General features: G+C 63.1%; 53 protein-coding genes (1 of these 53 only partly in view). 31 read left to right on the forward strand and 22 right to left on the reverse strand.

Translation table 11 applies throughout. From position 1 onward, the window contains the following. Window positions 1-4: 4 nt before the first annotated feature. The 4 genes from ehuB to ehuA all read left to right on the forward strand — a co-directional run bounded on the left by ehuB (window position 5) and on the right by ehuA (window position 3125). Entirely contained in the window at window positions 5-832 is an 828-nt protein-coding gene (ehuB, locus tag ACTHNR_RS12395; protein ID WP_440548018.1) for an ectoine/hydroxyectoine ABC transporter substrate-binding protein EhuB, read from the forward strand. 64 nt (window positions 833-896) lie between these two features. Continuing rightward, entirely contained in the window at window positions 897-1565 is a 669-nt protein-coding gene (gene ehuC / locus ACTHNR_RS12400) for an ectoine/hydroxyectoine ABC transporter permease subunit EhuC (RefSeq protein ID WP_440547922.1), read from the forward strand. Beyond that, the gene (gene ehuD, locus ACTHNR_RS12405) at window positions 1562-2221 is read left to right on the forward strand and encodes an ectoine/hydroxyectoine ABC transporter permease subunit EhuD (protein ID WP_440547923.1); all 660 of its coding nucleotides are present in this window, start codon (window positions 1562-1564) and stop codon (window positions 2219-2221) included. Before ehuC ends, ehuD begins: the two co-directional genes overlap by 4 nt. 73 nt (window positions 2222-2294) lie before the next feature. After that, a complete protein-coding gene (ehuA, locus tag ACTHNR_RS12410) occupies window positions 2295-3125 on the forward strand; it encodes an ectoine/hydroxyectoine ABC transporter ATP-binding protein EhuA (protein WP_440548019.1) in 831 nt (276 codons plus the stop codon). Window positions 3126-3127: 2 nt separating this feature from the next. Here ehuA and ACTHNR_RS12415 read toward each other — a convergent pair whose 3' ends face one another. Beyond that, window positions 3128-3889, reverse strand: coding sequence for a sulfite exporter TauE/SafE family protein (locus ACTHNR_RS12415; protein ID WP_440547924.1), 762 nt, complete (start codon window positions 3887-3889; stop codon window positions 3128-3130). Between the two features lie 175 nt (window positions 3890-4064). Between ACTHNR_RS12415 and ACTHNR_RS12420 the strand changes: the two genes are divergently transcribed. Then, entirely contained in the window at window positions 4065-4949 is an 885-nt protein-coding gene (locus ACTHNR_RS12420) for a LysR substrate-binding domain-containing protein (RefSeq protein ID WP_440547925.1), read from the forward strand. Window positions 4950-4968: 19 nt separating this feature from the next. Here ACTHNR_RS12420 and ACTHNR_RS12425 read toward each other — a convergent pair whose 3' ends face one another. Further along, on the reverse strand, window positions 4969-7062 hold the full coding sequence (locus ACTHNR_RS12425) for an ATP-binding protein (RefSeq protein ID WP_440547926.1): 2094 nt from the start codon (window positions 7060-7062) through the stop codon (window positions 4969-4971). Continuing rightward, on the reverse strand, window positions 7059-8201 hold the full coding sequence (locus tag ACTHNR_RS12430) for a substrate-binding domain-containing protein (protein WP_440547927.1): 1143 nt from the start codon (window positions 8199-8201) through the stop codon (window positions 7059-7061). The genes ACTHNR_RS12425 and ACTHNR_RS12430 overlap by 4 nt, the downstream gene beginning before the upstream one ends. Before the next feature lie 234 nt (window positions 8202-8435). On the opposite strand from ACTHNR_RS12430, the gene ACTHNR_RS12435 reads away from it, so the two are divergent. Beyond that, window positions 8436-9134: a response regulator transcription factor gene (locus ACTHNR_RS12435; RefSeq protein WP_440547928.1), complete on the forward strand. Its 699-nt coding sequence runs from the start codon at window positions 8436-8438 to the stop codon at window positions 9132-9134. Here the strand turns inward: ACTHNR_RS12435 and ACTHNR_RS12440 are convergent. Further along, window positions 9109-9480 (reverse strand): response regulator transcription factor, encoded by a 372-nt coding sequence (locus ACTHNR_RS12440; protein ID WP_440547929.1) that lies wholly within the window; start codon window positions 9478-9480, stop codon window positions 9109-9111. The genes ACTHNR_RS12435 and ACTHNR_RS12440 overlap by 26 nt on opposite strands. 329 nt (window positions 9481-9809) lie before the next feature. Between ACTHNR_RS12440 and ACTHNR_RS12445 the strand changes: the two genes are divergently transcribed. Then, window positions 9810-10001, forward strand: coding sequence for a hypothetical protein (locus tag ACTHNR_RS12445; protein ID WP_440547930.1), 192 nt, complete (start codon window positions 9810-9812; stop codon window positions 9999-10001). Window positions 10002-10456: 455 nt separating this feature from the next. On the opposite strand, the gene maiA is transcribed toward ACTHNR_RS12445, so the two are convergent. From maiA to ACTHNR_RS12480, 7 genes are all read right to left on the reverse strand, one after another. Further along, window positions 10457-11101: a maleylacetoacetate isomerase gene (gene maiA, locus ACTHNR_RS12450; RefSeq protein WP_440547931.1), complete on the reverse strand. Its 645-nt coding sequence runs from the start codon at window positions 11099-11101 to the stop codon at window positions 10457-10459. A gap of 22 nt (window positions 11102-11123) precedes the next feature. Continuing rightward, window positions 11124-11822, reverse strand: coding sequence for a fumarylacetoacetate hydrolase family protein (locus ACTHNR_RS12455; protein ID WP_440547932.1), 699 nt, complete (start codon window positions 11820-11822; stop codon window positions 11124-11126). 64 nt (window positions 11823-11886) lie between these two features. Next, complete coding sequence (gene gtdA, locus ACTHNR_RS12460) at window positions 11887-12933, reverse strand: gentisate 1,2-dioxygenase (RefSeq protein ID WP_440547933.1); 1047 nt, start codon at window positions 12931-12933, stop codon at window positions 11887-11889. Window positions 12934-12949: 16 nt separating this feature from the next. Then, the gene (locus ACTHNR_RS12465; protein ID WP_440547934.1) at window positions 12950-13261 is read right to left on the reverse strand and encodes a non-heme iron oxygenase ferredoxin subunit; all 312 of its coding nucleotides are present in this window, start codon (window positions 13259-13261) and stop codon (window positions 12950-12952) included. 8 nt (window positions 13262-13269) lie between these two features. Beyond that, window positions 13270-13743, reverse strand: a complete 474-nt coding sequence (locus ACTHNR_RS12470) for an aromatic-ring-hydroxylating dioxygenase subunit beta (RefSeq protein WP_440547935.1) — start codon at window positions 13741-13743, stop codon at window positions 13270-13272. Window position 13744: 1 nt separating this feature from the next. Beyond that, the gene (locus ACTHNR_RS12475; protein WP_440548020.1) at window positions 13745-14980 is read right to left on the reverse strand and encodes an aromatic ring-hydroxylating dioxygenase subunit alpha; all 1236 of its coding nucleotides are present in this window, start codon (window positions 14978-14980) and stop codon (window positions 13745-13747) included. Between the two features lie 92 nt (window positions 14981-15072). Continuing rightward, on the reverse strand, window positions 15073-16059 hold the full coding sequence (locus tag ACTHNR_RS12480; RefSeq protein WP_440547936.1) for a 2Fe-2S iron-sulfur cluster-binding protein: 987 nt from the start codon (window positions 16057-16059) through the stop codon (window positions 15073-15075). Window positions 16060-16189: 130 nt separating this feature from the next. On the opposite strand from ACTHNR_RS12480, the gene ACTHNR_RS12485 reads away from it, so the two are divergent. The 5 genes from ACTHNR_RS12485 to ACTHNR_RS12505 all read left to right on the forward strand — a co-directional run bounded on the left by ACTHNR_RS12485 (window position 16190) and on the right by ACTHNR_RS12505 (window position 23212). Then, on the forward strand, window positions 16190-17092 hold the full coding sequence (locus ACTHNR_RS12485) for a LysR family transcriptional regulator (protein ID WP_440547937.1): 903 nt from the start codon (window positions 16190-16192) through the stop codon (window positions 17090-17092). Between the two features lie 205 nt (window positions 17093-17297). Continuing rightward, entirely contained in the window at window positions 17298-18638 is a 1341-nt protein-coding gene (locus ACTHNR_RS12490; protein ID WP_440547938.1) for an MFS transporter, read from the forward strand. A 142-nt stretch (window positions 18639-18780) separates the two neighbouring features. Further along, window positions 18781-21048, forward strand: coding sequence for a heavy metal translocating P-type ATPase (locus ACTHNR_RS12495; RefSeq protein WP_440547939.1), 2268 nt, complete (start codon window positions 18781-18783; stop codon window positions 21046-21048). 8 nt (window positions 21049-21056) lie between these two features. Continuing rightward, entirely contained in the window at window positions 21057-22121 is a 1065-nt protein-coding gene (locus ACTHNR_RS12500; protein WP_440547940.1) for a DMT family transporter, read from the forward strand. A gap of 59 nt (window positions 22122-22180) precedes the next feature. Further along, on the forward strand, window positions 22181-23212 hold the full coding sequence (locus ACTHNR_RS12505) for a cation diffusion facilitator family transporter (RefSeq protein ID WP_440547941.1): 1032 nt from the start codon (window positions 22181-22183) through the stop codon (window positions 23210-23212). A gap of 31 nt (window positions 23213-23243) precedes the next feature. Here ACTHNR_RS12505 and ACTHNR_RS12510 read toward each other — a convergent pair whose 3' ends face one another. Further along, on the reverse strand, window positions 23244-25412 hold the full coding sequence (locus tag ACTHNR_RS12510) for an EAL domain-containing protein (protein ID WP_440547942.1): 2169 nt from the start codon (window positions 25410-25412) through the stop codon (window positions 23244-23246). Window positions 25413-25675: 263 nt separating this feature from the next. Here ACTHNR_RS12510 and ACTHNR_RS12515 point away from each other — a divergent pair, with 263 nt between their 5' ends. Both ACTHNR_RS12515 and ACTHNR_RS12520 read left to right on the forward strand, forming a co-directional pair. Next, window positions 25676-26977, forward strand: coding sequence for an NRAMP family divalent metal transporter (locus ACTHNR_RS12515; RefSeq protein ID WP_440547943.1), 1302 nt, complete (start codon window positions 25676-25678; stop codon window positions 26975-26977). 156 nt (window positions 26978-27133) lie between these two features. Continuing rightward, the gene (locus ACTHNR_RS12520; protein WP_440547944.1) at window positions 27134-27703 is read left to right on the forward strand and encodes a glycine zipper 2TM domain-containing protein; all 570 of its coding nucleotides are present in this window, start codon (window positions 27134-27136) and stop codon (window positions 27701-27703) included. Window positions 27704-27862: 159 nt separating this feature from the next. Here ACTHNR_RS12520 and ACTHNR_RS12525 read toward each other — a convergent pair whose 3' ends face one another. From ACTHNR_RS12525 to ACTHNR_RS12535, 3 genes are read right to left on the reverse strand one after another with little or no spacing between them, the layout of a single operon-like run. After that, on the reverse strand, window positions 27863-28186 hold the full coding sequence (locus tag ACTHNR_RS12525; RefSeq protein ID WP_440547945.1) for an AtuA-related protein: 324 nt from the start codon (window positions 28184-28186) through the stop codon (window positions 27863-27865). A gap of 1 nt (window position 28187) precedes the next feature. Beyond that, complete coding sequence (locus ACTHNR_RS12530; RefSeq protein WP_440547946.1) at window positions 28188-29543, reverse strand: acyclic terpene utilization AtuA family protein; 1356 nt, start codon at window positions 29541-29543, stop codon at window positions 28188-28190. Between the two features lie 11 nt (window positions 29544-29554). Beyond that, complete coding sequence (locus tag ACTHNR_RS12535) at window positions 29555-30859, reverse strand: CitMHS family transporter (RefSeq protein ID WP_440547947.1); 1305 nt, start codon at window positions 30857-30859, stop codon at window positions 29555-29557. Window positions 30860-30958: 99 nt separating this feature from the next. Here ACTHNR_RS12535 and ACTHNR_RS12540 point away from each other — a divergent pair, with 99 nt between their 5' ends. Continuing rightward, window positions 30959-31870 (forward strand): LysR family transcriptional regulator, encoded by a 912-nt coding sequence (locus tag ACTHNR_RS12540; RefSeq protein WP_440547948.1) that lies wholly within the window; start codon window positions 30959-30961, stop codon window positions 31868-31870. A 48-nt stretch (window positions 31871-31918) separates the two neighbouring features. Here ACTHNR_RS12540 and ACTHNR_RS12545 read toward each other — a convergent pair whose 3' ends face one another. Then, window positions 31919-32632 (reverse strand): GntR family transcriptional regulator, encoded by a 714-nt coding sequence (locus tag ACTHNR_RS12545; RefSeq protein ID WP_440547950.1) that lies wholly within the window; start codon window positions 32630-32632, stop codon window positions 31919-31921. A gap of 169 nt (window positions 32633-32801) precedes the next feature. On the opposite strand from ACTHNR_RS12545, the gene ACTHNR_RS12550 reads away from it, so the two are divergent. From ACTHNR_RS12550 to ACTHNR_RS12570, 5 genes are all read left to right on the forward strand, one after another. Then, entirely contained in the window at window positions 32802-34022 is a 1221-nt protein-coding gene (locus tag ACTHNR_RS12550) for a pyridoxal-phosphate-dependent aminotransferase family protein (RefSeq protein ID WP_440547951.1), read from the forward strand. Further along, complete coding sequence (locus tag ACTHNR_RS12555) at window positions 34019-34813, forward strand: 2-keto-4-pentenoate hydratase (protein ID WP_440547952.1); 795 nt, start codon at window positions 34019-34021, stop codon at window positions 34811-34813. Before ACTHNR_RS12550 ends, ACTHNR_RS12555 begins: the two co-directional genes overlap by 4 nt. Before the next feature lie 144 nt (window positions 34814-34957). Beyond that, window positions 34958-36244 carry an MFS transporter gene (locus ACTHNR_RS12560; protein ID WP_440547953.1) on the forward strand — a complete coding sequence of 429 codons (1287 nt, stop codon included), beginning with the start codon at window positions 34958-34960 and terminating at the stop codon, window positions 36242-36244. A 328-nt stretch (window positions 36245-36572) separates the two neighbouring features. Continuing rightward, on the forward strand, window positions 36573-38144 hold the full coding sequence (locus tag ACTHNR_RS12565) for a methyl-accepting chemotaxis protein (RefSeq protein ID WP_440547955.1): 1572 nt from the start codon (window positions 36573-36575) through the stop codon (window positions 38142-38144). Between the two features lie 27 nt (window positions 38145-38171). Further along, entirely contained in the window at window positions 38172-38819 is a 648-nt protein-coding gene (locus tag ACTHNR_RS12570; RefSeq protein WP_440547956.1) for an EF-hand domain-containing protein, read from the forward strand. Between the two features lie 11 nt (window positions 38820-38830). On the opposite strand, the gene ACTHNR_RS12575 is transcribed toward ACTHNR_RS12570, so the two are convergent. The 3 genes from ACTHNR_RS12575 to ACTHNR_RS12585 form a co-directional block, all read right to left on the reverse strand. Beyond that, window positions 38831-40588 (reverse strand): cytochrome c biogenesis protein DipZ, encoded by a 1758-nt coding sequence (locus ACTHNR_RS12575; RefSeq protein ID WP_440547957.1) that lies wholly within the window; start codon window positions 40586-40588, stop codon window positions 38831-38833. A gap of 199 nt (window positions 40589-40787) precedes the next feature. Continuing rightward, window positions 40788-41537, reverse strand: coding sequence for a creatininase family protein (locus tag ACTHNR_RS12580; protein WP_440547958.1), 750 nt, complete (start codon window positions 41535-41537; stop codon window positions 40788-40790). Window positions 41538-41552: 15 nt separating this feature from the next. Next, window positions 41553-42842 carry an MFS transporter gene (locus ACTHNR_RS12585; RefSeq protein ID WP_440547960.1) on the reverse strand — a complete coding sequence of 430 codons (1290 nt, stop codon included), beginning with the start codon at window positions 42840-42842 and terminating at the stop codon, window positions 41553-41555. A 169-nt stretch (window positions 42843-43011) separates the two neighbouring features. Between ACTHNR_RS12585 and ACTHNR_RS12590 the strand changes: the two genes are divergently transcribed. From ACTHNR_RS12590 to ACTHNR_RS12610, 5 genes are all read left to right on the forward strand, one after another. Further along, window positions 43012-43989, forward strand: coding sequence for a LysR family transcriptional regulator (locus ACTHNR_RS12590; RefSeq protein ID WP_440547961.1), 978 nt, complete (start codon window positions 43012-43014; stop codon window positions 43987-43989). A gap of 180 nt (window positions 43990-44169) precedes the next feature. Then, the gene (locus ACTHNR_RS12595; protein WP_440547962.1) at window positions 44170-44373 is read left to right on the forward strand and encodes a cold-shock protein; all 204 of its coding nucleotides are present in this window, start codon (window positions 44170-44172) and stop codon (window positions 44371-44373) included. A gap of 172 nt (window positions 44374-44545) precedes the next feature. After that, a complete protein-coding gene (infA, locus tag ACTHNR_RS12600) occupies window positions 44546-44812 on the forward strand; it encodes a translation initiation factor IF-1 (protein ID WP_440547963.1) in 267 nt (88 codons plus the stop codon). Between the two features lie 40 nt (window positions 44813-44852). Further along, entirely contained in the window at window positions 44853-45077 is a 225-nt protein-coding gene (locus ACTHNR_RS12605; RefSeq protein WP_440547964.1) for a hypothetical protein, read from the forward strand. A gap of 210 nt (window positions 45078-45287) precedes the next feature. Further along, window positions 45288-46580 (forward strand): DUF3422 family protein, encoded by a 1293-nt coding sequence (locus ACTHNR_RS12610; protein ID WP_440547965.1) that lies wholly within the window; start codon window positions 45288-45290, stop codon window positions 46578-46580. 42 nt (window positions 46581-46622) lie between these two features. Here the strand turns inward: ACTHNR_RS12610 and ACTHNR_RS12615 are convergent, their stop codons facing one another. Together ACTHNR_RS12615 and ACTHNR_RS12620 are read right to left on the reverse strand one after the other, a co-directional pair. Then, window positions 46623-47501 (reverse strand): helix-turn-helix domain-containing protein, encoded by an 879-nt coding sequence (locus tag ACTHNR_RS12615; protein ID WP_440547966.1) that lies wholly within the window; start codon window positions 47499-47501, stop codon window positions 46623-46625. A 254-nt stretch (window positions 47502-47755) separates the two neighbouring features. Next, window positions 47756-49015, reverse strand: a complete 1260-nt coding sequence (locus ACTHNR_RS12620) for a hypothetical protein (RefSeq protein ID WP_440547967.1) — start codon at window positions 49013-49015, stop codon at window positions 47756-47758. A 280-nt stretch (window positions 49016-49295) separates the two neighbouring features. Here ACTHNR_RS12620 and ACTHNR_RS12625 point away from each other — a divergent pair, with 280 nt between their 5' ends. From ACTHNR_RS12625 to ACTHNR_RS12645, 5 genes are all read left to right on the forward strand, one after another. After that, entirely contained in the window at window positions 49296-50771 is a 1476-nt protein-coding gene (locus tag ACTHNR_RS12625) for a sensor histidine kinase (RefSeq protein WP_440547968.1), read from the forward strand. Beyond that, window positions 50768-51184: a response regulator gene (locus ACTHNR_RS12630; RefSeq protein WP_440547969.1), complete on the forward strand. Its 417-nt coding sequence runs from the start codon at window positions 50768-50770 to the stop codon at window positions 51182-51184. The genes ACTHNR_RS12625 and ACTHNR_RS12630 overlap by 4 nt, the downstream gene beginning before the upstream one ends. A gap of 39 nt (window positions 51185-51223) precedes the next feature. Then, entirely contained in the window at window positions 51224-52696 is a 1473-nt protein-coding gene (locus ACTHNR_RS12635; protein WP_440547971.1) for a response regulator, read from the forward strand. Beyond that, the gene (locus tag ACTHNR_RS12640) at window positions 52686-53327 is read left to right on the forward strand and encodes a response regulator (protein WP_440547972.1); all 642 of its coding nucleotides are present in this window, start codon (window positions 52686-52688) and stop codon (window positions 53325-53327) included. Before ACTHNR_RS12635 ends, ACTHNR_RS12640 begins: the two co-directional genes overlap by 11 nt. Before the next feature lie 101 nt (window positions 53328-53428). Continuing rightward, window positions 53429-54358, forward strand: a complete 930-nt coding sequence (locus ACTHNR_RS12645) for a LysR family transcriptional regulator (protein WP_440547973.1) — start codon at window positions 53429-53431, stop codon at window positions 54356-54358. Here ACTHNR_RS12645 and ACTHNR_RS12650 read toward each other — a convergent pair. Further along, entirely contained in the window at window positions 54327-55682 is a 1356-nt protein-coding gene (locus ACTHNR_RS12650) for an MFS transporter (RefSeq protein WP_440547974.1), read from the reverse strand. The genes ACTHNR_RS12645 and ACTHNR_RS12650 overlap by 32 nt on opposite strands. A 466-nt stretch (window positions 55683-56148) precedes the next feature. Between ACTHNR_RS12650 and ACTHNR_RS12655 the strand changes: the two genes are divergently transcribed. Next, a protein-coding gene (locus tag ACTHNR_RS12655; RefSeq protein ID WP_440547976.1) for a 4-hydroxybenzoate 3-monooxygenase crosses the window boundary here: on the forward strand, window positions 56149-56913 show its 5' portion. 408 nt of this gene lie beyond the right edge of the window; the window shows 765 of its 1173 coding nt (coding positions 1-765); it begins with the start codon at window positions 56149-56151; its stop codon lies beyond the right edge, outside the window.

The raw sequence follows: 56913 nt of genomic DNA on the forward strand, positions 1-56913 counted from the left end.
CGGCGTGCTCGGCGCGCTGGCCGCAATCGTCGGACTGATCGGCCAGGCACCGGCGGCCCACGCGGAAACCACGCTGCAGCGGATCCAGCGCACGGGCGTCGTGCGCATCGGCTACGCGAACGAAAAACCGTTCGCCTACACTGAGCCCGACGGCACGGTCACCGGCGAATCGCCCGAAATCGCGAAGAAGATTTTCGCGAAGCTCGGCGTGAAGAAAGTCGATGCCGTCCTGACCGAATGGGGCGCGCTCATTCCGGGGCTGCAGGCGGGCCGCTTCGACGTAATCGCCGCCGGCATGTACATCACGCCGCAGCGCTGCGCGCAGGTGGCCTTCGCCGATCCGCAGTACCAGATCGGCGATGCGCTGCTCACGCTGCCCGGCAATCCCAAGCATCTGGACAGCTACGCGAGCGTAGCCAAGCAGCCCGACGTCAAGCTTGCCGTCATGGCGGGCACCGTCGAACTCGGCTACGCACGTGAAGCGAGCGTGAGGGATTCGCAGCTCCTCCAAGTGCCCGACACGACGGCGCAGCTTCAAGCGGTCCGCTCGCACCGCGCGGATGCGGCCGTCGGCACTGCGCTCACGGTGAAGGACCTCGCCGCGAAAATGCCCGATCAAGTGGCCGTCGTCGACAAGTTCGTCGACGATCCGAAGCACATGGGCTACGGCGCGCTCGCCTTCCGCAAGGACGATACCGATCTGCGCGATGCGGTGAACAAGGCGTTGCACGCCTGGCTCGGCACGCCCGACCATCTGGCGACCGTCGCGCCTTTCGGCTTCGACAAATCCAACGTGACGAAAAAGACCGCGGCAGAGCTTTGCGGCCAGTAATCCCGATCTCGCGCCTGTATGGCGCGGGAGTCGGCTCGATGACGCCCTACTTCGAGGAACCGTCATGCATGATTTGGAACAATTGATTCCCCTGCTCGCGAAGGGCGCCGTCGTAACGATCGAACTCGCAGCCTGCGCGATCGTGCTCGCGGTCGCGATGGCGTGCGTGGCGAACGTCTTGCGCGCCGCCCCATGGCGCGCGGTTCGATGGGTGGGCAACGCATACGTCGAAATATTTCGCGGCACCTCGTTGCTCGTGCAGCTCTTCTGGTTCTTCTTCGTTCTGCCGCTGCCGCCGTTCAACCTCGCGCTCACGCCGTTCACGGTCGCGATCGTCGGACTTGGCTTGCACTACGGGGCCTACGGTTCGGAGATTCTGCGCGGCGCGTTGCGCTCCGTGCCGCATGGGCAGTACGAAGCGGCGCTCGCGCTGAACATGTCGCCGGCCATGCGCATGCGGCGGATCATCTTGCCGCAAGCCATGATCAACGCACTGCCGCCCGCGACGAACTTGATGATCGAGCTGATCAAAGGCACCTCGCTCGTTTCGCTGATCACGCTGTCCGATCTCACGTTCCGGGCACGGCAGCTCGATGAAGCGACGCTCGAAACCGCGAAGATCTTCGCGCTGACGCTGCTCATCTATTTCTTGCTCGCGCAATGCCTCGTTGCGCTGATGCGCCGCGTCGAACTGCATTTCACGCACGGCGCCGCCCGGAGGGTTGCACGGTGACCGCTTTCTTCGATGTTCATTACGCCGAGCACATCCTCCCCGCGCTCGCGCGCGCAAGCCTCTATACGATCGGCATTACGCTCGTCGGATTCGCGATCGCACTGGTGCTCGGGCTCGCACTCGCCTTGCTGCGCCGTAGCCCCATCGCGGCCGTCTCTCGTACGACGGGCTTCGTCGTCGAATTCATCCGCAGCACGCCGCTTCTGATCCAGGTTTACGTGATCTTTTACGTCGGCCCGCTGTACGGCCTCGAGATCAGCGCCCTGACCGCGGGCACGATCGGCATCGCCGTGCACTACGCCTGCTACGTATCCGAGGTTTATCGCGCCGGCCTCAATTGCGTGGCGCGCGGGCAGTGGGAAGCGGCGTGCGCCTTGTCGCTCTCGCGCACCCGCACGTATTGCGGGGTCATCCTTCCGCAAGCGATCCGGCAGGTGATCCCGGCGCTCGGCAACTACCTCGTGGCGATGTTCAAAGATACGCCGGTGCTGTCCGCCATCACCGTGGTCGAGCTGATGCAGCAGGCGAAGGACATCGGCTCGGAAACGTTCCGGTATCTCGAACCGATCACGATGACGGGCGCCTTCTTTCTCGCCATCAGCCTGACTTTCGCCGCGCTCGTGCGCCACCTTGAACGGCGCATGCGCCTGCCTTGAGCGGCCCGCGCCGCATCGTCGCGGGAGGACGAACATGGAACAGCTTACGCAAGCAGGACTTCAGGAGCAGCAGATGAAACGCGATCTTTTTCCGGCCCCGGCTCCCGGCGTCGACGCGGGTGCGCCCGCGCAGCGGCCGATGGTGCGCTTCGCCGGCGTAACCAAACGCTACGGCGCGCTCACCGTCCTCGACGGCCTCGACCTCGATGTCGCGTCCAACGAGAAAGTGGCCATCATCGGGCCCAGCGGCTCCGGCAAGTCGACGCTCTTGCGCGTTTTGATGACGCTCGACCCCGTCACCGACGGCATGATCGAGGTGGACGGCGAACCGCTCACCCACATGCTGCGCGACGGCAAACTCGTGGCGGCGAACGACCGCCACGTGCGCCGCGTGCGCAGCAAGATCGGCATGGTGTTTCAGAGCTTCAACTTGTTTCCGCACATGACCGCGCTGCAGAACACCATCGAAGCGCCGATTCATACGCTCGGCATGTCCAAGCGCGAGGCGATCGAACGCGGCCGCGAATTGCTGTCGATGGTGGGTTTAGCGGAAAAATGCGACCACTACCCTTCGCAACTATCGGGCGGACAGCAACAACGCGTGGCGATCGCCCGCGCACTCGCGATGCGGCCCAAGGTCATGCTGTTCGACGAAGTCACCTCGGCGCTCGATCCCGAACTGTGCGGCGAAGTGCTCAATGTGATTCGCCGCCTGGGCGAGGAGCACAACCTGACGATGCTGATGGTCACGCATCAAATGGGTTTCGCAAAGGAATTCGCCGATCGCGTGTGCTTCTTCTCGCAGGGGAAAATCATCGAGCAGGCGCCGCCCGCCCAGTTTTTCTCGTCGCCGCAACATGAACGGACGCAGCAGTTTCTGCGAGCGGTGAACGAGGCCATGTGACGTCACACGGCGGACGACCACGCCCGCCAAAACAGCAGCCCCGTCATCGCGAACCCGAACGTGGAGATCAGCGCGCGCACGACGGGCACCGGCAAACGCCTGCCCACGTGGGCGCCCAGATAGCCGCCTAGCGCGGCGGCCGCGAGCATGATCAGCGTTTGCGGCCACCATACCAATCGCGCGGCGACGAAGCACAGCACGGCCACGAGATTGGTCACGCCCACCAGCAGCGTACGCGACGCGTTGAGCGCGCGCAGATCGTCGGCGCCGAACAGCGACCAGACGGCCACCATCATGATCCCCACCGCACCGCCGAAGTAGCCGCCGTAGATGGCGAGCGCCCCCTGCGCGGCCAGCAGCGTACGCTCGCCGATATGCACGCGCCGGCGCAGCCAGGCCCCGGCCTGCCGGCCGAACGTGAACGCCAGCGACCCGACGAGCAGCAGCCACGGCACGATGCTGTCGAATGCACGCGAGGGCGTAAACATCAGAAGCAGCGCCCCTGCCAATCCGCCCGCGAGGCTGACGGCCGCCATCGCCCGCATCGACACGTGCGCGAACGCGCGATAGTCGCGCCGATAGGCCCACGCGGAGGTGGCCGCGCCCGGCAACAACGCCACCGTGCTCGACGCATTGGCCGCCACCGAAGGCACGCCCGCGAACATCAACGCGGGCAGCGTCACGAACGAGCCCCCTCCGGCGAGCGCATTCATGGCGCCCGCGAGCAAGCCCGCGCCGAACAGCAACAGCGTCGTAGATTCCATGAGAAAGAAAACGATGGAGGTCGATGCGCCAGTGTCCGCCGCTCGCGTGGGCGGCACAACCGGTGATACATTGACTTAGCCTAAGGCTGAAACTGAGGCTGAGGGCAGCGGCAGGGGCCCGCAAGGCCGCCGCTTGCTTTATGTCCCTATCACTCCCTTCTTTCCTACGACCGCCGTGCGCTTCGATCTCATCGACCTGCGACTGTTCTTGAACACCGTCGAATCCGGCAGCATCACGGGGGGCGCGCAGCGCACCCACCTCACGCTGGCCTCGTCGAGCGCGCGCATCCGCGGGATGGAGGCGTCGCTGGGCGTGCCGCTGCTCGATCGCAACCGGCGCGGCGTCGAGCCGACGGCGGCCGGCCGTACCCTCGCTCACCACGCGCAAGTCGTCCTGCAGCAAATGGAGCAGATGCGCGGCGACTTGAGCGAATACGGGCGCGGCATGAAGGGCTACGTGCGGCTGCGTTCCACGACTTCGGCGATGACCGAGATCCTGCCCGAGGTGCTGAGCGCCTTTCTCGCGGCGCACCCGGAAGTCGACATCGACTTGGAGGAGCTCGTCAGCTACGAGATCGTCGAGGCCGTGGCGCAGGCTCGGGCCGACGTCGGCATCATCAACGATTCGGTGGATGCGTCCGGACTGGAAGTTTTTCCGTTCCGGCATGACCGGCTCGTACTGGTGACGGCGCGCGATCACCCGCTGGCCGCGCGACGCGAGGTCGCCTTCGCCGACACGTTGAGCGAAGGCTTCGTGGGCCTGACCGGCGACGCCGCGCTGCATGCTTACCTCGCGGGCCATGCGGCGCGCGCCGGTCAGCGCCTAACGTATCGCGTGCGGCTGCGCGGCTTCGACGCCGTGTGCCGCATGGTAGAGCGCAACGTCGGCATCGGCGTGATTCCCGAGCGCGCGGCCGCACGTCTGCAGCGCTCCATGGCGATTCGCCGTGTGCGCCTGACGGACGCTTGGGCCACGCGTCTACTCCGGATCTGCGTACGGCGTCTCGACGATTTGCCAATTTATGCGCGGCAATTGATCGAGCATTTGCGCGCCCAATGACGACCCACGTCGTCGCTCGTCACGCGGCGGCGCCCAAGTTCGAATCCGCAATGGGCACGGTGAACTGAAACACCGCCCCGCGCGGCGCGTTCGGGCTCGCCCACAGCCGGCCGCCGTGCGCTTCCACGATCGAGCGGCAGATCGATAGTCCCATGCCCATTCCACCGGCTTTCGACGTGTAGAACGGCTCGAAGAGCTGCTCGACGCGATCGGCCTCCACCCCTGCCCCCGAATCGGATACAGCGACGAGAATGCCGTCCGAATCGCGCTCGCTGGTCCCGATGACGATTTCCCGCTGCCCGTCCTCGACCGTGCTCATCGCTTCGATGGCGTTGATGATCAGGTTGAGCATCACCTGCTGAAGCGCAACGCGATCGCCCGCCACCACGGGCAGGTTCTTCGCGAGCTGGGTGCGCACGCACACGCCGTTCTTCAGGATCTCGCTGCGCATCAGCGCGATCACTTCGTCGATCGCTGCGTTGACGCGCACGCTTTCCATGGCCGGCGGCGCTTTCTTGACGAGCCCGTGGATGCGATTCATGACCTCGCCGGCGCGCTTCATGTCTTTGTTGATGCGTTCGAACGCTTGTCGCACCTCTTCCATGTTCGGCGGCTGGGCCTGCAACCATCGCAGCCCCGCCTGCGCATTGGTGGCGCTCGCGGCGATCGGCTGCTTGATTTCGTGACTGATGGATGCGGTCAGCTGCCCCATCGTCATCACGCGATTCGCGTGAGCCAGCGCGGCCTGCACCTCCCGATACCGCCGCTCGCTCTCGCGCAACTCGGCTTGGGCGCGTTTGTCATCCGTGATATCGCGCGAAATCCCGAGCAGAAATCGCGCTTCGCCGCTCGCATCGAGGATCGGAATCTTCATCGTGTGCACCCAGCGCAGGCCGTGCCGTGTACGCACCGATTCCTCCGGAATATCGGTCATTTGCCGGGACACCAGCACGTCGCGATCTTTCACCGCGAAGAATTCGGCCTCCTCCTCGGGGAACAAATCATGGACGGACTTGCCGATCAGTTCTTCGCGCCGATAGCCGAGCAGTTGCTCGCCCGCCTTGTTGAAGCGCACGAAGCGCAGCGTCGCCGCATCCTTGACGAAAATCATATCGGGGATGTTCTCGATGATGCTGTTCAGGAAGTACTCGCTGGCTCGCACCGCTTCCTCGGCATGTTGCCGCTCGACGATCTCCGCGGTCTGCCCCGCAAGCGCCGCGCGTAATTCGGCCGTGCGCTGCCCCACGCGCTCCTCGAGTTCGGCGTTGAGCGCTTTCAGCGCATCCTCGGCCTGCTTGCGCTGACGCCGATCTTCGAGGAACTGCTCGACCGCGCGCGCCATGTCGGCAATCTCGTCGCGCCCATGCACGGCCACGCCGGCCGTCGCCACGCCCGCGTCGCCGTACCGCAGCGCTTGACTGACGCGCAGCAAGCGCCCCACGACATGCCGGCCGAGGAAGACGCGCGCGATCAGCCAAGCAAGCAAAAGGCTCACCGCCACTTCGCCCACGATCCACGCCCGCGTTCGATCGGCATCGCGAGATAGCCGCTGGACCGCATCGCGGTATTCGCGTGTGAAGCGATCCGATTGCTGGCGCGCCGCCGTCGCGAGCGCGTTGGCTTGGCCGTGCAAGCCCTCCTCGAGGCTAGGCGAGGGCGCGGCGTCCGGACGCGCACTTGCCGTGGCCAACGCGCTTTCGCGCATCTGCGCCTCGATGTTGATCGTATTGCGAAAGCGCTGGCTCGAACGATGCAGCGCCAATGTATCGACGCCGACGTCCTCCCGCGTGGGCGACGCCGACGCCAGCCGATCCACGAGATGGTCGAATGCCGCCAGGTGTTCGACGACGCGCCGCTGCGTCTCGCGCACGGCGTCGACCGTTGCGTCGGTCGACAACTGCAGCGCCATACGCTCGATCATGAGCGTTTGCTGCGCGAGATCTTGCGCATCCTGCAGGCGGGCGAGCCGATCGTCGGCCAATTCGCGCAGCGCATGGGACGAGGCGGTCAGCGAGTAAATCGTCGTCGCGCCGACCACGACCACGAGGGCCGCGAGACAGGATGCGACGAGCGTGAATTGAGCAGTGAGGGATTGAGGGCGCGGAAAATTCACGGGCGTTCCCAAATACGGCGATAAACGTCGCGATAGCCGTTGGCGGGATCGTAAAGCAGCCGATCGCCGCCGTCGGCCTCGACGTTGGCCGCCGTGACGAGATGCACGGGAAACACGTAGCCGGTGACAGGTTCGCCGGCGATCAGCCGGTTCATCTCGTCGATCATCTGCCAGCCGTGCAGATTGAGCGGTTCGGCTACCGTGGCCGTTTGAAACGTGCCGTTTCGAATCCGCAGGAACGCCGACTCGCTCCCGTCGCCCGCGGACAACATGCCCATGGCGGCAGCGGGAACCCCGGCTTCGGTGAGCACCGGCACGGCGTAGTCGAAGTAGATATCGTTGATCGTCAGTGCATAGGTCCAGCGCTTGCCGTATCGCGCGAGCAACGCGCGCGTCTCATCCGGCATCAAAGCCTCGCAGCGAGAAATCGCGATGTCGCGTATGCCGAGCAATGCGCACCCTTCGCAGGCTCGCACGACCGCGGCCATTTCATTGGCTTTGTCTTGAGCGACTTGAAAGTTGGAGTCGGTAAAAATAACCACGCCCGCGCGCCCCCCGGATTGCACGATCGCCGCCAGCGCCGTCACGCGTGCGACTTCGAGCGGATCGGTCGAGACGTTCATGGCGACCGGTGTGCCGGCCACCGGCCCCGCCTTCGCCGCGACGTGCCAGCCGACGATCGGAATGCGGCGCTGCTCGAACGGCCGCAGCCCGGGTAGAAGCGCATGAGCGTCGCCCCCCACGAGGATCAGGCCGTCCGGACGGCTCGCCAGCGCATTCGACAGCATCTTGAAGCGCAGGTCCGGCGCACCGCCGGCATCGAAAACCTTGACGCTCCAGCCGATCACGCTCGCCGCCTGCAGCAGGCCGTCGACCACGCCGAGGATGCCGCCGTTGCGCAGATCTTCCGCCACCACGGCGATGTGTCTGTCCGGCTGGGCGCGCGGCCCCGAATTCGGCCCGCTCCAGGGCGCCGCGGGTCGGGCCGCCGCATCGACGATACGTTTGGCCTCGGTCAAAAAGGCATGCCCGGCCCTGGGCGCCGCCGTAGACGCCGAGGCCATGGACGCGCCTTGCACGGCAACCGCCAACGCGATGACCGCGCCCGCTCCCCTCAATGCCGACAGCCAGCCCTTCATGCGATCCCCAACGCCCCCCCGGGTCGATCGACTGCGTTCAAGGCGCATCCCTGCGCCAATCGCAGCTTACCCCTGCGGATCAATACTAGTCCACCGGGTGTGCGCAATGACACCGCTTCCGCACATTTCTTGGGCGTAAAATGACTTTCAGCACCAAAAGGCCGCCCACGCGATCATCGGACGAATACATCGATGGCGTCGTGCAGCGGCGATCCCACCAGGAAGGGGCATCGGGTGAACCCGGATTCCGAGCAGACGCCGGCCGGCAACACGGCGGGCACGCCACTGTCGGTCGTCTACATCCTCGACGACGACGACGCCATGCGCGCGGCGCTCAGCAGCTTGTTTCGCTCCGTCGGCCTGCGCGTCGAAACATTCGATTCCTCGCAAGCTTTTCTGGCCTTCCCGAAACACGACGTCCCGAGTTGCCTCGTGCTCGATGTGAGATTGCGAGGGGAAAGCGGGCTCGCGTTTCAGGAAGAACTAGCGAAAAGCACGCTGCGCATGCCGATCGTCTTCATGACCGGCCATGGCGACATTGCGATGACGGTCAAAGCGATGAAGGCGGGCGCGATCGATTTCTTGGCCAAACCCTTCCGCGATCAGGACATGCTCGACGCGGTATCGAATGCGTTGACGCGCGACGGCGAGCGCCTCGCGGCCGACCGGTCGACGGCGTCGCTGCGCACGGCTTACGAATCGCTGACACCGCGCGAGCGGGAGGTGATGGAATTCGTGGTCACCGGCATGCTGAACAAGCAAATCGCCTCGGCGCTCAATCTGAGCGAGATCACGGTGAAGATTCACCGCGGCCAAGTCATGAAGAAAATGAGCGCCCGCTCGTTGGCCGAACTCGTGAGAATGGCGCAAGCGCTGCACATCAAGCCGCGGCCACCGCAGCCGCCGATCATGAGCGGCTCAGCGCAACGTTGAGCCAATGCTCGATCGTTTGCGCATCGAACGGCTTTTCGATCACGGCCAGCACCCCGTGGGCGCCGACCTTGGCGCAGAGCTCGGGCGTGGGAAACGCGGTCACGAAAATCAGGGGTGTGGAATAGCCTAGCTGCACGAGCCGATCGTGCATGGCGGCGCCGGACATCCCCGACATGCGCTCGTCGGAAATCAAGCAGGTGGTGTCGTTCACCTGCCCGGAAGCGAGAAACTCCTCGGCCGACGCAAAGAGCCGCACGGCCCATCCCAGCGAACGCACGAGGCTTGCGACGGCCAGACGGACGGCCTCGTCATCGTCGACGATCGAAACGGTCAGGCCGGCACCCATACGGCGCTCCTCGCTGCGTCGGGCGACGCGGCGTCATCAGCTGGACATCTGCACCTCGCTCATGAAACCAGTCTAGGCCGCGGGCGACCGAGCGGACATCATACGAAAGTATCGTGGGCACCCTATACGAAAGGATGATCGGCTCATCCTCTCGTTCAGATCGAACCACTTGTTCGTAGGTTTGTAACTTGCCCGGCGTTCCTATATTGTGAAATCGTCGCGTTGGAACCGCGACCGGTGGGGCCCGACGACGAAAACCAAAACGCGGCATCCAATCGTCTGCCACGCAATACGCAGGTGTTTATCGCTCCATTGCCCGGAAAACGTCCATGTCGACTCGAGCTCAGCGAGGCCGCACTCGCCCCTACCGGAACCGGCGGCATTTCCCGATCGTCGACTTGCGCGGCCGCGCACGGCCGGCCGCGCTCGCCAAGTCGATCAAGCGCATCGACTACGTGCCGCTCATGTGCTCGCTGTACAACGGCCGCCCGGCCGATCGAATCTCCATCGGGAAACGATGAAGCGCCGCCCCTAGGCAAAGTACGGATATACCTGCGTATGACGGCGTCATGCCAATGCATCAGCGAAAGCGACTCGTTCGTAGAATGGCGCGCAAGGCTCATCAATCCTATCTTTGACTCATGGCCCATGCGCCGCGATGCCTTCAACGGCAGCGCGCAACGCAGCGCCCAAGCAATGCCTCAACGATGGAACGATGGTCTGTGCAGCGTAGCCGAGCGCATGCTCGGTGTGACGAAGCAGAACTTAGGCGGCGAGGCAAGTCGATCGAAGGGTGAGGACTATGCCGAACGTCTTGAGTCACTGGATCCACGTTTCCACTCATGCCTACTACGAGTACACCTTCGTACCGGCATTGAATCGAAGCATCTTTCGCAGAACGGTGGATTTGAGCCGCGTTTGCATTCAATAGCCGCGGCCTAGGAAACGCGATCGCCCGCCCGTTTCGATCGATGCATCACGGTGCGATGAGGTCGGGCTGCCGTTTCGGCTCGGCCGCCGCGAACGCAGGATGGTCGCTCGCATGCCGATAAACCGCCAGGCTCAGCGGATACGCGCTCAAGTCGCAGCCCATCCGCAACGCATTGGCGACCTGCGGGATGAGGCAGCAATCGGCGAGCGTCGGCGCGCCGCCGAAGCACCACGGCGCCTGCCCGTATTTCGACAGCAAACGCTCGACCCCGCCCATCCCCTCGTCAACCCAGTGCTTGTACCACGTGCTCTTCTGCTCCGGCGTGACGCCCAACTCCGTTTCCAGGTAGCGCAGCACCCGCAGATTGTCGATGGGATGGATGTCGCAAGCGATCAAGTACGACAGCTCCAAAACACGCGCACGTAAGCCCGGATCGGTCGGGATCAATCGCGGCGCGGGGAAATGCGCATCGAGCCAATCGACGATGGCGAGCGACTGACCGAGGCTGAAATCGCCATCGACGAGCGCCGGCACCGCGGCCGACGGGTTGACCGCATTCACATAAGCGGCATCACGATGTTGGCCGGTGCGGATATTGACCGGCACATACTCGAACGACACGCCTTTCAGCGCCAGCGCGATCCGCACGCGATACGACGTCGAGCTATTGAAGAAGCTATGAAGCTGCACGGGTTCTCCTGACTCGGTTCGCTCAGACCACTCGCGCACGCAGCTCGCCTAGGCGCTCGACGCCGACGACCATGAGATCGTTTCGCACCACCGGCCCCACGCCTTCCGGCGTGCCGGTGTAGATCAAGTCGCCCTGCTCCAAACGGAAGAATTTCGACAGGTAAGCGATCGTTTCCGCCACCGACCAGATCAAGTGCGACACATTGCTCGTTTGCTTCGTTTCGCCGTTCACGGTCAACCACAGGCCCGCGCTTTCGAAATGCCCGACATCGGCGGCGCGATGAATCGGACCGATCGGTGCGGAGCGATCGAACGCCTTCCCGATTTCCCACGGGCGGCCCATCTCGCGCATCTTCATTTGCAGATCGCGGCGCGTCATATCGAGGCCAACCGCGTAGCCATACACGTGTTCGAGCGCGCTTTCGACCCGAATGTCCGCCCCTCCCTTACCGATCGCGGCGACGAGCTCCGCCTCGTAGTGATAGTTCTCGGTCTGCGAGGGGTAATCGAGCGCCAGCGTTTCGCCGCTCGGCACCGGCACAACCGCATCGGCCGGCTTGCAGAAGAAGAACGGCGGCTCACGATCGGGATCGAATCCCATCTCGCGCGCATGCGCCGCGTAGTTCCGGCCGACGCAGTAGACGCGCCGCACGGCGAACTGCAAGTCGCTGCCCGCGACGGGCACGGCGACGCTCGCTTCTGGGGGAAATACAAACGCCATGTTGATGAACTCCTGTTCCTAAGCTTCTTAGTGATTCGAAAATCGTCTATCGGTACGACCGCCGTTACTGGCGCTCCTCCCGCAGCAGATTCAAGGCAGACAGCACGGGGCGATCCGAATAGCTGAACAACACGCAATCGCTGCTTGCCTCGAGGCTAACCGGCTGCCACGACGGCACGATGAACACGTCATGCGCATCGAACGCGAACCGCTCGCCGCCGATGCACGCGGCGCCCGTGCCTTCGACGGCGCAGTACACCGTCGCATCCGTGCTGCGATACGTCTTGCCCGTAAAACCGGCCGGCAGAAACTGCATGAACGTTGCGATCGTCGGCATTGGCCATCCACCCGTCGTGGGGTTGACATAGCGCAGCTTCACGCCATCCCACTCGTCGAGTTCGCCGTTGCGATACAGGACGTCGAGCGCTTCTCGGGTTCGCGCGTAGGGATAGCTGAACACCGGCGACGTGGGATCGGTCACCCGATGCCGAATCGGCGCCATGTTGTGGCCGAAACGCGCGAAGCTGTCGCCCTCCGGGCGCAGCACGGGCTGCATGGCCTGCGGGTAGGTTTGCGCGAAGCCTGCGTCGAGATGGCCGATCAACGGGATGTCGAGACCGTCGAGCCAAACCACGGGCTCGCCGCCTTCTTCGATCGACGGATTGCCGTGGTCGTGCCAAGTCCATGAAGGGGTGATGATGAAATCCCCCGGATGCATGGTCGTGCGTTCGCCGTTCACGGCCGTCCATGCGCCGCGTCCTTCGACGATAAAGCGCAGCGCCGATTGCGTATGCCGGTGGCTCGGCGCGACTTCGCCGGGCAGGATCAATTGCAAACCGGCATAGAGCGTCGACGTAATGCTCGATTTGCCCGGCAAACCGGGGTTCTCGAGCACGAGTACGCGCCGCACCGCTTCCTCCGCGCTGATCAGCGAGCCGGCCTCCATCACGAGATCGCGAATCTGCGCGTACTTCCACATCGCGGCGATAGCTTGCGGCCGCGGCTCTTTCGGCACCAGGTTATGCAGCGATTCCCAAAGCGGTGCGAGCCGCCGTGCTTCGAGCTGGCGGTAGTATGCCGAGCGCTGCGCCTGCAGCGTGTTAGCCGTCATGCGTGTCTCCTAAGCGTCACATTTCGACGAAGACGTGGCCGTCCTCGATTTTCACGGGATAGGTGCGAATGTCGGTCGTCAACGGTTCGCACATGGCCTTGCCGGTGCGGACGTCGAATTTGCCCTGATGCAGGGGACATTCGATCTCGTGCCCCTCGAGAAACCCGTCGCACAAGCGAGCATGTCCATGCGTGCAGACGTTGTCGGTGGCGAAGACTTCGCCGCCCACTCCGTAGATCGCCAGCTCCCGCCCCGCCGCATTTACGGCCGTGACGTCTTCGTTCGGCACCGCCGACACGTCGATCAATTTGATCCACTGCTTGCCCATCGCCCACCTCAAATCGGATAGATGATCGAATTCGCGATCATTTCGCTGTCGAAAACGCACGTTCTCGATTCGAACTTGAGCCCAAGCGGCGTGCGGCGAATCACATCGACATATCGCCCGACGTTGAATACGGTCGTCGTTTCGTCGGGCTTCGTCCGGAACACCGCGTAGTTGGCCTGCGCTTCGATTCGCTCGCCTTCGACGCGCAAAATGCGCGGCACGCCCACGACATGGCGCTGGTAGTACGGGTCGTGAAAAATCGTCTCCGTCATGCCGTATACGCGATCTTTCAGCATGCCCTTGCTTTCGAACGACAGCGTGGCGAGCGGAAAGCCGCGATCGAAATTCTCGCGAGGCTGAATGCGGTACGTGCATTCGTCGGTGAAGAACTCGGGCCACTTGTCCCATTCGTTGTTGTCGACCGCGGCGGCGTAGTCGGTGTACAGCGCCAGCACGGTTTGATACGTTTCAAAATCGAGCATCTCAAACCTCCATCACACGACGCCAGTAGTCGTACATGCCGCGTATCAACGTTTCGGTCACCATATGGTCGGAATCCGCGATCTCTCGCCCGCCTAATTCCGCGATCGTTCGATGAAACGGCTTTTGCTCGAAGCCTTCTTGCGAGAATTCGATGACCTCGCCATCGTCGGCCGATACAAAGCCGGCAGGACCAAACAAATTCGCTTGGCGCAGACGCCGTCGCGTCATCTCCTCCGAGTCGTCCTCGAAACCGAAATGCGTCCACACGAAGTCGAACGACCCGCGCCCGTTCGGTTGAATATGGCGCGTCGACACCGAGTTGACTTGCTGCTGAATGATCACGCTCGGGAACAATGTCATCATCACGGCCGTCGGGCCGCCCCACCAGGGTTCGTGCACGACGTCGAGAAACCGGTCGTCGTTCAGCGTCATCTGTTCCTTGAAGCTCGTCACGCCGCTCGTGACGTCGCCCTTGCCACCCGTGCCGCGCGTCGAAATCATCGCGGCATGACGGAAGTGCTCGTCCATCTTGAGTTCCGATTTGTTGTCCGCGCGCCAAAGCCCGAACGTCACGAACCAGGTATGCAGCAAGCCCGGGTGGTAAGGATCTTTGATGTTCTCCTGCATCAATTTCCAGTTGCCCGGAATGCGTTGCCGGTTGTAGCCGAGAATCTTCAACTTGCGCCCGTCGAACACGCGGTCGAAGTATCCGAGGATCGTCGGCCCGAGGAACGTCTCGAGCGGCGGCAGGTCGTGATCGAAAGAGGCAAAGATCACGCCGTTTCGACGCGCGACGTTGAGCTTGGTCAGGCCGTGCGCCTTCGGATCGAAATCGGCGGGCATGCCGCCGTTCACTTTCCCGTCGGCCTTCACGCCACGCCGGAACGGCACCCCGACCAGGTTGCCCTTCAAGTCGTAGTTCCATTGATGGTACGGACAGGTGAAGTCCTTCCGGTTGCCGAACTTCTCCCGGCAAAATCGCACGCCGCGATGCGCGCAGACGTTTTCGACGACGGCGATGTCGCCGTCTTGCGTGCGCGTGACGATCACCGAACGTTCGCCCACTACCGTGCGCTTGAAATCGCCCGGATTCTCGATCTCGGCCTCCAAACCGACATAGCACCAGTGGCTCGAATAGAAGAAGCGTTCGAGCTCGCGGCGATAGGTGTCCTCGTCGGTGTAGGCCCAGAACGGTATGCGACTCGAGCCGTCCTCCTTCCAGCGCGGTCGGGGCATGAAGGCAATGGGCGCTTCACTCACGATGTGTCTCCTGATTGGACATTGTGGTCATTGGAATGGGGATGAAAAATGCGGCTGAGACAGCCCGGTCACACGCCGCTCGAGTAGAAGGCGTCGGCGTAAACGTGCTCGGCCTTCATGCCTTTGTGGCGCAGCAGAATCGACGCCGCATCGACCATGACCGGCGCGCCGGCTACATAAGCGCGCCAGCCTTTCAGCGTGTCCCAGTCTTGGTTGACGGCATCGGTCACGACGCCCGTGCGATAAGGCCCAGGCTCGCCCGCCGTGGCGACCACGACGTGCGTCGTCAAATTCGGCAGCCGCTCCTTCAGTTCGTCGAGCCAGCGCGAACCGTAGATATCGCGCGGCGAGCGCACGCCGAAGTACACGTGCACCCGATTGTTCATCCCGCTTTCCGCCATTCCGCGCACGATCGACAAAATCGGCGCGAGGCCCGTTCCGCCGGCGACGCAGATAATGGGATCGGATGTCTTGCGCCGCAGATAGGCGGTGCCGAGCGGTCCGCTCAAGCGCACGGCGTCGCCGACCTTCAATTGCGTGGCGATATACGACGTGGCGCGGCCTCCAGGGACCAGACGCACATGAAATTCGACCTCGCCGTCGTTCGCGGTGACCGCCATCGAATAGGGCCGTACATGCTGCGGCGTGAACTGCAGCGACGCATATTGGCCGGGCGAAAATTCGAACGATTTGGCGAGCGCTAAGCGAATGCGCTTGATGTCGTGCGTCAGGTCGTCGATGCCCGCCACCGTCGCCTTGAGGATCTTCGACGGGTGGGTGACGATCTCGTCGACTTCCGGAATTTCGATCACGCAGTCTTCGATCAGCGTTGCTTGGCAGGCCAGCACGGTTTGCCCATTGCTTGCCGGTAGATTCGTGTCGGTTGCGCCCGTCATGAGCACGTTGCCGGACACGATGCGACAGCGGCACGTCCCGCACCGGCCCGACATGCAGCTGTACGAGACCGGCACCTCATGTTGGCGCAACGCTTCGAGCAGGTTGTCGCCCGCTCGCACGTCGAGCGTTCGATGAAGCGGCAAGATCGACACTTCCATGATGCTGCGTCTCCGGTCATTCAAATCATGACCGCATCATGCCGCCGCAGCCCCCATTGATAAATAGAAACTCGTTGATATGACACATCACCCGCAGTGATAATGCGTAGATCATCGAAGGAGACCGCGCGTGGAACTACAAGATATCGATCTGAACTTGCTCGTGGTGTTCAACGAGTTGCTTCGGCAGCGGCGCGTGTCCGCGGTCGCGTCCACGCTCGGTATTTCGCAGCCGGCGATCAGCAACGCGTTGAACCGGCTTCGGAAGGTGCTGGGCGACGAGCTGTTCCTTCGAACGTCGAAGGGCATGGCGCCGACGCCGTTCGCCGAGACGCTCGCGGAGCCGATCGCCTACGCGCTCGGCACGATCCACAACACACTGAACGCCACTCCCCAGTTCGACCCGGCCTCGAGTGCGCGCGCTTTTACCATCGCCATGACGGACATCGGCGAAATCTACTTTCTGCCGGCCCTCATGAAGCGGCTGTCCGAGGTAGCGCCGGGCGTATCGATCAGCACCGTGCGCAACCAGTCGGACGCGCTGCGCGACGACATGGAGCGCGGCGCGGTCGATCTCGCGATCGGGTTTCTGCCCGATCTAAAGGCAGGGTTCTTTCAGCGGCGTTTGTTTAGACAAAAATACGTCTGCCTGTTTCGAAAGGAGCACCCGCTCGCCAAGACGGGCATGACGATGAAAGCGTTCCGCGAGTCGGAGCACGTATCGATCGTTGCCGAGGGGACGGGGCACAGCATGGTCGACTCGGCCATCCAACGAGCGGGCATTGCCCGCAACGTCCATCTGCGCGTGCCGCATTTCGTCGCCGTCGGCCATATCTTGCAGACCACCGATCTGATCGCCGTGGTGCCGGAAGCGTATGCGGCACGGACGTTCGTCCCGTTCAACCTCGCCAGCGCGGCATGCCCCGTCAAGATCCCGGATATTGCAATCAACGTGCTGTGGCATGCACGCAATCACCGCGAGCCCGGCAACCAATGGCTGCGGCAGCTCGTGTTCGACGCCTTCTCCGTCTAGCCGCTCAACCCCATCGCCGGCAGCGCCACTGCGGCTTTCCCTAATTTGGCCGAGCGGCGGCGCACGCACCTCCCCGCTATGGGCTTCGTTCAGCGAAATCACTGCCGTGAATGACGCGCATTCATGAGTGCGCGTAGACGAATTCAAGTGGAATCGTCACGCTTCGAGACACTACAAGTAGCCGACAAAGTCTTGGAGACGACTCATGCCTACCCCGGAAAATCCGCTCGAGATTCGCCGCTGGCTCGATGGCCAGCGTGTTTCCCTTTTTCAGTGGCGCGTATTGCTGCTGTGCTTCGCCATCGTCGCCGTGGACGGGTTCGATACCGCCTGTGTCGGCTTCATCGCGCCGGCGCTGGCGGGACAATGGCGCCTTCAGCCGGCCGTGCTCGGCACGCTGTTCGGCGCCGGCCTCATCGGGCTGATGGTCGGCGCGTTGCTGTTCGGCCCGCTTGCCGATCGGATCGGCCGGCGCAAGACGCTCGTGGCCACCGTGGGCTTCTTCGGCATCGCCAGCCTGCTCGCGGCGTCCGCGCCCAATATCGCCGCGCTCATCGCGTTGCGGTTCGTCACGGGTCTCGGGCTAGGCGGCGCCATGCCGAATGCGATTGCCTTGACCTCCGAATATTGTCCCGAGCGAAAGAAGTCGTTCCTCACCACGGTGATGTTTTGCGGCTTCACGTTGGGATCGGGGTTAGGCGGTGTGGCCGCCGCTCAGCTTCTGCCCTCGTACGGCTGGCGCAGCGTGCTGATTCTCGGCGGCGTGCTGCCGCTCGCGCTCGTTCCGATCATGCTGGCGGTGCTGCCCGAATCGGTGCGCTACCTCATGCTGCGCAAGGACGTTCCGCAAGAACGGATTGCCAAGATCCTGCGCAAGATCGCCCCGCATGCGATTCCCGCGGATACACGTTTCATTCTCAATGAAACCGCGCATGGCGGTTCGCCCGTGCGGCAGCTGTTCACGCCCGAGTACCGCACCGGCACGCTGCTGCTTTGGATCGTCTTCTTCATGAGCTTGCTCGTCGTCTACCTATTGACGAATTGGTTGCCGACGCTCATTCATCATTCCGGGTTGCCGCTCGCCCTGGCATCGAAGGTCGCTGTCATGTATCAGGTGGGCGGCACCATCGGCGCATTGGTGATCGGTCAACTGATGGACAAGCGCAGCCCGACGGTCATTTTGGCTTGGTCGTATGCGTTCGGCGCGGTCTTCCTCGTGGCGACGGGCGTGTCGGCCGGCACGCCGCTCGTCTTAGCGGTCATGGGCGTGGGCTTTTGCATCAGTGGGTCGCAAATCGGCGCGAACGCCTACGTGGCGCGGTATTACCCCACTTCGAGCCGCGTCACCGGCATCAGCTGGGCGCTGGGCATCGGGCGGCTCGGATCGGTAGTGGGCGCGCTGGTCGGCGGGGCGCTGCTGGCAGCCGATATCAGCTTCCCGCTGCTTTTTGCCATCGTGGCCGCGCCGGCCGCCGCCGCATCGCTCGCGATCTTCGCCTGTGGGCGGCAGAAAGCGAGCATCACATCGGCGCGCGCGGTGGCCTAATGTCCTCGGCTTGCCGCGTAAGGGCCGGCGCGCGGCCGGAGGAGCGGTTCTTCCGATAGCCACGGGCTGCTTTCATTAAGACTTGACCTTGTAGCGGCTTCAAGGTGTCCAATGCGTGCAAAATGACGCTAGGAACCTTCGGATGCCGCCCTCCGCCCCGATCAACGCCTCCCGGCAGCACGAGCACGGGTGCGATCACGCCCACGACCACGACCACGATCACCCCCGTGCGCATGGCTCCAGCTGTTGCTCGGCAGCCCCAGCCGCGCCCGCACGAACCGCATTGGACGCGCCGGCCATGGTCGGCAGCGACATGCAAACCCCGATCCGCATCCAGCAGATGGATTGCCCGACCGAGGAAGCGCTGATTCGCAAGAAGCTCGGCGGCATGCCGTCCGTCAAGCGGATGGAATTCAACTTGATGGCGCGCGTATTGACGGTCGTGCATGCACCGAAGGCGCTCGACGACGTGCTCGCCGCGATTCGTTCATTAGGCTTTACGCCTGAAATCGCGCAGGCGAATGCCACGTTCGACACGGCCCCCGAGCCGCAAAAAAAGCCTTGGTGGCCGCTTGCCCTCGCGGGCGTGGCAGCCGTTGCATCGGAGGCGGCCGGTTGGTTCGGCCTGCCCGGCTGGATATCGGCCGCATTGGCCGTGCTGGCGGTGCTTGCATGCGGCTTGACGACTTATCGGAAAGGCTGGGTGGCGATACGCAACGGCAATCTGAATATCAATGCGTTGATGAGCATCGCCGTGACGGGCGCGCTGGCCCTTCGCCAATGGCCTGAAGCCGCCATGGTGATGGTGCTGTTCACGATTGCCGAATTGATCGAGGCCAAGTCGCTCGATCGCGCGCGCCATGCGATTCAAGGCCTGCTGCAACTCGCACCGGAAACCGCGACGGTCAAGCAGCCAAACGGCACGTGGCAAGAGATCGAGGCGCGGTCGGTCGACCTCGGTGCGACCGTCCGCGTCAAGCCGGGCGAAAAAATCGCGCTGGACGGCACGATCTGTGCGGGACGCTCGAGCATCAACCAAGCGCCGATCACCGGCGAAAGCCTGCCCGTCGACAAAACTGAAGGCGATCCCGTGTTCGCGGGGACCATCAACGAATCGGGTTCGTTCGAATACCGCGTCACCGCCGCGGCGGGCAACACCACGCTCGCGCGCATCATTCACGCCGTCGAGCAAGCCCAAGGCGCGAAGGCGCCGACGCAACGGTTCGTCGATCAATTCGCCCGCATCTACACGCCGATCGTGTTCGCCGTAGCGCTCGCGGTCGCCGTCCTGCCGCCGATCCTCGCGGGAGGAAGCTGGCACGACTGGGTGTACAAGGCGCTCGTTTTGCTCGTCATCGCGTGCCCGTGCGCCCTCGTGATTTCCACGCCGGTGACGATCGTCAGCGCTCTAGCGGCGGCCGCGCGCCATGGCATTCTCGTCAAGGGCGGCACGTATCTGGAGCAAGGCCGGAAACTCGCCTGGCTCGCGCTCGACAAGACCGGAACGATCACCCGGGGCAAGCCCGAGCAAACCGATTTCGAGATCCTTGCGCAGGTGGACGCCGCGTACTGCCGCGCCTTGGCCGTCAGTCTAGCCGCCCGTTCCGATCATCCGGTCTCGTTGGCCGTCGCCACGGCATCGAGCGCGGCCGACGTTGCGCACCTGACCGTCGAAGGTTTCGAAGCGATCCCGGGACGCGGGGTGCGAGGATCGATCGACGGCGTGAACTATTGGCTCGGGAATCATCGTCTCGTGGAAGAGCAAGGCCGGTGTTCGCAGGCCCTCGAATCGCGTTTGGACGAAATCGAGAGCCAAGGGAAGACCGTCATTCTGCTGTTCGACGAAAGCCGCGTCCTGGCGCTCTTTGCCGTGGCCGACACCGTCAAGGAGACGAGCCGCGACGCGATTGCCGCACTGCATGCGATCGGCGTCCGCACGGCGATGCTGACCGGAGACAACCCGCACACCGCGGCCGCCATCGCGCGTCACGTCGGCATCGATCGCGCGGAAGGCAACCAGCTCCCCGAAGACAAGCTGCGCGCCGTGGAAGGCCTCGCGCAAGGCGGCGCGATGGTCGGCATGGTAGGCGACGGCATCAACGATGCGCCTGCCCTCGCCCGCGCCGACATCGGCTTCGCGATGGGCGCCATGGGCACGGGCGCCGCCATCGAAACCGCCGACGTGGCGTTGATGGACGACGACCTGCGCAAAATTCCCGTGTTCATCCGTCTGTCGAAAGCGACCCACGGCATCCTCGTGCAAAATATCGCCTTGGCCTTGACGATCAAGGCCGTATTCTTTGCGCTCACGCTTGCGGGTCTCGGCACGATGTGGATGGCGGTGTTCGCCGATGTCGGCGCGAGCCTGCTCGTCGTGGCGAACGGATTGCGCTTGCTCAATCGACGATGAACACCTTCATGCCTGCCCGATCCTTCAACGCCGCGCTGACCGCGCTGCTCGCAGCCGCCCTGTTCGGCGCCACCACGCCGATCGCCAAGCTGTTGCTGGGCGCGCTATCGCCCTTCATGCTGGCGGGGTTGTTCTACCTCGGTAGCGGCGTGGGCCTGGCGCTGACGATGCTCGTGCGGCGTTATTTAGGGGCCGGCAAGGCGAACGTTCATGACGCCCGCATTGCGCCCGCCGAACTGCCCTGGCTCGCCGGCGCGATTCTGGCCGGCGGCGTGGCGGGACCGGCGCTGCTGATGCTGGGGCTGACCAGCACGCCGGCCGCCACCGGTTCGCTGCTGCTGAACCTCGAAGGCGTGTTGACCGCGGTCATCGCGTGGGTAGTTTTTCGCGAAAACGTCGATTTACAGGTTTTCCTGGGCATGGTGGCGATCGTGGCGGGCGGCGTGCTGCTGTCATGGAAGCCCCATGCGGCCGGCCTGCCCGTCGGCGCGCTGCTCGTGGCGCTCGCCTGCCTGTGCTGGGCGATCGACAACAATCTCACACGAAAGGTGTCGGCCAACGACGCCATGGTGATCGCCTGCGTGAAGGGGCTCGTCGCGGGGCCCGTGAACCTCGTCATCGCGTACATGCTCGGGGTGGGCATGCCCGGGATAGGGCAAGCCGCGGCGGCCATGGCGACGGGATTCGCCGGCTACGGCGTCAGCCTCGTGCTGTTCGTCGTCGCGCTTCGCAATCTTGGGACGGCGCGCACGGGCGCGTATTTCTCCGTGGCGCCGCTGTTCGGCGTGGCGCTGTCGCTCGCGCTATGGCCGGACATGCCCTCGCTCGCGTTCTGGTGCGCGGCGGCGCTGATGGCGATCGGCGTCTGGCTGCATCTGCGCGAACGCCATGAGCATACGCACACGCACGAGCCGCTCGACCACACGCATCGGCATCGTCACGACGAACATCATCGGCATGCGCACGATTTCGCGTGGGACGGCAGCGAGCCGCATACGCATCCGCATCGCCACGAAATGATCACGCACACGCACGCGCATTACCCCGACATCCATCATCGTCACTCCCACTAGCCAAACTGGGCGACAATCCCGCTTATTCCAAATCGACCTACCCCTAAACGAACACGGCAATGGCGCATTCTCATCACGACCACGACGGTCACCCCCATCGAAACCATGACCATGGCCACGAGCGTGATCACGGTCACGACCATGGGCATAGTCATGGTCACAGCCATAGCCACGCCGGACACGATCACCTGCATGGCGTGACCGATCAGCGGCGCATCGGCTGGGCGCTGGCCGTCACCGCGGCGTTCATGGTCATCGAAATCGTCGGAGGCTTGCTGTCCGGCTCCTTGGCGCTACTCGCGGACGCCGGACACATGGTCAGCGACACGGCCGCGCTCGGCTTCAGCTGGGCCGCCATTCACTACGGAAAACGGCCCGCCACGGCGCGGCTGTCCTACGGCTACAAGCGGTTGGAAATCCTCGCCGCCTTCGTCAACGGCTGCGCGCTGTTCGTCATCGCCGCGTGGATTTTCGTCGAGGCCATCATACGATTCGCTTCGCCCGTGCCGGTGATAGGCAAGACCATGCTGGTCGTCGCGATCGCGGGCCTGGCGGCGAACGTCGTCTCGTTCCTCGTCCTACACGGCGGCAACCGCGAAAATCTGAACCTGCGCGGCGCATGGCTGCATGTGGTGGGCGACATGCTGGGGTCGGTCGCGGCCATCGCCGCCGCCTGCGTCATTCTCGCCACCGGCTGGATGCCGATCGATCCGCTGCTCTCGATTCTCGTGGCGGCGATTATCCTGAAAGGTGCATGGGGCATCATCAAATCTTCGGCGCACATCCTGCTCGAAGGCACGCCCGAAGGCGTCACGCTGGCCGATATCAAGGCGGACCTCGAGCAAAACGTGGCCGAGGTGCGCGACGCACATCATATTCATGCGTGGTCGATCACCGGCGAGCGGCACTTGGTGACGCTGCACGTACATCCCTCGCCGGGCGTGCCGTCGCATGAAGTCGTCGCCGCCGTTCAACGGCGTTTGGCCCTCAGTTTCAACATCGAGCACGCCACGGTTCAAGTCGAGGAAGAGATCTGCGTCGACGTGCACACGTCGCAAGGAGGCGACGCGCAACGCACCATCCGCGGCTGAACCCGAACGTGCACGGCCTAGGCGATATCGCCTAGACGGTGAAAGCGTGCTGCCGGCGCGCGTCGAGAATAAATTCGAGGCAGTCGCCGGCGGCGAGCGGGCGGCTAAAGAAGTAGCCCTGAAAGCGCTCGCAACCCAATGCCGAAAGACGCTTCAATTGCGGCTCGTTCTCGACGCCTTCCACCACCAAGGAAAGATGGAGCGTGCGGCTCAGATCGGCAATGCTGCGCACGATGTGCTCGTTGACGCTGCCCGCCGTGACGTCGGCCAGCGAGCGGTCGATCTTCACGGTGTCGAGCGGCATTTCGCGCAGATAGTGCAGCGACGTATGCCCCATGCCGAAATCGTCCATCGCCACCTTCACGCCCGCGGCGCGAAGCTGCTTCAAATTGTCGATCGCGTTGGCATGCGGCAGCAAAATGGTCGATTCCGTGATTTCGAGTTCGAGCAATGAAGACGGCAGTTTTTCGCGGCTCAGGATCTCCAGCACCTTTCGGTGAAAATCCGGATCGAGCAATTGTCGCGGCGACAAATTGACCGCCATGACCAAATCATCCGGCAGCACATGGCGCCACGCGCTCCGTTGCCGGCAGGCCAGGGACAAGATGGCGAGTCCCAGCCGATCGATCTGGTCGATGTCGTCGGCCAACATGATGGTGATCGGCGGCGCGACTCGCCCCAAGAACGGATGACGCCAACGCAAAAGCGCCTCGACGCCGAAGACACGCCCCGTTCTGCAATCGATCTGCGGCTGAAATTCGAGGAAGATCTGATCGCCCGCCTTGATGGCGTCGTCCAAATCGCTCGCGAGTGTCGCCGCAATTCGGCTCTCCTCGCCCGGCAGGTCGAGATAACGCATCGCCTTCGGGCTCAGCTCTGGCGATTCCGCGATGCGAAGCAGGGACGTGAGCGTCTCTTGGCTTCGCTTGCCGGCCAGATATTCGGCAATGCGAACGAAAGGCGCGTAAATCGCCGCCCCCGCCGCCAAGCACAGCAGCTGCACGAACGTCCCGGCGAGCGAACCCGTGACGGCGTAGCCGCTATAGAGCGCCGGCGTGGTCCAAGCGACGCCGTAGCTCGTCTTCGGCATCACGTGAAAGACGATGGCCGCATAGCCGATCAGAATCTGCACGACCGGCGTCAAAATGAACGGGATCGCATAGAGCGGATTGAGCACTAAGGGCAGCCCAAACAGCAGCGGCTCGTTCACGTTGAACAGCGCGGGCAGCATGATGAAAAGCGCCAGTTTCCTCGAGCGCACCGTCCGACTCACGAACAGCAGCGCCAGGATAAGGCTGAGCGTTCCGCCCGAGCCGCCCATCCTAGCGAACACCGAGAAAAAGTCATGGGTAAACACGAAGGCCGCGTGGCCGCCGTGCGCCACCGCCGCGACATTCGCGCTTCCGGCCGGATCGAGCACGTACCGCTCCACCGCGAAAAGCGCGTTCGGTCCATGGATTCCGAATAGCCAAAGGACTTGCGAAGCAATCTCATAGACGACGCCGAAAAGCAGGTTATCGGAGAGCTTCGAGGACAAGGTGAAAGGCAACGCGCCCCACGTGTCGGCATAGCCGGGCCACGCCATCGACATCCACGCAAATTTCCCCGCGGCGAAGATCAGGATCGTGAGCATCCCCGCCGGCATGACGGTGAAGACGTCGCCCACTACGGGATCGTTGCTGAGGTGATTGAGCGGAATGCGCAGAAAACGCATGCCGCTGAGCTTAAGAAACAAGGTGCCGCCGAGGGAGGCGGCCAACAAGGCACTCCACATGCCGCCGGCGACCGAGAGCGAAGCGAGCGGCGTGGCGTCGCCATCGACGAAGATCAACGTGAAGAAGCACGAGGCGACGATGCTCGCCGCAATCGCAGGATTGACCGGGCTGACTCCGGGCCGCTGATTGTGAAGATTCGTCAGGGCGACGGCGAAACCGGTTAGCGCCACGAGCGCGCCGATGCCGAACGTGCCGGCCAGCAACCTGTCGGCGAACGCTTGCGCATGGGAGCCGAAGGCGGCGAACAACCATCGGCTCATCGCGTCCGACGGCGGATAGCGAAGCAGCAGCGCCAGCGCGCCGACCATAATGAGCGGCAACGGCAGCGCGAGTCCGCGCCGGATCGCGAAGAAATACGGCAGATGGTCGATTCGCTCGACCCATGTCGAGAACTGGTGCCAACGCGATTGCGCTTCGGTCATCATTTTTGCTGATTTTGACGCGTGGCCGGAGGTCAGCCGCGAATAATTCGTATTAATAGCAGTAAACGGTCGAGCGCGGCAAATACTAAAGTACCAAAGCGTGGATTGAAGTAAGAATTTCCTGAATCTATTCTAGGATTTCGTGCAATGGAATCAGGCGGTGAAGCGACAGCTTTCGGTTCGTTAGACGGCACATGATTGACGCCGATCAAGCCCAAAAGCCAGGCGGCGGTCAAGCTTGACGCTGACCAAAATGACGCATCGCAATGAACGCCGATACGACCCAGCGGCCGGGCATCTATAGAACGCTCCGCGACCGGATCAAAAAACACCCGCTGCCGAAGTTGGGCGCGGGGCTCATCACCGGCGTCGCGGACGACGATCCCAGCGGCATCGCCACCTATTCCCAAGCCGGTGCGCAATTCGGCGTCAACATGCTTTGGACGATGCCGCTCGCCTTTCCGTTGATGGCGGCAGTCCAATTGATGTGCGCGACCTTGGGAAGAGTCACCGGCAAGGGCCTCGCCGCCAACATCAAAAGCGCGTTTCCACCCCTGGTGCTATACAGCGTCGTGCTGTTGCTGTTGGTCGCCAATACGCTGAACATCGCCGCCGACGTGGCCGCGATAGGCGAATGCGCGCAATTGGTGACCGGCCTCGATCGGCACATGATGGCGGCGCTCTTCGTGTTCACGACGCTGCTGCTGCAAGTGTTCATTCCGTATCACCGGTACGTCTTCTTCTTGAAGTGGCTGACCGTCTCGTTGCTCGCCTACGCGGCGGTGCTCTTCACGGTGCACGTGCCATGGCGGCAGGTGGCCCTCGGTACGCTATGGCCCAACTTCACGCCCAATGCATCGGCCGCGGCCGTCGTGGTGGGGGTCTTCGGCACCACGATTAGCCCCTACCTCTTCTTTTGGCAAGCGTCCGAAGAAGTGGAAGACATGCACGCGAATCGCGCAAGTTCGCCGCTCGTACTCGACGCGAGCGCGGCGCCGTCGGAATTGCGGCGCATTCGCTGGGACACGTGGAGCGGCATGTTTTATTCCGACATCACGGCTTGGTTCATCATGCTCGCCACCGCCGTCACGCTCCATGCGGCCGGCGTGACGAACATCGAAACCGCCGCGCAAGCAGCCAGCGCGCTGCGGCCGCTCGCGGGCGACCTTGCGTATCTGTTGTTCGCCGTGGGCATTCTCGGCGTCGGCCTCATCGGCGTGCCGGTGCTCGCCGGCTCGGGGGCCTATGCGCTATCCGAAGCCATGGGGTGGAACGAAGGACTCGAGCGCCGCGTGAAAGACGCGCGCGGCTTCTACGGCATCATCATCGTGAGCATGCTCGTTGCGCTCGTCTTGCAACGCTCTTCGATCAGCCCCATGAAAGCGCTGTTCTGGTGCGCGGTGATCAACGGCGTCGTGTCCGTGCCGCTCATGATCGTCATCATGGTTCTGGTGTCGAGACGATCGGTGATGGGGCCCTACACGGCGAGCCGTTCCGTGCTCGCGCTCGGGTGGCTCGTAACCGTCGTCATGAGCGCCGCGGCCCTTGCGATGTTCGTCCTGCGTTAGATCCGGACGGGGGAATGGGCCGCGCTCAGCGCGCGGCAACAGACTTTACATCCTGTTACCCGGCGCCCGCATACAGCCGTTTGAGCTTTCCCTATACTCCGATCCGCAACCGATTCATTTGCGCTTTGCGAGCGCTCAATCGACGTCGAGAATCTGATGAAACGCCCCACGCTGACCAAGACCGCCCTTCTCGTTCCGCTCGTTGCGGTTTCCGCGCTGTCGCTTACCGCCTGCGTCGCGCCTAATCCGTACGGTGCATACGGTTCGCAACCGCAATACGCACAGCCGCAATATGCCCAGCCTCAATACGCGCAGCCGCAATATGCGCAGCCGGGCTATACGCCTCCGCCTCCGCCGCCGGAATCCGGATACGTCCAGCCGGGCGGCTACGGCGTGCAATACGGCACGGTGGCGGGTATTCGCCCGATCGGCGGCGCAACGAGCCCGTCCGGCGTGGCGGGCACGCTCGTCGGCGCCGTCGTGGGTGGCGTCCTGGGCAACCAAATCGGCCGGGGACATGGGCGCGATGCCGCCACGGTGATCGGCGCGCTCGGCGGCGCGGTGGCCGGCAATCAGATCGGCCAGAACATGGGACAGCCCACCGGGTACCGCGTCGACATTCAATTGAGCGACGGCTCCATGCGATCGTTCGATATGCAAACGCCGGGCGACCTCCGCCCGGGCGATCGTGTGCGGGTCGACGGGAATCAGGTTTCGCGATATTGATCTAATCGCGGCGACGCGCGGCTTGAACGACGTCACTGCTCCGTCGTTCGCCGCCCCGGCACGCACTCGAAGCTGCTCGCGAAGCGCCGATCGCGGTGTCCTTTGTGCGAAGCACCTCCGGATAGACGCACACGGGCCGCTCGACTGTTTTGTACGTGGTTAAACGCCGCCTCGATCGGGCGGCGGTACGTCGATGTCGAGCAATGCGGCGCTAAGCGATTTGCCGTGTGCATCGAGCGCCAGCGAACGCGTCACGCCCCCGCCTAGCGCGTGTTCCAGCACGAAATTCAATGCGCCGATCCCCGGCAGCTCGTAACGGCGCACTTCGCCTCGCACCACGCGCTGCAAATGCGCCTTCACCCTCTCTGCCGTCAAATGCCGAACCAGATGCGGATAGTCGCGGCCATCGAACGCGATCACCGAGACATTGAGCGTGTCGCCCTTGTCGCCGGTGCGGCCATGCGCGAGTTCGCGTATTTTCATATCAACCCTCGAAGATCTCGACCGACGGCGCGACGGCTTCGCGCGGCAGCAACACCGATTGCACGGCGATGACTTCGCGCACCGATTTCGTCACGCCGCCGCCGCCGGCCGGGCCATTCGTATAAAGCGTTTCGACTTCATTGCCGATGCGCACGGCTTCCTCCCAGGAGTCGCACCGCGCCGCGACGCGCGCGCGCACCTCGTAAGGCTCGTTCGCCCCGATGGCCGTCGCGCCATATAGCGAATCGACGCCGATCACATCGCAGCGCAGTTCGCGCATGGCAACGCCCGTCATCGTCAAGCGCTCGCGCACGATGTCGAGTGCGAGACGGGCGCGTGCGAGTGCGCTCGCGCCGCCGTACGAGATTTGCCCTTCGCCGATGAATCCGTCGAAATAGGCAACCGACGTCTTCAGCGTCGCGGTAGGCGGCGCACCGCGGCCACCCGCGATTTCCACCCGATCGGCGCTCTGCTGTTTCATGCTGACGCCGGTGAAATCGGCGACCACGTCGGGCTGGAGATATCGGCTCGGATCGTGAATTTCGTAAAGCAATTGCTCCTTGCACGTGGCCTCGGTCACACACCCGCCCGCGTGCGCCACCTTCGCGATCACGACCGTGCCGTCCTCGCTCACTTCCCCGATCGGAAAGCCGAGGCGGGCAAGATTCGGCACGTCTTTCACACCCGGATCCGCGAAATATCCGCCTGTGATCTGCCCCGCGCATTCGAGCAGATGGCCGACGACGGTGCCCTGTCCAAGCCGGTCCCAATCGCTCATCGACCAGCCGAAGCGATGGATCAACGGCGCGAGAAAGAGCGCCGGGTCGGCCACGCGTCCGGTCAGGACGATGTCGGCGCCCGCATGCAGCGCATCGACGATGGGCTGCGCGCCCAAATACGCATTGGCGGCCACGATTCTGTCGCCGAACGTCGATACGCGTTCGCCCGATTCTTCGAACCGATAGTCCCCGGCCAACACGACATCGAGTACGTCATCGCCCGTGACGGCGGCGATTTTCAGGCCGTCGATGCCGAGCTCCCGCGCAAGTGCGACGGTCTTGCGCGCCGCGGCGACGGGATTGGCCGCGCCCATGTTCGTGACGACGCGCACACCGCGTTCAGCCGCGAGCGGCAGCACCGCACGCCAGCGCGCCTCGAGCAACGGGTCGTAGCCAAGTTCGGCGTCGCGCCGACGCGCCTGTTGCGCCAGCGCGATCGTGCGCTCGGCCAGGCATTCGAAGACGAGGTAATCGAGCGCACCGTGCTCGACGAGTTCCACCGCGGGCTCGATGCGATCGCCGGAGTAGCCGGCGCCCGCACCGATCCGCACGACGCGGGGAGGCGTTGCAGTCGACATAAGTTCGAAGATCAGAGAGGAAAGATGCCGAACAGCACACAGGCGATCGTCATGACCGCTGACGCACCGAACAGCAAGGGGAAGCTGAATCGCTGGTGTTCCGCCAGATCGATGCCCGTCAGGCCGATCACCAGGAACGTGGCGGGCGTGAGCGGGCTGATGGGAAAGCCGGTCGTCATTTGACCGAGAATCGCCGCTTGACCGATCTTGACCGCGGGCACGCCCAACTGCGCCGCCACTTCGGCGACGACCGGCAACACGCCGAAATAGAACGAATCGGGATCGAACAGCAGGCTAAGCGGCATCGAGATCAAGCCGAGCACGACGGGAATATGCGAGGCCATCGAAGCCGGAATGAACCCCACCGCCGCTTGCGCCATTGCCTTGAGCATGCCGCTGCCTTGCATGATGCCGGTGAACACGCCGGCCGCCAGCAGAATGCCGGCCATCATCAGTGCGGCCCGCGCATGCGCGTCGATACGCTTGCGCTGCATCTCGACGTTCGGATAGTTGACGAGCAAGGCCACGCACAGGCCGACCATGAACATGAGGACAGGCGGAATCCTTTCGCCCATGGCGACCATCGTGCCGAGCAGCACCACGGTCAGCAGGATGTTGAACCAGAAATTGCGCGGCCGGCGCAGGGCCTTCTCCTCGTCGGTCAATTCCCGTGTGGCGAGCGTCAGCCCGGCCCCTTCGAGACCCGCGCCCAGCCGCCGCTCTTCACGCTTGCCCAGCACCCATGCCATGCCGAACACGAACACGAGCCCGACGATCTGGATCGGAATCAACGGATTGAAGATCGTGGAAACAGGCAGATGCAGCGATGCCGAGGCGCGGATCATCGGGCCCGTCCATGGCAGAAAATTCACGCCTGCCGCCATCGAGACCGCCGCGGCCAGCACGCGCCGGTCCATCTTCAATCGATCGTAGAGCGGCAGCATGGCGGGAATCGTAATCAAAAAGCACACCGCGCCCGATCCATCCAAGTGAATGAGCAGCGCGAGCAACGCCGTTCCCATGACGATCCGCGTGGGGCGCGTGCCGACCGTGCGCAAGATGCGATCGATGATCGGATCGAGCGTGCCGGCATCGGTGATCGTGCCGAAGTAGAGAATCGCAAAAACGAACATCCCCACCACGGGCGCGAGCGCCTTGATTCCGCCGAGGACGAAGTGCGAGGTTTGCAGCCCGAATCCGCCGATCAACGAAGCGGCGACCGGGACGACGATCAGCGCGACGAGCGCCGACATGCGCCGCGACAGAATGGCGGCGAGCAGAACGATGATGGTGGCGACGCCGAGTAAGGCCAGCACGAGTATGTCTCCAATCTTGTCTTTTAGTGGCTAAGAGCGTAGTGTCGGCGCATCGATAAAACAATTGAAATGATTTGATCGCAGCAATTACCAAACGATATGGATCTGAACCTACGGGAGATACGCGCGTTCGTCACCGTCGCGCAAACGGGCAGCTTCACGCGTGCAGCAGATAAGCTGAATGTGTCGCAACCGGCGTTGACGGTGCAGATTCGGCGCCTGGAGGAAACGGTGGGCGCGCGGCTGTTCGATCGAAACAGCCGAGCCGTGGCGCTTACTTCGGTGGGACGCGAACTGCTGCCCGTCTTGCAGAAGTCGCTTGCGGATATGCAGCGCGTGCTGGACGATGCGCGCGCGTTAGGGGACGGCTCGCGTGGGACGGTGCGGATCGCTTGTCTGCCGTCTTTTGCAGCGGGGCGCCTACCGGCGCTGATCCGCGATTTCCGGCACGATGCGCCGCAGGCGACGTTCGAGATTCGCGACGTCGTGGCGAGCATGGTCAATCAGCTCGTGCGCGCCGGCGAGTTCGATTTGGGCGTGACGGGCGGAGAAGTGGCGGACCCCGAACTCGAGGTGCTGCACCACGCCGAGGATCGCCTCATCGTGGTCTGCCCGCGCAGCCATCCGCTGGCGCAAAAGCGACGCATTACTGCGCCCGATCTTGCCGAGTATCCGCTGGTGTTGACGGCGGCGGGAACGAGCGTGCGCGCGATCGTCGACGAGGCATTCGCCGAAGCGGGCCGCGCGCCCGAACTCGCTTGCGAGCCCACCTACATGATGACCGCCGTCGCCATGGTCCGCGCGGGGTTGGGCATCACGATTCTGCCGGGGTCGGCGCCCGAGATCCGGGCCGAACCGGAATTGATCGGCAGACCGATCAACGATCGGCGATTCGTTCGTCCCATTGCGCTCATCAAGAAGCGCGCGCGAACGCTCCCGCCCGTGGCATTGTCGTTCGCCGAGGCTTTGACGGCCGCGCTGGCCGAGCGCGAGCCCAAACCGCGTCATTGAGCGACGCACTAGCCGCAGCCGAAGGACGCATCGCTCGCGCCCGCGCATTCACCCCTGCGCTTCCAGCACCGCGGCAGCCATCTGCCCCAACACGGCATCGCGTTTCGCCAGCAAGTGTCCGCGCAAAATGGCAGCCATCTTTTTGCCGTCGCGCGCCTCGAGCGCGCGGATCATTTCCTCGTGATCGCGAATGGCGCTCTCCCACTTCGACGTCGAATAGTTCGAGCGAAAACGCAGCGCCTGCAAGCGCCGATTCGTCGATACGTAGACCTGCCGCAGCGCCGCGTTGCGCGCCGCTTCATTGATGCGATCGTGGATCGCGCGATTGCGCGCGTAGTAGCCGGGTAGATCGTTCTGCGCGTGGCACGCCAGCATTTCGTAGTGAAGCGCTTTGATTTCGGCGAGCTCCGCCGGCGTGATCCGTTCGCAAGCCAGCTCGCCCGAAAACGCCTCCAACCCGCTCATGAGTTCGAACATCTCGCGGATCTCGACTTCGCTCATCTGCGAGACCGTTGCGCCGCGGTTCGGCAGCAGTTCGACGAGCCCTTCCGCCGCCAACACCTTGAGCGCCTCGCGCAAGGGCGTGCGCGAGATGCCCAGCCGCTCGCACAGCTCGCGCTCGTTGAGCTTCACGCCGGGGGCAAGCAGTCCTTCGACGATGAACGTGCGCAGATGATCGATCGCTGCGTCATGCAACTGCAGTCGTTCCACCTTCGGTAGCAGAGGCATGACATCGGCAGTCGCTGCAGTCGTTTTTTGCATGCAAACATTCTCCGCTGGAATGACAGAAATTTTACAGCAGCGACCACGCCGAGCAGTTGCGCCACAACATCGTTGAACCTAGGGATTACCCTGACCCTTTTTTACTTCCTTCGACGCGCCTCGTGCGATAAAGTTTTTTGCATGCAAAATTCAAATTAAGGGATGACGCATGCTGAAACTCGACTTTCACCCTGCCGGTCGCCACTTTTTGCAGATCCCGGGGCCGAGCCCGGTGCCGGACCGCATCCTGCGCGCGATGAGTCTGCCGACGATCGACCATCGTGGGCCGGAATTCGGCGCCCTCGGGCTGAAGGTCCTGGCCGGCATCCGTCAGATCTTCAAGACGACCCAGCCCGTTGTCATCTACCCGGCTTCGGGCACCGGCGCGTGGGAAGCCGCGCTCTCGAACACGATGAGCCCGGGCGATACCGTCCTCATGTACGAAACGGGACACTTCGCCACGCTCTGGAAGAAGATGGCCGAAAACCTGGGTTTGAAACCCGAGTTCTTGGGGTTGCCCGGCATCGAAGGCTGGCGCCGCGGCGTCCAGGCCGATCAAATCGAAGCGCGATTGCGCGCGGATTCCGGGCATACGATCAAAGGCGTGTGCGTCGTGCATAACGAGACCTCGACCGGCGTCACCTCGGACATCGCCGCCGTGCGCCGCGCGATCGATGCAGCTGGGCATCCGGCATTGCTGCTCGTCGATACGATTTCCGGCTTGGCCTCGGCCGATTACCGGCACGACGAATGGGGCGTCGACGTAACGGTATCGGGCTCGCAAAAGGGTTTGATGTTGCCGCCGGGCATCAGTTTCAACGCCGTTTCCGTTAAGGCGCTCGAAGCGAGCAAGCATGCGCGGCTACCGCGTGCGTTTTGGGGATGGACGGAAATCATTGACATGAATCGGCAGGGCTACTGGCCCTACACGCCCAGCACGAATCTGCTCTACGGCTTGGCCGAAGCGCTCGACATGATTCTCGATGAGGGCCTCGACGCGGTATTCGCGCGTCATCGACGGCTAGCCGAAGCTTGCCGCGCCGCCGTAACGGCGTGGGGCCTCGAGATTCAATGCGCCGATCCGGCCGTCTATTCGCCGGTGCTGACGGGCGTCATGATGCCCGACGGCGTCGATGCCGACGCCGTGCGCAAGCTCATTTACGAGCATTTCGACATGTCGCTCGGCACCGGCCTCGGCAAGCTCAAAGGACGCATGTTCCGCATCGGTCATCTCGGCGATTGCAACGACCTCACGCTGATGGCGACGCTGTCCGGCTGCGAGATGGGATTGAGTCTCGCGGGTGTGAAGCTCGCAGGCAGCGGCGTCGTCGCGGCAATGGATCATCTGATGCGCCACGCCGTCAAACCCAAGCTGAAGGAAGCCGCATGATAGGCCCGGCAAGCGAGACGGCAGGCAAGGAACGAATCGCTCAATGGGCGAACCGATTGACGCAGGCGCGCCTGGGCGGCCCGGGTGCGCGAATCGGCGTACCGCCCGAGGACAGCGCCGTTCTTCTGACCGACGACGAAGCGTACGCGGTGCAAGACGCGATCTTGCGGGCCATGAACTTAGCGCCCGGCGGATGGAAGATCGGATCGAAATCGCTCGACGGCCCGGCGCAGTGCGCGCCGCTGCCCGCGTGCGATGTTCATCGCAGCCCCGCGACGTTCGAGCACAGCGCATTCGCCAAACCCGCACTCGAGCTCGAGGTAGCGTTCGTGCTCTCCCGGGATTTTCGCGCGCATGGCGGGCCTTACGACGCCCGCACCGTGCTCGGCTCGATCGCGACCGTGCATGCCGCGATCGAGATCGTCTCGAGCCGCTACGTGTCCTGGCCGAAGGTCGACAAGCGTTTGCAACTGGCCGACCTCCTCAACCACGGCGCGTTGATCGTCGGCGAGGGCGTGCGTTACGACGAGCACTTTCCGTTCGGCGCCCCATCGATGCGCTTCATGGTCGACGATGCCAATGTGGTTCAAGGCATACCCGCCAATCCGGCCGGCGATCCGCGACGGCTTCCGGTCTGGCTCGTCAATCACTGCACCGCACGCGGCCTGGACGTGCCCGCCGGGACCGTGCTCACGTGCGGCTCCTACACGGGCATGCATTTTCCCGCGGGGCCGGTCGTGGCGCGCGGAGAGATCGCAGGCCTGCCTCCTGTGCAATTGACGCTCGACTGATTCGAGCGACGCAACCCGCTGGACGGCGACGGCCCGTGCCGTCCCGATGAAAAAGAGTCGTGAGCCGCACCCGAGCAGTGACGTACTGAAGCGCGATTGTCGCGAACGCGGCGATGCGCCCGTTCACCCAAAAGGAGACCGCTGATGTTTCGTCGAGCGACCATGCGCGTGCTGTTGCTGTTGTGCGTGATGTATCTCATCACCTACGTCGATCGCGTCAACGTGAGCACGGCTGCCAGCGCCTTCGGCGCCGAGCTGCATCTCACGCACACGCAGATCGGTTTCGTGTTTTCCGCGTTCGCCTATCCCTACCTCATCATCCAAGTCGCGGGCGGCTGGGTGGGCGATCGTTTCGGCCCGCGCCGCACGCTCGCGATTTGCGGCATCGTATGGGCCGGCGCGACGATACTGACCGGGCTTGCCACCGGCTTCGCGTCGATGATCGCGGCCCGGCTGCTGCTCGGGTTGGGCGAAGGCGCGACGTTTCCCACGGCCACGCGCGCGATGTCGAACTGGCTGCCCGCCAGCCAACGGGGCTTCGCACAAGGGATCACCCACGCCGCGTCGCGCATCGGCAACGCCGTCGCACCGCCGCTGATCGTCTCGCTGATGGTCGCCACGAGCTGGCGCGGGGCGTTCATCGTCACGGGCGTGGTCAGCTTGGCTTGGGCGCTGGTCTGGGGATGGTACTTCCGCGACGATCCGCGCGATCATCCGCGCATCACGGAAGGCGAATGCGAGCAGCTCGCCACCTACTCCGGCAACAAAGCGCGGACACCCGCGCCTTGGCGTCAGCTGTTCGCGCGCATGATCCCGGTCACCGCCGTCTATTTCTGCTACGGCTGGGTGCTGTGGCTGTTCTTGAGCTGGCTGCCGCAATACTTCCTCCATAACTACCACCTCGAACTGCGCAAGTCGGCCCTGTTCGCCTCCGGCGTCTTCTTCGCCGGCGTGATCGGCGATTGGCTCGGCGGCTGGGTGACCGATGCGATTCTGCGCCGCACCGGCAACGTGCGGGTGGCCCGCAACGTCATGGTGGGCGTCTGCATGCTGCTCACGCTGTGCTCGCTCGCGCCGATTCTCTTTCTGTCGAACATATCGATTACGCTCGCGGCGCTTTGCCTGAGCGCCGGCTTTTTCTTCAACGAAATGACGATCGGCCCGATGTGGGCCGTGCCGATGGATATCGCACCGAAACACTCGGGCATCGCGAGCGGCATCATGAATTGCGGCTCGGCGCTCGCCGCCATCGTCAGCCCCGTGATCGGCGGTTGGCTCATCGATACCACCGGCAATTGGAATCTGCCGTTCGTCGTGTCCATGGCGCTGATGGCTATCGGCATCGTGCTCTCGTTCGTCATGTCGCCCGATCGTTCGCTCGACACCGACCATCAACCCGCCAACGCGGAAGGAACGCGCAAGCTCGTTTGAATCTTGTCATCAAAATGAAATGCCGGTTCGAGCGATCGAATCGGCTTTTTGTTTTGTAAAAGTACTAAACAACATTACATCTCACTGTCGAAACGACGGATCTAACCCACAATGCGCCTCCAGTACCATTGAAAATTCCACTTATCGGAATGACGAAATATTTCTTTAGTCCAGCTATTCAGAATTGACGCAATCATGCCGATCTCCATACGACTGCATCTCTTCGTGAGTCTTTGAAGTAAATCTCTCGCTCCGCCACGGGTCGAGAATCAACGCGGCCGATACGGCGGCGGCGGCGCCGCACGCTCCTCGGCGTATGAGGACCTATATGTTGAAAAAATTGTCGATTCGGGCATCGCTCACGGCATTTGTCGCGTTCTTTGCCATTGTTCTGCTGATCGGCGCCGCCGCCGGATTACTGTCGCTGCGGGCGAGCAATGCCTCGCTCGAGCAAATGTATCAGGTGGATACGCCCGCGGTAGCGGACCTGGAAGGCAGCGCCGAACAACTGCTGCGCCTTCGCCTGGCATTGGCGACGTATTCTTCGCTCATGGAGTTGAACGATACCGACGGCGCCGCGGCCGTTCTGAAGCGCTCCGACAACTATTTGAAAAAATCGAGCGACCTCATCGCGCATTACGTCAGCATTGCCGGCGACGACGACGAGACCAAGCGTCTTCTAGCGCAGATGAACGAGAAGCGCGACGCGTTATTGCAGCAGGGTATCGAGCCCGCGAAGGCCGCACTGCAAGCGGGCGACAAATCCGCGTTCGCTCAATTGCAATCGTACAAGCTTCCCAAGCTGTTCAACGGCTACGAGAAGGCGATGCTCGCCCTGGAAAAATTCCACGTCGATCATGGCGCGCAGCGCTACGGCGATGCCGAAGCTCGATTCAACGCCGTGGCGATCGCCGTTGCAGTCGGCATGGCGTTCGCGCTCATCATGTCGTGGCTGGCGCGCGCGGCGCTGATGCGCGCAATCGTTCATCCGGTACGCGAAGCGATCGTCCAGTTCGAGCGAATCGCAGCCGGCGATTTGACGCGTCGCGTCGAAGTCACGAGCCGCAACGAGATGGGGCAACTCGCCAGCGCGTTGCGCACGATGCAGGATGCGTTGATTTCGACGGTTGAAGGCGTGCGTCGCGGCACGTCGGCGATCGACACGGGAGTGAGCGAAATCGCGTCGGGCAATGCCGACTTGTCGCAGCGCACGGAAGAGCAAGCGGCGTCGCTGCAGGAAACGGCGGCGAGCATGGAGCAACTGACCTCCACCGTGAAGCAGACCACCGACAACGTCAAACACGCCAGCACCCTCGCGCAGGGCGCATCGGGGCTTGCGAGCGAAGGCGGCACGCTCAATCGCCAAGTGGTGGATACGATGCAGCGCATCGTGGACGACTCGCGGCGCGTGGGCGAGATCGTCGGCGTGATCGAGGGCATCGCCTTCCAAACGAACATTCTCGCGTTGAACGCAGCCGTGGAAGCGGCGCGGGCCGGCGAGCAGGGTCGAGGCTTCGCGGTGGTGGCGGCCGAAGTGCGCTCTCTCGCGCAACGCAGCGCAGCGGCGGCGAAAGAGATCAAGGAATTGATCGACCAATCGACCGTGCGCATCCAGTCGGGTTCGCAGCTCGTCGAACGCTCGGGCACGACGATGAACGAGATCGTCGATTCCATCACGCGCGTGAGTTCGATCATGAGCGAAATCGCGTCCGCCGCGGACGAGCAAAGCACGGGCATCGATCAGGTAAACCGCGCCGTTTCGCAGATGGACCAGGTCACGCAGCAAAACGCGGCGCTCGTCGAGCAAGCCGCCGCCGCGGCCGGGTCGCTGGAGGATCAGGCGAGGATGTTGTCGGAGGCCGTGGCGGTGTTCAAGACGCACGGCATGGCTGCGGCTTAACTCACGTCTTCAGGAGTACTCATCAACATGTCGATTTCATCGATCAGCCCCGCTATCGCGGGTACGGCGGAACGCCGTCAAACGCAACAGCAATCCGACGGCGCTGCCGACACTTCAAGCGCACAGGCGGCCGGCGGCACGCAGACGACGAGCGGCGCGGCCCCTGCCGCTGCAACCGAAGCCTCCGCATCCTCGGTCGTCACGCTCAGCCCGCAAGCTCAGGCATTTTCCGAACTCGCGTCGAAGGGCATCACCGTCACCCAAGTGAGCCTGTCGACGCTGGGCATCACGCCTGACATGATTGCGCAGGCGAACACGCCCGATCAGATCGCCGCGATGATGCACAACGTCCGGCAGGAATCGCAGAGCCTCGGCTTGATACCGAAGCCCGAGGGCGGCGTGTCGCAGAAAGATTTTCTCAACCTGATTCAACAATTCGGCGGATCCGTCGCGCAAGCGAAGGAGCTTTTCGCGGTATTCGACGGCGACGGCAACAACTCGGTGTCCAACAGCGAAATGCTGGCCCAGCTAAGCAGCCTGCCCGCCAATGGCGCGAATTCGACATCCGCGGAAGTGCTTGCGCTGATGGACGGCAACCAAGACGGCACCGTCGATTCCTCGGAGTTCCTGAAATTCGAAACCGCGTTCGTGCAGAACGAGCAAGCACCGAGCTGACGGGGAACCGGCTAGCCGAAGGTAAACGCGAATGCCTGTACACCGGTATCGAGGAACTGGATCGTGAAGGTATGGTCCTGCACGGGCCCGGTCTGTCGCACGAGTTGATACAGGCGCGCGGCCGTGACGACGCCAGAGCCGTCGGCTGTCGTATCGCTGCCGTGCGCCGTGCCGGGCGCATGGCCGTCGATGGTGATTCGGAACCGCACCGGCTTGCCGTTCGCGGGCGGCGCCAGCACAACGTGCAGATCCCTCGCGTGAAAACGATAGGCAATCTGCGTCTGCGCTTCGGCGGACACCGCCGCCTGCGCGCCGACCTTCCAAGCGCCGCTCAATGCCCATGTGTTCAGCGACAGCCGGTGCGGAATCGAATACGCAAGCACCGTGTCCGGCTGCACGTTCTCATTGGACGCAAAACCGGTCGCCTCGCGATAGCCCAGATATGTCTCGCCCGAACCGATATCATCCGGGTCCGCCGCGGCAAGCGCGCCGCTCGCCTGAACCCGGGCGTGATCGGCCGCCGGCGCCGCGCTGTTCGCCTGCGCAAGCAGTTGACGAACCACTTCTTCCGCCTTCTCGTAGCCGCCTTCGCCGAAATGGTGGTAGCGGACGCGCCCTTGCGCATCCGCGATATAGAACGCCGGCCAGTATTGGTTGCCGAACGCCTTCCACACACGGTAGTCGTTATCGATGGCGACGGGATAGCGAACGCCGAGATCGCCCACCGCGCGCTTGACGTTGGCGACATCGTGCTCGAATCCGAACTCCGGCGTATGCACGCCGACGATGACCAGCCCGTCGCGCCCATAGCGGCTTTGCCATGCCTTCAGATACGGCAGCGTCCGCAGACAATTGATGCAGGAATAGGTCCAGAAATTGACGATGACCACTTTGCCGCGCAAATCGTTGGCGGCAAGGGCCGGACCGTTGATCCAGGTCGCGGCTCCGTCGAGCGACGGCAAGCCGCCTTCGATGGGCAGCGAGACGGCAGACGCGGACGCGGCGCGCCCGGCCGCCGATGTATCGTTCGAAGCCAGCAAGCCGACCAGCTTGCTTTCGATACCGTTGGTAGGCGCGGAAGGCACGCGAGCGAGTGCGACGCCGTCGAGGTCGAGCGCGATCGCCGCGACGCTGCCCAACACGACGACGCCCATCGCACGGCGCAACAGCGCGCTGACTCGCGCTGTACGCCGCAGCCACAACGCCACGTTCGCCTGGAGCACCGATACGAGGGCAAGCGAAGTCGCGGCGCCGGCCGAATACGCGGCAAGCACGACAGCCGTTTGCGAGCTGGCGCCGTTCAGCGCCGCTCCCGAGATGATCGCCCCGAGAATCGGGCCGGCGCAGGGCGCCCACAGCATGCCGGTGGCCGCGCCCAGCAAGAGCGCGGACAACACTTGACGCGGGCCGCTGCCACCGTCGCCGCCAAGGTCGGCGCCCGACCATGCGAAAAGCCGATTGCCGATGCGATTGAACGGCCCCGACAACCGGGCAGCCAGCGCGGGAAACAACAACGCCATGCCGAACACGGCTAAAAGCGCTAGGGACACCCAGCGACCGTAACGACTGATTTGGGTCGCGCCGCTTACGCCGGCAAGCCCAATGCCGGTCACTAGCGCGAACGTTGCAGCCAGCCCCAGCAGGAGCGGCAAGCGGTTCGTCAAGAACGGTCGATTCGGCCGCGCCAACACGAACGGCGCTACCGGCAAGATGCATGGACTGACGATGGTCAGCACTCCCCCGAGGAAACTCATGACGATGAGCAGCACGATTCATTCTCCGAGCGTTTCGTTGGTTGCCCCGGCGGCCAACGCCGGGGATGGCGGCGGCCCCTGCGGCCACCGGCTCATTTCAACCGCGTCATGTATGCGGGAGATTTCATCGAGGGACGAATTCGCAACGTAACGTGTCGTGAAGCCGAGCAGATACACGCCGATACAAACCCGACCTCCGAGTACGAGCCCCGTACTAGCTCGGCAGGACCTCGCTGCTGAAGGCCTCCATCTCGCGAACCAGGCTTTTCGCGGCCAACGTTACGAGCGCGCCGCCCTTCTCGCGCGACGCCTGCGCGGGATCCGAGCCCATCCGTCCATCGTGAAATCGCGCGCGAAAATCCAGCGCCTCTCGAATCGGGCCAGACGGGGCGATCTTGGGCGTGTAACTCGCCGTCTTGATGGTGTCGGGAAGCGCCCATTGCGTGATGGCGATCTCGGAAGGCGTCGCGTGTGAGCCGTGGCCCTCGGGGAACTGTTCGCGCGCCAGTTCGCCCACGCCTTCGAGATCCCACCAATTGCACAGCTTCAGCGCGAACCCCAAGCGGCGCTTCGCAAAACTCGCCTCGGCGTAGATCTCGGAGAACGCGGCTTCGATCGACGCGATGTTGCCGCCGTGCCCGTTCAGAAACAGGATCTTCTCGAAGCCGTGCACCGCCAGCGAACGAACCCAGTCGCCGATTGCCGCGATGAACGTCGACGGCCGCAGCGAGATCGTTCCGGGGAAGCCCAGATGATGCTGAGCCATGCCGATATTGAAGGTGGGCGCGACGAGGATGTCCGCGCTTCGATGGGCCTCGCGGGCGATGATTTCCGGGCAAAGCCAATCGGTGCCCAGCAAGCCCGTCGGCCCGTGCTGTTCGTTCGAACCGATCGGCACGACGATCGAGCGGCTGCGTTGCAGGTACTGCTCGATTTCGGCCCACGTCGATAAATGCAGCAGCATGTCAGGTTCTCCTTTTTAATTCGATGGCAGCCGGTTGGCCACGAGCAACGCCGCGCCACAAGCGGCTAGAGCGGCGACGATCAGCAGCCCCAGATGAAGGTTGCCCGTCGCGGTCTTGGCCCAGCCGATGATAGCCGGTCCCCAGAATCCGCCCGATAGGCCGATCGTATTGATGAGCGCGATGCCGCCGGCAGCCGCATCGCCTTTGATGTATTGGCCTGGCATCGCCCAGAAGACGGTATAGGCCATCCACAACGTCGTCGTGGCGAGCGTCAGCAAGACGAGCGTGACCACGAGGTGACCGTCGGCGAACACCGACAGCATAAGCGCGATCGCGGCGAGCAGCGCGGGCGCCGAGCTGTGAAAGCGCCTTTCGCCGCGGATATCCGAGCGACGGCCAATGTAGTACATGCCGATCGCGGCGCCGACATAGGGAATCGCCATGTACCAGCCCAGCCGCATCATGTCGTCGACGCCTTGCGACTTGACGATCGTCGGCAGCCAAAAGCTCATGGCGTAGATCGAAGCGATGATGCAGAAATAGGCGCAGGCCAGCAGGTAAACCTTGGGGTTGCGCAGGACCGCCTTGAACGAGTGATCCTTTCCCGAGGAGCCCGTCGCGAGTTCGGCTTGTAGCAAGCGCTTCTCGTCATCGCTGAGCCAGCGGGCGTGCTCGGGCCGATCGGACAGCACGGCCAATGAGAGTGCGCCCAGCACCACACACGGCAACCCTTCGGCGAGAAACATCCATTGCCAGCCGGCTAGACCGCCTTTTCCGGCGAGCGTCGCCATCAACCAGGCCGAGACGGGGCCACCCACGATGCCGCCCAGCGGGCCCGCCACGAACACGATCGCAATGGCGCGCGCCATGCGTGACGGCCCGTACCAGCGCGACAAGTAGAAGATCATGCCCGGTGCGAAACCCGCCTCGAAAATGCCGAGCAAAAAGCGCATGCCGTAAAACATCTGCACGTTGCGCACGAACAGCATGCATGCGGAGGTGATTCCCCACAGAACGAGGATTCGAAAGAACGTCTTTCGCGCCCCGACTTTCGGCAGCATTAGATTGCTCGGCAGCTCGAACAAGACATAACCGAGAAAGAATATACCGGCGCCTACGCCATATGCGGCGTCCGACAAACCGAGGTCGCTCTGCATCTGCAACTTGGCAAAGCCGACGTTCACGCGATCCATATACGCGAACAGGTAACAGATCAGCAGAAACGGCAAGAGCCGCCAGTTCAATCTATCGTAGAGCGCGGGAACCCCTTCGTCCCCGGCCATTGCCGTTTGCATCGTCGCCATGCTCGTCTCCGGTTCTATGCGTTTGCGCGATCTAGTGCATCAATCTTGGCTAGACCCTGCCGAACCAGCAAGAGCAACTAAGTTCACCTTGCGTTGCCTAGCGGGCAACGGCTACGATGCCTGCGACGAGAGCACAGCGAGCGCTCGGACCGACGAGGGGACGGCTTCTATGCGGGAAATCAACCAGCAACGCCTGCGATATTTCTATGAGGTATTAACGCACGGCACGATCCGCGGCGCGGCGGACCATCTGAACACGTCGCCTTCGGTCATCACGCGCCAGATAAAACTGCTGGAAGACGAACTCGGCTCGTTGCTGTTCGAACGACAAGCGCGAGGCGTCAAGCCGACCGAGGCGGCGGCGCATCTACTCGAATTCTGGCGGGGATACCGCTCGCATCAGGAAAAACTGGAAGACCAGCTGCACGCGTTGAAGGGCCTTCGGCAGGGGCGTGTTCAGCTGGCCATCAGCGAAGGTTATGTCGATGCGCTGGTGGACGAAGTGCTGACGCACTTCTGTGCCCAATACCCGAACGTCGACATCGAAGTGCGCAGTTTGGGGGTCGAGGACATCCTGAACGAGGTAGCGGAAAGCCGCGCACATATCGGCCTCGCCTACAATCCCCCGCCCCATGCTCGCATCGAATACCGCGCGAGTTCGTCGCAGCCTGTCGTCCTGCTGGTTCGACGCGGCCACCCGCTGGCGCTGCGGGGCGGCGCCGCGACGATCGACGATCTGCTCGCCTATCCGCTTGCCATGATGCCGGCCACCTTCGGCATCGGCCATGCGACGAAAATGCTCGAGTTCGCGGAGAACATCCAGATTCGACCCACGCTAACGACGAACTCCCTGACCGCCCTCAAACGCATGGTCGCGCGCGAGAACTTCGTGACGCTCATCGGCGGCTTCGCCGCATACCGCGAGATCGCCGCGGGAGAGTTGACCGTCGTGCCGATCGACCATCCGTTGTTGCTAGGAACCCAAGCGCGATTGCTCGTCAAATCGGGGCGCCCGCTCGCGGCCGCCGCCCAAGAACTGCTCGATTGGATCTCGACCCGCATGACCATGTTCGCGACGTCGCACAATGACGACCCGCCCTCGGCGTCCCCCCGCACCCGCCCTTCGCGGCGCGCGAGATCGAAATAACTTGACCGCATCTGAAAACTCGCGTATGTTCATTGGTTGAAGTCTTCAAGAAGCGCGATTGCTGTTCATCATTGACCGCGACACAGCGGTATTCGTTGTCCTCTCCCTCTCCTTGATTCTTTTTTCGTGCCTGAATCTCGGCGCGACTATTCGTTCGTCTACTCTCAGCAAAGGATTTACATGGATACCGGTATCGTCAAGTGGTTCAACGACAGCAAGGGTTTTGGTTTCATCTCGCCGGACAACGGTAAGGATGACCTGTTCGCTCACTTCTCGGAAATCCGCGCCGACGGCTTCCGTTCGCTCGCCGAAGGCCAGCGCGTGAGCTTCGAGACGAAGCAAGGCCCGAAGGGTCTGCAAGCTGCAAACATCAAGCCGATCTGATCTTCCCGCGCCGGCTCGATCAGAATCGATCGGCCGGCAGCGCGGCGCATTACCCCTGCCGGCGCGCATGATCGTGCGCCGGCTATCTCTCGGCCGCATTGCATGGACATGCGCGTGCACGTCGCCCCGCGCGGCGGCACGGCGGCTCTAGTCACTTACTGGGGAAATCAATTTGGCAAAGGAAGAGTTGCTGGAATTGGACGGTGTCGTGGATGAAGTCCTGCCCGACAGCCGCTATCGCGTCACGCTTGAAAACGGCGCGACCATCGCTGCGTACGCAGCGGGTCGGCTCAAGAAGAATCACATCCGCATTTTGGCGGGCGACCGCGTAAGGCTCGAGCTTTCGCTCTACGACCTCACGAAAGGCCGCATCAATTATCGACACAAGGACGAGCGTGCCGGGCCTGCCGGACCGCGTCCGAGCTATCACCGGCGTTGAACGCCGCGCTCGTTGCGCGGCCAACGCGCAACGAGTCTCTATGGAAAATTCGCTTATTACACACTACCGCGGCTACGCCATTGCCCCTTCCGTTCACCGTCTACCGGACGGCTGCTTTTCCTCCAACTTGACGCTGCGTCGATCCGACATCCGTAGCGATTCAACGTCGTACGATTTCTATTCGCTGGAGTATTTCGGCACCGAAGAGGCAGCACTGCGCTACTCGGACGGCTGGGCTCGCGAGTGGATCGATACCCGGGGCTGATCGTTTCCCTCGCTCGCCGCACGCGGCGCCGGCGCGAGACGACACGACACGTTCCAGCGACATAAACGGCATTTATACTGCACGCTGCTCCCGTTTCTTTTTTGAAACCGCGGCGTGCACGGCACCATAGCGGCCCCGATCCGATAGGCAACGGGCATCCGCTACGCGAGTGACGAAGCGCGACGCGGCTACGCTCTCACCGGCCCATTCATGTTCGCTTCGTTGAACCATCCGCTTCGAGACCCGCTCTCGAAGGAGCTGCATGCTCGCCCCTTCCTTCGCATCGACGGCCCGGCTTCGCTGAGCCATCTCGCCATCTATTCCGATCGTGACGAAGAGATTCACGGCCGGCTGCTTATGGAGTTGGCCTGCGCCTTGCAATTGCCGCCGCCCTCGCCGCAGCACAACCACTACACCGCCAAAAAAGGCGACTGGCAATTGAAGTGGGAGAAGCACACTGAGTTCTCCACCTTCACGTTCGTTCTTACCGGCGCGCAAGACGGCTTGTTCCAAGGAGCGGCCATGAAGGGCCTACCCGATTCTTGGCTCGCGCTCTTGAAGGAATCGGTCTTCGTCGCCGTTCATGCCGAACTGCGCTGCGGCGAGCAAGCCGAGCAAACGCGCATGGACGTTCACGAATTGCTGCCCGGGCCCGTGCTTGTCGGCAGCAAGGTACTGAGCGGAGGCGAAGTCTACTGCGATTGGCTCGTGCATGAGGACCACTTCTCGCGCTTCCTCGTACTCGATCTGGGCTTTCGAGAGGCCCAGGCGGGCCGCTTGATCCAGCGTCTGTTCGAAATCGAAACGTACCGGATGATGACGCTGCTGGCTTTGCCGGATGCGCGGCGTCATAGCCAGTTTCTCGGCAAGCTCGACGCAGCCCTGTCGGTCTTGATGCGCCGGATGGAACAGCCGGGGAAGGAGCACGACGATGCGTATTTGCTGCGCGAACTGACGCATCTGGCCGGGCAAATGGAAGCGCATGCGGGCCTGGAGACACGCTTCAGCGCGTCGCAAGCCTACGGAAAGCTCGTCCTCGCCCGTATTGCGGAACTGCGCGAAGCGCGCATCGAGGGCTTTCCTACCATCGCCGAGTTCATGCAGCGCCGGCTGCAACCGGCCATGCAAACCTGCAGCTCCGTTTGGGCTCGCCATCAGCAGTCTGCAACGCGCATCGCCCGCGCCGTCGATCTTTTGCGGACTCGAGTCAACTTGGCGCAAGAGGAGCACACCACCGCGCTGCTCGAAGGCATGAACCGCACCGCGCGTACGCAGTTGCGCATGCAGCATGCGGTGGAAGGACTGTCCGTCGCCGCGATTTCGTATTACGTGCTCAACCTTTCCGGCGCGGCGCTGCGGGCGCTCCATGCCGTGCACCTGCCGGTGGACCCGGAAGTGCTGGAGGGATTGCTGATCCTGCCGGTCGTGGCGGCAGTCGTCGTGTTCACGAGCCGCATACGCCGGCTCGGCCACGACCATAGCCATCGGAGCGAGCGGCATTGAGCCGCGAGCACGCGGCATCCTACCCTTGCCGCCGCGATCTCGTCATTGCGGAATGCTGTGACCGGCCAGCAACTCGAGCCGGGCGCTGTCCTTGATCGACACTTGCTTCCCGGTGCACTTGATGAGTCCGAGCGAGTTGAGTTTGGAAAGCGAGCGGCTAACCGTTTCGAGCGTCAGGCCGAGGTGACACCCGATTTCGTCACGCGTCATTCGCAGGTTGAATTCTTGAGCGGAATAGCCGCGCTGCGCATATCTTTTCGATAGGTTGAGCAGAAACGCCACCAGCCTCTCGATGGCCGTCATCCTGCCCATGAGCATCAGCAATGCCGATTCGCGCACGAGTTCCCGGCTCAACAGCCGGTGAAGATGGCTTCTCATGCCGAGATTGCGCTCACCGGCTGCCGTCAGCTCGCTGAACGGCAAGCAGCACACCACGCTATCCTCGAGCGCAATCGCGTCGAAAGCATGATGGCCCGTGCTGATGCCGTCGAGGCCCATGAACTCGCCGGCGATTTGAAAGCCGATAATCTGCTCACGGCCTTCGTTGTCGATGGCGACCGTCTTATACGACCCGCCCTTGACCACATAGAGGTTCTTGAACGTTTCCCCAGCGCGGAATACCGCCTCTCCCTGCTTGATCTTGCGGTAGTTGCCAAATACGCCCTTGAGCGCGGCAGCCTGGTTCGCATCGAGATCGTCCGGCATACAGAATCGGCGCGAGGCGCAGTGCGCGCAATCGTTGCGCTCCGAGGCGGCGGCTTTGGCCGCAGGCTCGCTGCCGGTTTTGAGCCAGGCGATCGCCTGCGCCGGCGCCCGTTGGCCGTCGGACGTCCCCGTAGCGCCGGCGCGCTGCCGATTCCCGCCCATGGTGGCCGCGCCGGGGGCGCGAACTGCGACTTCAGCGAGGGTGGTGCTGTACATGGCGGAACTCCCAAGAGACGTGGACCGGTTGTCGGCAGCCGGCGGCTGCCGGTCTACGTAGTGCTGTTGGGAAGGATTGTCGTGCACCCGGCGCCCGCGCAATATCGGTGATCCATGTCGGGTAACGTAGGCGATCCCCTACAGAGTCTCACCGGCGCGCGGGCCGCTGGCGCGTGGAAGCCGCTTGACGAACCCGCTTCGAATGGGCCTTGGAACGGGTACCGGCCAACCTGGGGCCGATTTCAGCGCCCTCGTCAGGGCCGAGCCTGCTGAAGGGGCTGGGCGTAGCGATCGAACAGCTTGGCCACGCGGCCGCACGCGAAGCGGCCGGTCGGCGTCAAGCGCAGTTGCCTCGCATCGATTTCGACGAAGCCCTCCCGTTCCAGCGGGTCGAGCGCGACGAACTGGGCGGCAAAGGCCGCGCGGAAGTCGATGCCGTAACACTCCTCGATCGCTTCGATATCCACGCAGAAATTCGTGAGCAGGCCGACCATGATCGACCGGCGCACGAGGTCGTCCGCCGATGCGAGCATCCCGCGCTCGATGGGCAAACCCTCGCGCTCCAGCATCGCCGCATACGACGCGAAATCCCTGCAGTTTTGATACTGCATCGGCCCGACGTTCCCGACCGCGCCTTCGCCGATGGCGATCGACGCATGCGACATGCGGGTCGAGTAGCCGTAGCACCAAGGAACGAGCGTGGCCAGCCGCTTCGCGTCCGCGAGCTCATCCGCGTGCAAGGCGAACACGTCATGGGCTATGTGCTCGTAGCCGGCAGCGACCAGCGACGCGAACGTCTCTTGCCATATGCGTTGCAAGCGCAAGTCAGGGTCCGGGGGCCCCGTACGCGGTCGGACGCCTTGCCGCACCCAGGGACGCGTCAGAAACACGCGGTTGGGACGCGAAATGCACAGTGCTTGCACCCACGCCCGCGCGGTTCTCGCGGAAACATACGGATCCCCGATAGGAAGGTCGACGGCGACCGACCGGAAACCCTCGTGGCGCGCCGCGGCGATGAACCGCTCCAACAAGGCGCGCGGGTGCGCATGCATCAGCGGCACGCTCGTATGCAATGTGGTGACGCCGCACTCGCGCAAAGTCGATAGCTGCGAGGGTCGTGTCGACATTGCGGCAATTCGGGCAGTGAAACCGGCCTGCGCTTGCACGTCGTAACATCGGTCGATTGCCGACCGGACCGCCTCCAATGCGGTTTCGGACAGCGCCGTCAATCCGGCAGACCAAAATATCTCCGCCACACCGGCTCGCTCGCCGTGCACGCGCGCGAAAAGCGCCATTTCCCGCGCAAGCAGAGCCGCGCGCGCGTCGTTCGCGCCGGCATCGCCACCAATGTCGCCATCGCTCGATCGAGGATCGAGCGGCGCAAACACGGCCAAAGTCGCCGGACGGTACCAATAGGGCTGACCGCTAGCCTTGATCCAAGCCTCGACGTATGAAGAACCAAGGGCCTGCGCAAACCATTGTGGCTTGGGATAACAGAACTGCATGCCTTCCATGACGGTTTGTCTCGCTCAACGGGCAAATCGCTGCCACCCGCGTACGATGGCGCCGGCGCATTGGCCGACGTGATGTCGATGGACGCATCTTGCCGCGTCGAGGGCCCGCCCACTGTGATTTGGGTCAACCCACGCGGCGTTTTTGAGCCGATGCCCCGGATGTCCGGGCCGGCGCCGTTGCGTAAGCCTTCAGGGCTGCGGCGGCTATCGTTTTACGCTGTTAAAATTGACGCCGGTCGTGGCAGCGCCCCTCGCAAACGGACATCGTCGATTCGCCGGAATGAAAAATCACGTTCTCGAAGGCCAAACCTTGGATTGGCTGCTCAGTTCGGCGGCCGATGCGCTGATCATCGTCGATGCAGACGGCCGAATCGTCCTCGTCAATCCGCCGGCCGAGCGCTTGTTCGGCTACTCGAGCCAGGCCATGATCGGCCAGACCCTCGAAATCCTGATGCCCGAGCGCTTTCGCGGCGCCCATGTCGCCGAGCGCACGAATTACTTCTCGCAACTGCGGGCACGCCCCATGGGCGTCGGCATGGAGCTGCGCGGCCAGCGCAGCGACGGCGTCGAGATCCCGATCGAGGTCAGCCTATCGCCGCTGGAAACCGACCGCGGCCTGAAAATGGTCATGGCGACCATCCACGACGTCTCGCTGCGCAAGCAAGCGGAACAAGCGTTACTCGACAGCGAAGCCCGTATGCGCGCGATCGTCGATACAGCGGCGGACGCCATCGTCACCATTCACGGAACGGGCGTCATCGAACGCGTCAACCCGAGAACGGAACAACTCTTCGGCTATGCCGGCGAGGCGCTCGTCGGACAAAGCATCGGCATGTTGATGCCCGAGTTGTTGGCGAGCCTAACCGAAGCCGAGGCGGGCAAAGGGGCGCCCCGCGAGGTCGCGGCAAACCGGGCCGACGGCTCGACATTCCCCGTCGAACTCTCGCTATCTGAATTTCATCAAGGCGCGAGCCGCATGTTCACCGTCGTGGCGCGTGACATCACCGAACGCAGGGAGAGCGAGGAGCGCCGCCGGACGCTGATGCAGGAACTCACGATGGCGAACGAGGAACTCACGAACTTCGCGTACGTGGTCTCGCACGACCTGAAAGCGCCGTTGCGCGGCATCGGGTCGCTGGCGGATTGGCTGTCGCAAGACTACGCGGACAAATTCGACGCCGAAGGGCAAGAGCACATGCGGCTGTTGATCGGACGCGTCCATCGTATGAGCGCGTTGATCGACGGTATTCTCGAGTACTCTCGCGCCGGACGAATCAAGGAAACGGCGACGCAGGTCGACTTGAACCTATTGGTGCGCGAGGTCGCCGATCTATTGGCGCCGCCGCCGAACATCGAAATCGTCGTCGACGGCCCGCTGCCCACGCTGCTCGCCGACCGGACGCGCGTGCAACAGGTGTTTCAGAACCTCTTGTCGAACGCGATCAAATACATGGACAAGCCGGCCGGCGTCATTCGCATACAGTGCGCCAAGCAAGGGCGAATGCTTCGGTTTTCCGTATCGGACAACGGGCCGGGTATCGAGCAACGGCATTTCGAACGCATTTTTCAGTTGTTCCAAACGCTGGCCCCTCGCGATCAGATCGAGAGCACAGGCGTCGGCCTGGCCTTGGTGAAGAAAATCGTCGAGATGTACGGCGGCCAAGTTTGGCTCGAATCGCAAGTAGGCGCCGGAAGCACTTTCTTTTTTACCCTACCGCAGCAGATGGCCATCATGACGATGGAGGACAACGCATGAAGATACCGAACAGGCCCATCCTCGTCGTCGAAGACGACGATGTCGACGTCATGACGATACGGCGCGCCTTGAAGGAGATCAAGGTCGACAATCCCCTCGTGCGCCAGGAAAACGGCGAGTTGGCGATCGAATACCTGCGCGACAAGAACAACGCGATGCCGTGCATCATCTTGCTCGATTTGAATATGCCCGTGATGAGCGGGATCGAATTCCTCGAGATCATCAAGAGCGATGAGAGCCTGCGCCGAATTCCGGTGGTCGTGCTGACGACATCCAAGGAACAGGAAGACAAGGTCAATAGTTTCAATTTCAGCGTGGCCGGCTACATGGCGAAGCCGGTCGAGTACCGGCGGTTCGTGGAAGTCATGCGCTCGATCGATGTTTACTGGTCGCTGAGCGAGCTGCCCGGATAACACCCGGGCCCCTATATCGATGACCCAGAAGGCGTGATCGTGCAGCGTGACATCCGGATTTTGCTGGTCGAAGACGATCTCGTCGACCGAATGGCGTGCAAACGGGCGCTGGCCGCCGATAGCGGGCGCCGATATGAAGTGTTCGAGGCCGATACGGGCGCGCAAGGTCTGCAATGGATCGCCGAGCGGCGCCCCGATTGCATCTTGCTCGATTACAACCTGCCGGACCAGACCGGCCTCGAATTTCTCGAGGCGCTGGCAGGGGCGGACGACGATGTCGCCATACCGGTCATGGTTTTGACCGGCGGCAACAGCGCGGCCTTGGCGGTGGAGCTGATGCGTCGCGGCGCACGCGACTATCTGACGAAAGACGCCGACCGTTATTATCTGGAGCAGGTGCCGGCAGCGATCGAACGCATGCTCAATGCGCAGCGGCTGCTGGAAGCCAAGCGCGAAGCGGAGGCCAAGTTTCGCGCGCTCGTCGAGCAAATACCGGCCATCACGTACATTTGGTCGTCGGCGAGGAATCGACTCGAGTACGTCAGCCCGCAAATCGACATGCTCGGGTTCACGGCCGACGAATGGCTGCTCGGCCCGCCGTTTCATGAGGCTCACGTTCATCCCGACGATCGAGACCGCGTCCGGCAGGCCGTCGCGCGCAGTCGCGCCACGAGCGCGCCGCTGAAAGCCGAGTACCGCCTGATCGCGAAAAACGGCGACGTATTCTGGTTTCGCGACGAGGCGCGCATCATTCATGACGGTTCGGAGCGTCCGCCGACGCAAGGCATTTTGCTCGACATCACGAACAGCAAGCTTGCCGAGCAAACGCTACAGCGATCGCAAGCCGAACTGCGATCGCTTGCCGCGCACCAGGAAAACATCAAGGAAAGCGAGCGCAAACGCATCGCCCAAGAGATTCACGACGAACTCGGCAGCTTGTTGACCGGTATCAAGGCCTATGTCTCGGTATCTGTGGAAAGATCGATACAAGCCGGGGGAGCCGCCGATCCGCTTCTCGTGGACGCCACCCGTCTGACCGATGAGGCCATCGGCGCCGTGCGCCGGGTGATTACCGACTTGAGGCCTAGCGTCCTCGACCAATTGGGGGTGTGGGAGGCGATGCGCTGGTACGCCAATCAGATTCAGACAAGATCGGATCTCATTTGCGATTGCGCGATCGACACCGAATTGTCTTCGCTATCGATCGACGCCGATCTGAGTACGATGCTTTTCCGGATCGTTCAGGAAGCGCTGACCAATGTCGTACGGCACGCCGAAGCGTCGTGCGTTTCGGTACGGGCCGAAGTGCAGGGCGAGGAGATCGTCGTCGAAGTGAAGGACGACGGCAAGGGCATCGTCGACGGGCAATCCGTCGGCGGTCAATCGTGGGGCATCCTCGGCATGCACGAGCGTGCTCGACATTTCGGGGGGAGCTTGACCATCTCAGGGCGCGCGGGCCGCGGCACCACCGTCGAGTTGCGAGTTCCGACCGGGAGCGCTCATGGCCACTGATACGATCAAGGTATTGCTCGTCGACGACCATACGGTCGTACGAAACGGCGTGCGTCTCATGCTCAGTTCCGCTGCCGAGATCGAAGTGGCCGCGGAAGCTGCGTCGGCTGTCGAGGCGGTACAAGCAATCAACGCTCAGCGGTTCGACGTCGCGCTGATCGACATCGCACTGCCCGGAAAAAACGGATTGGATCTGCTCAAATCGCTGCAGATCAGCCACCCGGAACTCGCCGTCTTGATCCTCAGCACGTATGCGGAAGATATTTATGCCATGCGCGCGATCAAGTTAGGGGCGGCCGGGTATTTGACCAAGGACAGTTCGGCGGCAACGCTCGTCGAAGCCGTTCGCAAGGCGGCGAAGGGAGGCAAATACGTGAGCCCGTCGCTCGCGGAAAAGTTCGCCAGCGTCATTGGCGGCAAGGCGGCTTCCACGCATGAAGTCCTGTCCGATCGCGAATTGGAGGTATTGAAGCTGCTTGCGCGCGGAGAAAGCCTCGTCAATATCGGCGAGCGGTTGCATCTGAGCCCCAAGACCGTCACGACATATCGGTCGCGAATCCTCGACAAGATGGGGCTGGGCAGTAACGCCGAGCTGACGCGCTATGCGCTCGAGAATGGTTTGTTGAGTTGACGAAGGAATACGCAGACCGCCATCGCTCGGTTTTCCCACTATTCAAATTGATGATTCAGGCGTTACCCTCTATCCGACCTTCGAATAGATGACACGCCACGATGCCCGACCTTAGCCTCGACCTGAATCTCATTCCCTACCTAGTCGCCTTGGAGGAAGCCCGCAACGTGAGCCGGGCGGGCGTCTTGCTCGGCGTCGCCCAGCCGCGCGTGAGCGCGGCGCTCGCCAAGCTGCGCGCGTACTTCGGCGATCCTCTGTTCGTGCGCACCTCGCGCGGGATGGAGCCCACGCCCCTTGCACTCGCGCTCATGCCGGCTGCAAGAGATGCGCTCGCGCTCATCGAGCGTGGCCTCGTCGCCCCGCACGACTTCGATCCGGCCACGAGTACGCACACGTTTTCGATCGCACTCTCGGATGTCGGCGAGATCGTATTCTTGCCGCGCCTTCTGCAGGCATTCGCGCAACGCGCGCCCAACGCGAACCTGCGCTCGGTGTCGCAGCCGCACGCTGAGGTCGAACATGGGCTGGAATCGGGTGGCATCGACCTCGCCGTCGGCTACTTTCCCGACCTTCGCGGCGCGAACGTCTTTCAGCAGCGGCTATTCACGCATCGCTTCATCTGCATGATGCGACGCGACCATCCGCTCGCTTTGAAGCGGCTTTCGCTCAAGCAATTCCTCGCCTGCGGGCACGCGGTCGTGCGAGCGGAAGGCCGCAGCCAGGAGGTGCTCGAAGCGTACCTCGCGAAGCGTCGCCTCGTGAGGCGCGCCGTGCTCGAAACGCCGCACTTCACGAGCTTGCCTTATATCCTCGGCCGCACCGATCTCATCGCCACCGTGCCGCATGCGGTGGGCTACGCGTACTCGACGGCCCACGCCTCGATCGTGCTCGTCGAACCGCCGCTGCCGCTGCCGCGCTTCGACCTGCGCCAGCATTGGCATCGAAAATTTCACAACGATGCCCGCACCGTCTGGCTGCGTAGCCTCGTTTCGGAGATTTTCAATGATGCGGCTGATGAGTGGCCGAAATAACGGCCGCGCCCTGCCCGCCCGCCCATTGCTTGATGAGCAGACCGACGCAGGCGATCGCACCCGCCACGGCGACGGTCGCGAAGATATCGGCGAAGCCGAAGTGACGACGCGCCAATTCCGCGACGAGGAACGACCCCGCGATGCCGCCGAACCGGCCGATACCGAGCATCCAGGCTACACCGGTGCCGCGTCCAGCCGTCGGGTAGAACGCCGCGGCGAGCGCGGGCATCGACGATTGCGCCGTATTCATCAGCACGCCGGCTAGGAAAATCACGGCGACCAGCGCCCCCATGTTGCCGGCGGCTTGGCCGATGGCGTAGACGCTCACAGCCGTGAGGCCGTAGCAGAGCGCGATCACCCGGTTGGCGTTGAAGCGATCCATGAGCATGCCGGACAGCACGGCGCCCACGCCGCCCAACGGGAACAGCGCAGAGACGAGCGTCGCACTCTTGAGCGGCAGGCCGGCATCCTTGAGCAGGATCGGCATCCAGTTGATCGACGCATAAAAGATCACGAGGCCCATGAAGTAGGCAAGCCACAACATCACGGAGCCGACGATATATCGCTTCGAGAGAACAATGCCGAGGCCTTGCCCCCCGTCGGACGATGCGGCTTCGGTCAGAACGAAGCGTTGCGAGTCGAACGCCGCGGTCGAAATGCGGGCGAGCGTGTTCTGAATACGCTCGTACGGCTTAGCATTGGCCACCATGAAGCGCACCGATTCCGGCATCTTCGCCGCCACCACTGCGGCAAGCACGAGCGGCGTCACGCCGCCGAAAACCAGGACGCTGCGCCAGCCGAAATGCGGAATCATCCACGCGGCGAGGAAGCCGCCGGCCGCCGCGCCGAGCGGGAAACCGCAGAACATCAAGTTGATGATCGTCGCACGACGACGGTCCGGACAAAACTCGCCCATCAACGTCACGGCATTGGGCATCGCGGCGCCAAGCCCGATGCCGGTCACGAAACGCAACGCCGTCAGCTGCCCCAGCGTCTGGGCGAATGCCGAACCGAGGCACGCCACGCCGAAGAGCAGCACCGCCGAGAGCAGCAGCGAACGCCGTCCGAGCCGGTCCGACAGCGGGCCGGAAATCAACGCGCCGCAAGCCAGGCCGAACAGCGCCGCGCTGAGCACCGGAGCCAGGTCGGGCTTGCCAAGGTGCCACTCGGTCAGCAACGCGGGCGCGATGAAGCCGATGGAGGCCGTATCGAAGCCGTCCAGAAGCACAATGACGAAGCACATGAAAAACACGAGCCACTGAAACCGTCCGAAAGGATGCTCGTTAATGAAGGTCTGTACGTTGATCGACTGATTTCCGTTCACTGACGGTCTCCTGTTCCACCCGCAAATTATGAGTATTCGCCCTGCGCGCAGGGCGCGCATGCTCGAACGCCATTTCTCTAGGAAACAGATCGTGGCCGCGGCCCTTTGTCGCGTCAATTAAGTGAAATCACGGAGCGGCCGCGCCGCAATGCACCGGCTCGACCATGCAGACCCGTATTCATTGGGTTTGCCGCGGTCAACGGAACACTATCTCATTTGGAGATAGTGCGTATCTCATTCGCATGGTTGCCGCATCGACCGTACGTTGAAAGACTCGGCGAAACGCTGGCGGCTGTAGATACCCATGTCATTGGGGCGCGGCAGCAACATTGCTTTTCTCCGCCGAAGGGATCGTTGCGTAGCGCCTTTATCTCGACCGGAGATAGTGCCTATCCCGCTTAGCGCCTTGCTAGGCAGAGACATTATTTAGACACTCACGAAAATTAAACCTGTTAGGAGACACGTCGTGCGTACGCAAGTCGGCATCATCGGCGCCGGGCCCGCGGGCCTGCTGCTTTCCCATCTGCTTCATCGTCAAGGCATCGAATCGGTCGTCCTGGAGACGCGCGGCCGCGATCAAATCGAATCCACGATTCGCGCGGGCGTACTCGAACAAAACACCACCGATCTGCTGATCGAAGCAGGCGTGGGCGAACGGATGAAAGCCGAAGGCGCGGTGCATCATGGTTTCGAACTGGCGTTCGAAGGCAAGCGGCGCCGCATCGATTTGACCGCGCTAACGGGCCATTCGATCACCGTGTATGCCCAGCATGAAGTGCTGAAAGACTTGGTGGCGGCGCGCGTCGCCGCGAACGGTTCGGTATTTTTCAACGTCTCGAATACGTCGATTTCAGGCATCGACACCGACACGCCCTCGATTCGGTTCACGCACGACGGCGCCGAACAGACGCTGCATTGCGATTTCGTCATTGGTTGCGACGGGTCGCAAGGCATTTCTCGCGCCTCGATTCCGGCAGCACGCCGGCGCGATTACGAGTGCGTGTTTCCATTCGGGTGGTTCGGCATCTTGGTCGAAGCGCCGCCGACATCCGATGAACTGATCTACGCGCGGCACGAGCGCGGATTCGCACTCGTCAGCACGCGCTCGCCGACCGTGCAGCGGATGTACTTTCAGTGCGACCCAAAGGATTCCACCGAGAATTGGTCGGACGACAGGATCTGGTCCGAGCTGCATGCGCGCGTCGATTCGGCCGACGGCGCAACAGTCACG

The organism is Trinickia sp. (assembly GCF_051954495.1).
Lineage (GTDB): Bacteria > Pseudomonadota > Gammaproteobacteria > Burkholderiales > Burkholderiaceae > Trinickia.

Excerpts from the sequence above, each read along its gene's own strand:
- gtdA (WP_440547933.1), bottom strand. The coding sequence starts at position 12,933 with ATGACGGCTAACACGCTGCAGGCGCAGCGCTCGGCATACTACCGCCAG.
- ACTHNR_RS12505 (WP_440547941.1), top strand. The coding sequence starts at position 22,181 with ATGGCGCATTCTCATCACGACCACGACGGTCACCCCCATCGAAACCAT.
- ACTHNR_RS12630 (WP_440547969.1), top strand. The coding sequence starts at position 50,768 with ATGAAGATACCGAACAGGCCCATCCTCGTCGTCGAAGACGACGATGTC.
- ACTHNR_RS12510 (WP_440547942.1), bottom strand. The coding sequence starts at position 25,412 with ATGATGACCGAAGCGCAATCGCGTTGGCACCAGTTCTCGACATGGGTC.
- ACTHNR_RS12515 (WP_440547943.1), top strand. The coding sequence starts at position 25,676 with ATGAACGCCGATACGACCCAGCGGCCGGGCATCTATAGAACGCTCCGC.
- ACTHNR_RS12520 (WP_440547944.1), top strand. The coding sequence starts at position 27,134 with ATGAAACGCCCCACGCTGACCAAGACCGCCCTTCTCGTTCCGCTCGTT.
- ACTHNR_RS12415 (WP_440547924.1), bottom strand. The coding sequence starts at position 3,889 with ATGGAATCTACGACGCTGTTGCTGTTCGGCGCGGGCTTGCTCGCGGGC.
- ACTHNR_RS12565 (WP_440547955.1), top strand. The coding sequence starts at position 36,573 with ATGTTGAAAAAATTGTCGATTCGGGCATCGCTCACGGCATTTGTCGCG.
- ACTHNR_RS12610 (WP_440547965.1), top strand. The coding sequence starts at position 45,288 with ATGTTCGCTTCGTTGAACCATCCGCTTCGAGACCCGCTCTCGAAGGAG.
- ACTHNR_RS12430 (WP_440547927.1), bottom strand. The coding sequence starts at position 8,201 with ATGAAGGGCTGGCTGTCGGCATTGAGGGGAGCGGGCGCGGTCATCGCG.
- ACTHNR_RS12445 (WP_440547930.1), top strand. The coding sequence starts at position 9,810 with ATGTCGACTCGAGCTCAGCGAGGCCGCACTCGCCCCTACCGGAACCGG.
- ACTHNR_RS12645 (WP_440547973.1), top strand. The coding sequence starts at position 53,429 with ATGCCCGACCTTAGCCTCGACCTGAATCTCATTCCCTACCTAGTCGCC.
- ACTHNR_RS12580 (WP_440547958.1), bottom strand. The coding sequence starts at position 41,537 with ATGCTGCTGCATTTATCGACGTGGGCCGAAATCGAGCAGTACCTGCAA.
- ACTHNR_RS12620 (WP_440547967.1), bottom strand. The coding sequence starts at position 49,015 with ATGGAAGGCATGCAGTTCTGTTATCCCAAGCCACAATGGTTTGCGCAG.
- ACTHNR_RS12495 (WP_440547939.1), top strand. The coding sequence starts at position 18,781 with ATGCCGCCCTCCGCCCCGATCAACGCCTCCCGGCAGCACGAGCACGGG.
- ACTHNR_RS12500 (WP_440547940.1), top strand. The coding sequence starts at position 21,057 with ATGCCTGCCCGATCCTTCAACGCCGCGCTGACCGCGCTGCTCGCAGCC.
- ACTHNR_RS12530 (WP_440547946.1), bottom strand. The coding sequence starts at position 29,543 with ATGTCGACTGCAACGCCTCCCCGCGTCGTGCGGATCGGTGCGGGCGCC.
- ACTHNR_RS12640 (WP_440547972.1), top strand. The coding sequence starts at position 52,686 with ATGGCCACTGATACGATCAAGGTATTGCTCGTCGACGACCATACGGTC.
- ACTHNR_RS12615 (WP_440547966.1), bottom strand. The coding sequence starts at position 47,501 with ATGTACAGCACCACCCTCGCTGAAGTCGCAGTTCGCGCCCCCGGCGCG.
- ACTHNR_RS12455 (WP_440547932.1), bottom strand. The coding sequence starts at position 11,822 with ATGGCGTTTGTATTTCCCCCAGAAGCGAGCGTCGCCGTGCCCGTCGCG.
- ACTHNR_RS12625 (WP_440547968.1), top strand. The coding sequence starts at position 49,296 with ATGAAAAATCACGTTCTCGAAGGCCAAACCTTGGATTGGCTGCTCAGT.
- ACTHNR_RS12550 (WP_440547951.1), top strand. The coding sequence starts at position 32,802 with ATGCTGAAACTCGACTTTCACCCTGCCGGTCGCCACTTTTTGCAGATC.
- ACTHNR_RS12555 (WP_440547952.1), top strand. The coding sequence starts at position 34,019 with ATGATAGGCCCGGCAAGCGAGACGGCAGGCAAGGAACGAATCGCTCAA.
- ACTHNR_RS12605 (WP_440547964.1), top strand. The coding sequence starts at position 44,853 with ATGGAAAATTCGCTTATTACACACTACCGCGGCTACGCCATTGCCCCT.
- ACTHNR_RS12480 (WP_440547936.1), bottom strand. The coding sequence starts at position 16,059 with ATGGAAGTGTCGATCTTGCCGCTTCATCGAACGCTCGACGTGCGAGCG.
- ACTHNR_RS12490 (WP_440547938.1), top strand. The coding sequence starts at position 17,298 with ATGCCTACCCCGGAAAATCCGCTCGAGATTCGCCGCTGGCTCGATGGC.
- ACTHNR_RS12525 (WP_440547945.1), bottom strand. The coding sequence starts at position 28,186 with ATGAAAATACGCGAACTCGCGCATGGCCGCACCGGCGACAAGGGCGAC.
- ACTHNR_RS12545 (WP_440547950.1), bottom strand. The coding sequence starts at position 32,632 with ATGCAAAAAACGACTGCAGCGACTGCCGATGTCATGCCTCTGCTACCG.
- ACTHNR_RS12570 (WP_440547956.1), top strand. The coding sequence starts at position 38,172 with ATGTCGATTTCATCGATCAGCCCCGCTATCGCGGGTACGGCGGAACGC.
- ACTHNR_RS12585 (WP_440547960.1), bottom strand. The coding sequence starts at position 42,842 with ATGGCGACGATGCAAACGGCAATGGCCGGGGACGAAGGGGTTCCCGCG.
- ACTHNR_RS12440 (WP_440547929.1), bottom strand. The coding sequence starts at position 9,480 with ATGGGTGCCGGCCTGACCGTTTCGATCGTCGACGATGACGAGGCCGTC.
- ehuC (WP_440547922.1), top strand. The coding sequence starts at position 897 with ATGCATGATTTGGAACAATTGATTCCCCTGCTCGCGAAGGGCGCCGTC.
- ACTHNR_RS12470 (WP_440547935.1), bottom strand. The coding sequence starts at position 13,743 with ATGCTCGATTTTGAAACGTATCAAACCGTGCTGGCGCTGTACACCGAC.
- ACTHNR_RS12540 (WP_440547948.1), top strand. The coding sequence starts at position 30,959 with ATGGATCTGAACCTACGGGAGATACGCGCGTTCGTCACCGTCGCGCAA.
- ACTHNR_RS12560 (WP_440547953.1), top strand. The coding sequence starts at position 34,958 with ATGTTTCGTCGAGCGACCATGCGCGTGCTGTTGCTGTTGTGCGTGATG.
- ACTHNR_RS12465 (WP_440547934.1), bottom strand. The coding sequence starts at position 13,261 with ATGGGCAAGCAGTGGATCAAATTGATCGACGTGTCGGCGGTGCCGAAC.
- ACTHNR_RS12595 (WP_440547962.1), top strand. The coding sequence starts at position 44,170 with ATGGATACCGGTATCGTCAAGTGGTTCAACGACAGCAAGGGTTTTGGT.
- ACTHNR_RS12590 (WP_440547961.1), top strand. The coding sequence starts at position 43,012 with ATGCGGGAAATCAACCAGCAACGCCTGCGATATTTCTATGAGGTATTA.
- ACTHNR_RS12475 (WP_440548020.1), bottom strand. The coding sequence starts at position 14,980 with ATGCCCCGACCGCGCTGGAAGGAGGACGGCTCGAGTCGCATACCGTTC.
- ehuA (WP_440548019.1), top strand. The coding sequence starts at position 2,295 with ATGAAACGCGATCTTTTTCCGGCCCCGGCTCCCGGCGTCGACGCGGGT.